At 40.0% G+C, this 57,671-nt stretch carries 57 protein-coding genes (1 of these 57 running past the window's edge); 41 read left to right on the top strand and 16 right to left on the bottom strand.

Annotated features, from left to right (window positions below):
* The 7 genes from WC639_03945 to WC639_03915 all read right to left on the bottom strand — a co-directional run.
* Positions 1-491: the 5' portion of a class I SAM-dependent methyltransferase gene (locus WC639_03945; GenBank protein MFA6306932.1), read on the bottom strand. The gene continues 277 nt to the left of window position 1, outside the view; the window shows 491 of its 768 coding nt (coding positions 1-491); the start codon lies at positions 489-491; its stop codon lies off the left edge, out of view.
* Between the two features lie 56 nt (positions 492-547).
* The gene (locus WC639_03940; protein ID MFA6306931.1) at positions 548-1,606 is read right to left on the bottom strand and encodes a glycosyltransferase; all 1,059 of its coding nucleotides are present in this window, start codon (positions 1,604-1,606) and stop codon (positions 548-550) included.
* Entirely contained in the window at positions 1,603-2,532 is a 930-nt protein-coding gene (locus WC639_03935; protein MFA6306930.1) for a GDP-L-fucose synthase, read from the bottom strand. The genes WC639_03940 and WC639_03935 overlap by 4 nt, the downstream gene beginning before the upstream one ends.
* Positions 2,533-2,625: 93 nt before the next feature.
* Positions 2,626-3,867, bottom strand: coding sequence for an ATP-binding protein (locus WC639_03930; protein ID MFA6306929.1), 1,242 nt, complete (start codon positions 3,865-3,867; stop codon positions 2,626-2,628).
* A 233-nt stretch (positions 3,868-4,100) separates the two neighbouring features.
* Positions 4,101-5,144, bottom strand: coding sequence for a GDP-mannose 4,6-dehydratase (gene gmd, locus WC639_03925; protein ID MFA6306928.1), 1,044 nt, complete (start codon positions 5,142-5,144; stop codon positions 4,101-4,103).
* A gap of 30 nt (positions 5,145-5,174) precedes the next feature.
* On the bottom strand, positions 5,175-5,423 hold the full coding sequence (locus tag WC639_03920; protein ID MFA6306927.1) for a helix-turn-helix domain-containing protein: 249 nt from the start codon (positions 5,421-5,423) through the stop codon (positions 5,175-5,177).
* Between the two features lie 76 nt (positions 5,424-5,499).
* Positions 5,500-6,849 carry a sugar transferase gene (locus WC639_03915; GenBank protein ID MFA6306926.1) on the bottom strand — a complete coding sequence of 450 codons (1,350 nt, stop codon included), beginning with the start codon at positions 6,847-6,849 and terminating at the stop codon, positions 5,500-5,502.
* 130 nt (positions 6,850-6,979) lie between these two features.
* Here WC639_03915 and WC639_03910 point away from each other — a divergent pair, with 130 nt between their 5' ends.
* The 5 genes from WC639_03910 to raiA all read left to right on the top strand — a co-directional run bounded on the left by WC639_03910 (position 6,980) and on the right by raiA (position 11,353).
* Complete coding sequence (locus WC639_03910) at positions 6,980-7,999, top strand: DNA polymerase III subunit (GenBank protein ID MFA6306925.1); 1,020 nt, start codon at positions 6,980-6,982, stop codon at positions 7,997-7,999.
* A 24-nt stretch (positions 8,000-8,023) separates the two neighbouring features.
* Complete coding sequence (locus WC639_03905) at positions 8,024-9,103, top strand: YCF48-related protein (GenBank protein MFA6306924.1); 1,080 nt, start codon at positions 8,024-8,026, stop codon at positions 9,101-9,103.
* Between the two features lie 24 nt (positions 9,104-9,127).
* The gene (gene frr, locus WC639_03900) at positions 9,128-9,682 is read left to right on the top strand and encodes a ribosome recycling factor (protein MFA6306923.1); all 555 of its coding nucleotides are present in this window, start codon (positions 9,128-9,130) and stop codon (positions 9,680-9,682) included.
* Positions 9,683-9,710: 28 nt separating this feature from the next.
* On the top strand, positions 9,711-10,874 hold the full coding sequence (rseP, locus tag WC639_03895; GenBank protein ID MFA6306922.1) for an RIP metalloprotease RseP: 1,164 nt from the start codon (positions 9,711-9,713) through the stop codon (positions 10,872-10,874).
* A gap of 122 nt (positions 10,875-10,996) precedes the next feature.
* Positions 10,997-11,353, top strand: coding sequence for a ribosome-associated translation inhibitor RaiA (gene raiA, locus WC639_03890; protein ID MFA6306921.1), 357 nt, complete (start codon positions 10,997-10,999; stop codon positions 11,351-11,353).
* Between the two features lie 338 nt (positions 11,354-11,691).
* On the opposite strand, the gene WC639_03885 is transcribed toward raiA, so the two are convergent.
* Positions 11,692-12,432: a hypothetical protein gene (locus WC639_03885; GenBank protein ID MFA6306920.1), complete on the bottom strand. Its 741-nt coding sequence runs from the start codon at positions 12,430-12,432 to the stop codon at positions 11,692-11,694.
* A 180-nt stretch (positions 12,433-12,612) separates the two neighbouring features.
* Between WC639_03885 and secA the strand changes: the two genes are divergently transcribed.
* The 28 genes from secA to WC639_03745 all read left to right on the top strand — a co-directional run bounded on the left by secA (position 12,613) and on the right by WC639_03745 (position 45,058).
* A complete protein-coding gene (secA, locus tag WC639_03880) occupies positions 12,613-15,456 on the top strand; it encodes a preprotein translocase subunit SecA (GenBank protein ID MFA6306919.1) in 2,844 nt (947 codons plus the stop codon).
* Positions 15,457-15,567: 111 nt separating this feature from the next.
* The gene (locus WC639_03875) at positions 15,568-17,748 is read left to right on the top strand and encodes a peptidylprolyl isomerase (GenBank protein MFA6306918.1); all 2,181 of its coding nucleotides are present in this window, start codon (positions 15,568-15,570) and stop codon (positions 17,746-17,748) included.
* 151 nt (positions 17,749-17,899) lie between these two features.
* On the top strand, positions 17,900-18,811 hold the full coding sequence (gene secF, locus WC639_03870) for a protein translocase subunit SecF (GenBank protein MFA6306917.1): 912 nt from the start codon (positions 17,900-17,902) through the stop codon (positions 18,809-18,811).
* Between the two features lie 108 nt (positions 18,812-18,919).
* The gene (locus WC639_03865; GenBank protein ID MFA6306916.1) at positions 18,920-19,246 is read left to right on the top strand and encodes a hypothetical protein; all 327 of its coding nucleotides are present in this window, start codon (positions 18,920-18,922) and stop codon (positions 19,244-19,246) included.
* Between the two features lie 4 nt (positions 19,247-19,250).
* Positions 19,251-20,294 carry a rod shape-determining protein gene (locus WC639_03860; GenBank protein ID MFA6306915.1) on the top strand — a complete coding sequence of 348 codons (1,044 nt, stop codon included), beginning with the start codon at positions 19,251-19,253 and terminating at the stop codon, positions 20,292-20,294.
* 129 nt (positions 20,295-20,423) lie between these two features.
* Entirely contained in the window at positions 20,424-21,257 is an 834-nt protein-coding gene (mreC, locus tag WC639_03855) for a rod shape-determining protein MreC (GenBank protein ID MFA6306914.1), read from the top strand.
* A 130-nt stretch (positions 21,258-21,387) separates the two neighbouring features.
* Positions 21,388-22,326, top strand: coding sequence for a UDP-N-acetylmuramate dehydrogenase (murB, locus tag WC639_03850; GenBank protein MFA6306913.1), 939 nt, complete (start codon positions 21,388-21,390; stop codon positions 22,324-22,326).
* A 218-nt stretch (positions 22,327-22,544) separates the two neighbouring features.
* Complete coding sequence (locus tag WC639_03845; GenBank protein ID MFA6306912.1) at positions 22,545-23,777, top strand: sigma factor-like helix-turn-helix DNA-binding protein; 1,233 nt, start codon at positions 22,545-22,547, stop codon at positions 23,775-23,777.
* A gap of 307 nt (positions 23,778-24,084) precedes the next feature.
* Positions 24,085-25,521, top strand: a complete 1,437-nt coding sequence (locus WC639_03840) for a hypothetical protein (protein ID MFA6306911.1) — start codon at positions 24,085-24,087, stop codon at positions 25,519-25,521.
* Between the two features lie 141 nt (positions 25,522-25,662).
* Positions 25,663-27,501: a type IV secretion system DNA-binding domain-containing protein gene (locus tag WC639_03835; protein ID MFA6306910.1), complete on the top strand. Its 1,839-nt coding sequence runs from the start codon at positions 25,663-25,665 to the stop codon at positions 27,499-27,501.
* Positions 27,502-27,559: 58 nt separating this feature from the next.
* Positions 27,560-28,261: a DUF1361 domain-containing protein gene (locus tag WC639_03830; protein ID MFA6306909.1), complete on the top strand. Its 702-nt coding sequence runs from the start codon at positions 27,560-27,562 to the stop codon at positions 28,259-28,261.
* Between the two features lie 23 nt (positions 28,262-28,284).
* On the top strand, positions 28,285-29,835 hold the full coding sequence (locus WC639_03825) for a glycosyltransferase family 2 protein (GenBank protein ID MFA6306908.1): 1,551 nt from the start codon (positions 28,285-28,287) through the stop codon (positions 29,833-29,835).
* A gap of 157 nt (positions 29,836-29,992) precedes the next feature.
* Positions 29,993-30,445 (top strand): dTDP-4-dehydrorhamnose 3,5-epimerase family protein, encoded by a 453-nt coding sequence (locus WC639_03820; protein MFA6306907.1) that lies wholly within the window; start codon positions 29,993-29,995, stop codon positions 30,443-30,445.
* Between the two features lie 165 nt (positions 30,446-30,610).
* The gene (locus WC639_03815) at positions 30,611-31,012 is read left to right on the top strand and encodes an HIT family protein (protein ID MFA6306906.1); all 402 of its coding nucleotides are present in this window, start codon (positions 30,611-30,613) and stop codon (positions 31,010-31,012) included.
* Entirely contained in the window at positions 31,012-31,614 is a 603-nt protein-coding gene (locus tag WC639_03810; GenBank protein ID MFA6306905.1) for a hypothetical protein, read from the top strand. The genes WC639_03815 and WC639_03810 overlap by 1 nt, the downstream gene beginning before the upstream one ends.
* 4 nt (positions 31,615-31,618) lie before the next feature.
* Positions 31,619-32,803 carry a glycosyltransferase gene (locus WC639_03805; GenBank protein ID MFA6306904.1) on the top strand — a complete coding sequence of 395 codons (1,185 nt, stop codon included), beginning with the start codon at positions 31,619-31,621 and terminating at the stop codon, positions 32,801-32,803.
* Positions 32,804-32,890: 87 nt separating this feature from the next.
* Entirely contained in the window at positions 32,891-34,111 is a 1,221-nt protein-coding gene (locus tag WC639_03800) for a hypothetical protein (protein ID MFA6306903.1), read from the top strand.
* Between the two features lie 68 nt (positions 34,112-34,179).
* Complete coding sequence (locus tag WC639_03795) at positions 34,180-34,983, top strand: glycosyltransferase family 2 protein (GenBank protein ID MFA6306902.1); 804 nt, start codon at positions 34,180-34,182, stop codon at positions 34,981-34,983.
* A 3-nt stretch (positions 34,984-34,986) separates the two neighbouring features.
* Entirely contained in the window at positions 34,987-35,991 is a 1,005-nt protein-coding gene (rfbB, locus tag WC639_03790; GenBank protein MFA6306901.1) for a dTDP-glucose 4,6-dehydratase, read from the top strand.
* Positions 35,981-36,700, top strand: coding sequence for a hypothetical protein (locus tag WC639_03785; protein MFA6306900.1), 720 nt, complete (start codon positions 35,981-35,983; stop codon positions 36,698-36,700). Before rfbB ends, WC639_03785 begins: the two co-directional genes overlap by 11 nt.
* Before the next feature lie 164 nt (positions 36,701-36,864).
* Positions 36,865-37,734, top strand: a complete 870-nt coding sequence (rfbD, locus tag WC639_03780) for a dTDP-4-dehydrorhamnose reductase (GenBank protein ID MFA6306899.1) — start codon at positions 36,865-36,867, stop codon at positions 37,732-37,734.
* Positions 37,735-37,773: 39 nt separating this feature from the next.
* The gene (locus WC639_03775) at positions 37,774-38,568 is read left to right on the top strand and encodes a sugar phosphate nucleotidyltransferase (GenBank protein MFA6306898.1); all 795 of its coding nucleotides are present in this window, start codon (positions 37,774-37,776) and stop codon (positions 38,566-38,568) included.
* Between the two features lie 11 nt (positions 38,569-38,579).
* Positions 38,580-39,593 carry a glycosyltransferase family 2 protein gene (locus tag WC639_03770; protein ID MFA6306897.1) on the top strand — a complete coding sequence of 338 codons (1,014 nt, stop codon included), beginning with the start codon at positions 38,580-38,582 and terminating at the stop codon, positions 39,591-39,593.
* Between the two features lie 8 nt (positions 39,594-39,601).
* Positions 39,602-40,609, top strand: coding sequence for a class I SAM-dependent methyltransferase (locus tag WC639_03765; GenBank protein MFA6306896.1), 1,008 nt, complete (start codon positions 39,602-39,604; stop codon positions 40,607-40,609).
* Positions 40,599-41,663, top strand: coding sequence for a glycosyltransferase family 4 protein (locus WC639_03760; protein ID MFA6306895.1), 1,065 nt, complete (start codon positions 40,599-40,601; stop codon positions 41,661-41,663). Before WC639_03765 ends, WC639_03760 begins: the two co-directional genes overlap by 11 nt.
* Positions 41,664-43,112 (top strand): radical SAM protein, encoded by a 1,449-nt coding sequence (locus WC639_03755; GenBank protein MFA6306894.1) that lies wholly within the window; start codon positions 41,664-41,666, stop codon positions 43,110-43,112.
* A 6-nt stretch (positions 43,113-43,118) separates the two neighbouring features.
* On the top strand, positions 43,119-44,195 hold the full coding sequence (locus WC639_03750) for a radical SAM protein (protein ID MFA6306893.1): 1,077 nt from the start codon (positions 43,119-43,121) through the stop codon (positions 44,193-44,195).
* Positions 44,196-44,200: 5 nt separating this feature from the next.
* Positions 44,201-45,058, top strand: coding sequence for a glycosyltransferase family 2 protein (locus tag WC639_03745; protein MFA6306892.1), 858 nt, complete (start codon positions 44,201-44,203; stop codon positions 45,056-45,058).
* 46 nt (positions 45,059-45,104) lie between these two features.
* Here WC639_03745 and WC639_03740 read toward each other — a convergent pair whose 3' ends face one another.
* The 8 genes from WC639_03740 to WC639_03705 form a co-directional block, all read right to left on the bottom strand.
* On the bottom strand, positions 45,105-46,592 hold the full coding sequence (locus tag WC639_03740) for a fused MFS/spermidine synthase (protein ID MFA6306891.1): 1,488 nt from the start codon (positions 46,590-46,592) through the stop codon (positions 45,105-45,107).
* A gap of 11 nt (positions 46,593-46,603) precedes the next feature.
* Complete coding sequence (ddlA, locus tag WC639_03735; GenBank protein MFA6306890.1) at positions 46,604-47,698, bottom strand: D-alanine--D-alanine ligase; 1,095 nt, start codon at positions 47,696-47,698, stop codon at positions 46,604-46,606.
* A gap of 29 nt (positions 47,699-47,727) precedes the next feature.
* Complete coding sequence (locus WC639_03730; GenBank protein MFA6306889.1) at positions 47,728-47,967, bottom strand: DUF2061 domain-containing protein; 240 nt, start codon at positions 47,965-47,967, stop codon at positions 47,728-47,730.
* Positions 47,968-48,424: 457 nt separating this feature from the next.
* Complete coding sequence (locus WC639_03725) at positions 48,425-48,796, bottom strand: hypothetical protein (protein ID MFA6306888.1); 372 nt, start codon at positions 48,794-48,796, stop codon at positions 48,425-48,427.
* 58 nt (positions 48,797-48,854) lie between these two features.
* Positions 48,855-49,076 (bottom strand): type II toxin-antitoxin system HicA family toxin, encoded by a 222-nt coding sequence (locus WC639_03720; GenBank protein MFA6306887.1) that lies wholly within the window; start codon positions 49,074-49,076, stop codon positions 48,855-48,857.
* A complete protein-coding gene (locus WC639_03715) occupies positions 49,069-49,287 on the bottom strand; it encodes a type II toxin-antitoxin system HicB family antitoxin (protein MFA6306886.1) in 219 nt (72 codons plus the stop codon). Before WC639_03715 ends, WC639_03720 begins: the two co-directional genes overlap by 8 nt.
* 192 nt (positions 49,288-49,479) lie before the next feature.
* Positions 49,480-50,067 (bottom strand): metallophosphoesterase, encoded by a 588-nt coding sequence (locus WC639_03710; protein ID MFA6306885.1) that lies wholly within the window; start codon positions 50,065-50,067, stop codon positions 49,480-49,482.
* A 283-nt stretch (positions 50,068-50,350) separates the two neighbouring features.
* A complete protein-coding gene (locus tag WC639_03705; protein MFA6306884.1) occupies positions 50,351-50,797 on the bottom strand; it encodes a hypothetical protein in 447 nt (148 codons plus the stop codon).
* Between the two features lie 193 nt (positions 50,798-50,990).
* On the opposite strand from WC639_03705, the gene xerA reads away from it, so the two are divergent.
* The 8 genes from xerA to WC639_03665 form a co-directional block, all read left to right on the top strand.
* Complete coding sequence (xerA, locus tag WC639_03700) at positions 50,991-51,842, top strand: site-specific tyrosine recombinase/integron integrase (GenBank protein MFA6306883.1); 852 nt, start codon at positions 50,991-50,993, stop codon at positions 51,840-51,842.
* Between the two features lie 32 nt (positions 51,843-51,874).
* A complete protein-coding gene (locus WC639_03695) occupies positions 51,875-52,963 on the top strand; it encodes a glycosyltransferase family 2 protein (protein ID MFA6306882.1) in 1,089 nt (362 codons plus the stop codon).
* A gap of 9 nt (positions 52,964-52,972) precedes the next feature.
* A complete protein-coding gene (locus tag WC639_03690; GenBank protein MFA6306881.1) occupies positions 52,973-53,761 on the top strand; it encodes a glycosyltransferase family 2 protein in 789 nt (262 codons plus the stop codon).
* Positions 53,762-53,813: 52 nt separating this feature from the next.
* On the top strand, positions 53,814-54,680 hold the full coding sequence (locus WC639_03685; GenBank protein MFA6306880.1) for a UTP--glucose-1-phosphate uridylyltransferase: 867 nt from the start codon (positions 53,814-53,816) through the stop codon (positions 54,678-54,680).
* An 87-nt stretch (positions 54,681-54,767) separates the two neighbouring features.
* Entirely contained in the window at positions 54,768-55,748 is a 981-nt protein-coding gene (locus WC639_03680; GenBank protein ID MFA6306879.1) for a PfkB family carbohydrate kinase, read from the top strand.
* 14 nt (positions 55,749-55,762) lie between these two features.
* Positions 55,763-56,332, top strand: coding sequence for a phosphate propanoyltransferase (locus WC639_03675; protein MFA6306878.1), 570 nt, complete (start codon positions 55,763-55,765; stop codon positions 56,330-56,332).
* A gap of 205 nt (positions 56,333-56,537) precedes the next feature.
* Entirely contained in the window at positions 56,538-57,392 is an 855-nt protein-coding gene (gene mutM / locus WC639_03670) for a bifunctional DNA-formamidopyrimidine glycosylase/DNA-(apurinic or apyrimidinic site) lyase (GenBank protein MFA6306877.1), read from the top strand.
* A gap of 8 nt (positions 57,393-57,400) precedes the next feature.
* The coding region (locus WC639_03665) for a hypothetical protein (protein ID MFA6306876.1) at positions 57,401-57,671 on the top strand (271 nt) is incomplete at its 3' end.

The following is a 57,671-nucleotide window of genomic DNA, read 5'->3' as shown; positions in this document are numbered from 1 at the left end:
ATCGGCAAGTTAAGGAATTTACTGACCAGATTATCCTCGTTGTCCGTGCTGATAATTAAATAACCATTTGGTTTTAGCAGGCGGTATAATTCAGTTAAGCCTTTTTTATCGTCTAAAAGATGCTCAATCACCTGGGTGCATAAAATTATATCAAATTTTTCATCGGCATAGGGCGCTGCTTCCAGGTTGCCCGATTTAATTTCAGCTGTTGGCGCGTTGTTTTTAGCGATATCCACGATGGTTTGGGAAAAATCAAAGCCGTGGAGCCGCGCTTCCGGGTATTTATCGCCCATATATTTCAGATAAATTCCGTTGCCGCAGCCGGCGTCTAAAAATGAAAAATCCGTTCGGCCGATTTTTTCCGCCGCCTCGTTAAGGTATTCAGCCAGGCCTTCATGCTTGCGGCTGAATTTCAGCTTACCGCCCTTCGCGTATTTAAGCGAGCGCAGATGATAAGCTTGCTCGTATTTTTTCCATTGGTTATCCGGCATAAAATGTTTTATAGTTTGGCGATTAATTGGCATGATGCCTGTTCGGCCTCTAAGCTTTATTTTTTTTCCGCCAATGAACCGATTATTTTTGCTAATTCCGCCGTTAAGCCGGCAGGCCGCAGGTTGTTCGTAAAAAATTCATAGCTGGCTTTGGCTAAAGATTCTCTGGTTTCCGGATTATTTTTTAAATATAATATTTTTTCCGCCAAATCCTCTCCGTCCCCGGCGCGGCAGAAAGCCACTTCATTTTCGGAAAATAATTCTCTCATGGCCGGCGTGTCCGCGGTTAAAAGGGCTTTTTGGCAGGCCAGGCATTCAAAAATTTTATTGGATATAATCCTTTGCGTTTTTTCTCCCGAGCCGAAAATTCCCAAGCAAAGATCAGCCTTATGGACGGAGTCTAGTAAGCCCTCAATCGGCAGAAAACCGCGTATCTGGAATTTTTCCGCCAGCTTCAGTTCGTCAACTCTATTTTTAATCCGCGTGAAATCCTGCCCGGCGCCGACTAAGCTGAAAATAATATTTTCTCCTCTTAGCTTTTCGGCCGCGTCAACGATATAGTTGATACCCTGGTTGCGGATATATGATCCGTGAAAATGGACTAAAAAATCAGCCGAGGCCGGTTTAGCCGGCGCCGGGCGGAAAATATCCGTATCGGCGCCGATAATTACTCGGATAAATTTTTTCGTCTTTAGGCCGAATGTTTTGGCGAAATATTTAATGTGCTCGCCGGTATCTAAAAGTATCCGGTCGGCTAAAGAGCCTGACAGCCAGTCTAAAAGCCAAAAATACCAAGCTAAGGGATGGAGGCGGCTGACGGCTCTCCGGTCGTTTACCATAGCGTCGTAAAGCGAAAAAAAAGCGTCAAAAATAATCGGCCGGCCGGTAATCAATTTTGCCAAAATCATGGCTTGATAGCCGGGGAAGCCGACGATCATCACGTCATATTTATTTTTTAAGGCGCGGTGCTTTTTTATCAAATCAAAATATTTTTTTGGCCCCTTAAGCCGGCTGTTGCATTCTAAAATCTCCAGGCCGTTGGCTCTTAAGCCGGCCATTATAATTTTATTGCGGTTGTAGTCAGCTTTATAAATGCCAAAATAGCAGACAGTCATACTTTATTTTTTAAATACCAGCCGTAAGCCAGCTTTAGCCCCTGCTCTAAATCTATTTTATGGCTCCAGCCCAATTTATTAATTCTCTCAACATCTAAAAGTTTTTGCGGCATACCGTCCGGGTTATTAGTGTTATACGCCAATTCGCCTTGGTAGCCAACGATTTTTTTTATCAGTTCGGCTAATTCGCTGATAGCAATATCTTGGCCGGTGCCAACGTTTAGAAATTGCTTTTCATTATAGTTTTGCATCAGCCAAATTACCGCTTCCGCCAAGTCGTCAACGTATAAAAATTCCCGCCTGACTTTGCCCGAGCCCCAAATTTGCACCTGCGCCTCGTTTCGCAATTTAGCCTCATGCAGGCGCCGAAGCAGGGCCGGAATGACATGGGAGGTGGCTAGATCAAAATTATCATTTGGGCCGTACATATTGGTAGGCATGCAGGAGATAAAGCAGCGGCCGTATTGTTCAAATATTTTTTCGCATAATTTCATGCCGGCGATTTTAGCTAAAGCGTAGCCTTCGTTAGTCGGCTCCGGCTTGCCGTCTAAGAGATATTCTTCTTTCATCGGCTGCTTGGCTTGGCGCGGGTAAATGCAGGAAGAGCCGAGGAATAAAAGTTTTTTTACATCGCTTTTGAGCGCCGACCAGATAACGTTATTTTGAATCAGCAGATTTTCGTATAAAAAATCCGCTCCGTAATTTACGTTGGCGCCGATGCCGCCGACTCTGGCCGCGGCTAAAATTACATATTCGGGCTTAGCCTCGGCCATAAATTTTTCCGTAGCCCGCTGATCAAATAAGTCAACCTGCTCGCGAGTTTTTAAAATCAGATTAGTGAATCCTTCGGCGGAGAGTTTTCTTAAAATCGCCGAGCCGACTAAACCCTGATGGCCGGCTAAATAAATTTTAGAGTTTTTATTCATATAATTAAATCCGAATAAATTAATTAGACGCCGCGCTACGAATACGGCTCATCCGAATCAATCAGAATGCTGTGAATAATTAAAGATGCATAATTAATTTTCAACCAACCAGCGATAGACTGGCTGTATTTTTATTTTTTTTCCGCTTATTTTTATTTCTTCTTCTTGGTCTTCCGTCAAAATCACGCCTGACGGCAAATCAAATTTTATCATTGCTTCAAGCAGTCCGTCCATCTCCCGTTTTTTATTGTTGCCATTAAAATCGAGAGATACTTGCAGGGCTTGTTTTATTTTATTTTTTTCCAATAGGATGAAATCGCATTCTTTTTTCCCTCGGAAAAAATATGCCTCCTGCCCCCTTCTTTTTAGTTCAATAAAAACGATGTTTTCTAAAAGCCGTCCGCGGTCTTCCGAAACGGAAAAAGCGATTTCGTTGCGCAGGCCATTGTCTATTACATATATTTTTTTGTTTGAAGTGTATTGTTTTTTTAAGGAATAATCATATTTGTACAATTCAAACAGTAAATAGGCTTCTTGCAGGAACGAGACGTATTCGCTAACCGTGGCGGCTGTTTTTATTCCCAGTATTTTTGCCAGGGAATTATAGCTTGCTTCTTTGGTAAAATTAGTAAAAAGCCAATTGGCCAAAAGTCGGAACGATTTGATTTCACGGATGCCGAATCTGGCGATTATGTCCTTATAGATTACGTCTTCATAAATTCTTTTGACGGTTTCCGTATCTTTATTTTTTATATATTCAGGAAAGCCGCCGCGTGATAGGTATTCGCTGAAAAATTTGCTTAACACGGCTTTTTCCTCCGTTGTTTTCGCTTGAGCCGGGATGTTTTTGAATTTAATAAACTCAACGAAAGAAAAGGGGTAGAGTTCCAGTTTTTTATATCTGCCGGTTAGATGGGTGGATAGCTCTGACGACAAAAGCTTTGAATTTGAGCCGGTAATAAAAATTTTATAGCCCTCATCATGAATCCGCCTGATAAATCGCTCCCAGCTTTTTATATTCTGAATTTCATCAATAAGAATGTTCGTTGATTTGAAGTTTTTTTGCCAGACAGCCAGCAAATCATTAAAATTATCAACGGTAAAATTTATCAGGCGCTCATCGTCGAAGTTTATGTAATAAAAATTATTTAAATGATCGGCGAATTGCTTTAAAAGCGTGGATTTACCGCAGCGCCTAATTCCGGAAATAACCACGACTTGCTCGGTAGCTAGATATTTTTTAATATTAACCATTCTTTCCATGCCGCTATTTTTGTTTTTGAATTGGCTGAATTGGTCAATAAAAACTTCTTCAATTTTGCTTTTTTCTAGCATATTTATATTATCAATATATAAATTATTGTATTTCTTATATTACTAATATATATAATTATTAATAATTTGTCAAATATTAGCTAATATCTAAATTATAAAATACTATTTCGCGTTTTATGCTTCTTTCTCCCTCTTTTTGAACTATTAAGGATTTATTAACAGTTGGAATTTTTTGAAGTTCCCGTCCTTTAGCCTTCGCATGAATGACAAGAGGGCGGGAATGGCAAGTCTATTTATAGTTTTGCTTTCTCTTTTTCAAAATCCGCTTCGGCCATGATTTTTACCAGTTCCGTGAATTTAACTTTCGGCTCCCAGCCGAGTTCAGTTTTGGCTTTGGCATAGTCGCCGAGCAGTATCGGCACTTCGGACGGCCGGAAATATTTCGGGTCTATTTCAATAATTGTTTTGCCGGTTTTTTTGTCTACGCCAATTTCTTCTAACCCTTGGCCCTGCCAGGTGATTTCCATGCCTAAAGTTTCAGCGGTTTTATTTACGAACTCTTTAACATCATGAGTTTCGTTAGTGGCTAAAATATAATCATCCGGTTTGTCTTGCTGGAGCATTAGCCACATGCCATAGACAAAATCTTTGGCATAGCCCCAATCGCGCTTAGCGTCTAAATTGCCGAGGAATAATTTTTCATCCAAACCTAATTTAATCCTGGCCAGGCCGCGAGTAATTTTTCTGGTGACGAAAGTTTCGCCGCGGCGCGGGCTTTCGTGGTTGAATAAGATGCCGTTGGTGGCGTATAAATTATAAGCTTCGCGGTAATTTTTAGTTATCCAATAAGCGTAAACTTTGGCGCAGGCGTAAGGCGAGCGGGGATGGAAGGGCGTGGCTTCGGTAATCGGCAGTTTATCAACTAAGCCGAACATCTCGCTTGACGAGGCTTGGTAAAATTTAGTTTTTATTTCAGTATCTCTGATGGCATCTAACAGCCTTACCGTTCCCAGTCCGCTGATATCGCCCGTATATTCCGGCAGGTCAAAGCTTACCCGGACATGGCTTTGCGCTCCTAGATGATAAATTTCATCCGGGCTGATTTTTTCTAAAATGCGGTTTAAGTTACTGCCGTCGGATAAATCGCCGTAATGCAGAAAAAGGTGCACGCCGTTAATATGCGGGTCTTTATATAAGTGGTCAATCCTTTCGGTGTTAAAAGTGCTGGCGCGTCTGATTATGCCATGCACTTCATAGCCTTTTTCTAAAAGCAGCTCTGCCAGATAGCTGCCGTCTTGGCCGGTTATGCCGGTGATTAATGCTTTTTTTGTGCTCATAAAATAAAAAAGCGCGAGCTTAATCACGCTTTACCATTTATTTATAGTATTTACGACTTTTTGCTTTATATTTAAATATGATTTTATGGCTTTTTTTTCCACCTCCGGAGAAACCAGGCGCAGGATTTCTTTGCCCAGTATTCTATATTGCCCGCCAACCTTGTTAGCTTTAATCAAGCCGTTTTTAAGCATGCGCTTAATAGTGCTGTTGCTGATTTTTAGCAGTTTTTGCGTTTCCGCCGTAGTATAGATTGTGTTTGGGTCAATTTGCGTAGGCATGGGATTAGTATAGCAAAGAGGTCAAAAGGTGTCAAAACGGGTCAAAGTATTTATAGGACGTCGGACGTCTTGTGGTTTACATGCCGCCTCTGGAAATTACCGTGGCGACGGTTTTTAAAATAATGGACAGGTCTAAAAATAAAGATCGGTTTTTTATATAGAAGAGATCGTATTGCAATTTTTTTAAGCTGTCTTCGCGCGACGGCGAATGATATTCGCCGGAAATCTGGTCCGAGCCGGTCAGGCCGGGCTTGACTAAAGTTCTTTGGCCATAGAAGGGGATTTGCTTTTCAAGCTCAAGGATCAGCTCCGGCCGCTCCGGGCGGGGCCCGACGAAGCTCATTTCGCCTTTCAGTATATTAATAACTTGGGGCAATTCATCAAGCCTGGTTTTTCTTAGAAATCCGCCGAACTTAGTTATGCGGGGATCGTTCGCTCGGGTCGGCGCGTAATCATTATTTTTTTCTCTCATGGTTCTGAATTTTATCAACTTGAATACTTTATTATTTTGTCCGGCCCGGTTCATAATAAAAAATATCGGTCCGGGACTCTCTAGTTTAATTATTACGGCGATAATAATCCAGAAGGGCAGAGTAATAATAAAAATCGCCAGAGCGATAATGAAATCATAAATTATTTTTAGGCGGTTAAACCAGATTTTATTGCTTTCGCTTAAGTTTTCTAAAAACCACATTTGGTTAACCGAATCCAGCGGGACCTTGCCGGTTATGGCTTCGTAGAAATTAGGCAGGCTGACATAATTTATCCGGCGGTAAAGCGAATTGAATAAAACAGCGCGCAGATTTTCCGACCGGTGCGGGTCGGAAGATAAAATAACCGTATCCAATTTATTTTCAGCCAGCAATACTTCCAAGTCGGTAATCGGTCTGATGCCGGCCGCCTGCTTTTCGCCGCTGTCGTCAACTATAAAGCTTAGATTATAGCCTAGATGGGGCTTTTGCCTGAACTCGTTGATAATTTCCGCCACTAAATTATTATAGCCGACGATGCCGATATTTCTTTTAGGCAGGTATGATTTTAGCGAATAATTATAGAATTGGCGCCAAAGATAAAAAATAACCGCGAAAACTATGATATATATGAATAAATTGGTTTTCGGCGCGATGCCGATTCGCGGCATTAAATAAAAGAAAGTAAGCGAGGCCAGGCCGGCGATAATCAGGGCGCGTCCGCTTGATTGGTAAAATTTTATATTGTTTACGGCTAAATTCAGGTTATATAGATTAGAGATATAAAAAATGATCAGCCATAAAATAAAAATAGCCGTGAACGGCCAGAAATGCGCCGCCCAGGTTTTAGCTTGGTAGTCGCTTAAATATCTGATTACTAAAGTCAAATACAAGGAAAAATAGAGGACGGCTATGTCCCCGCCGAGCAAAACTAGTTTTTTAAGTTTATTATTCATGGGATTATTATACTAATATTCGGCCGTAAAAGTCAACCAAGAAAAGACGTCCGACGTCCCCGGGACGTCGGACGTCTAAGCGAAATTAATATTTTTTGACTTGTCTGCCATAAAAAGTTATAATTATTTCATGAAAACTGAAGCCGCTAAATCAAACTGGCCTTTAGTCGGCAATGGCCATATTTTTGAGTTTTTATCTAAAAGTTTGGCTAAAAAAAATATTTCCGGCAGCTATATCTTTACCGGTCCGGCTAATTTGGGCAAAACCACGGCCGCGCATTTTTTCGCGCGCAGCCTGGTTTGCGAAGCTAAAGATAAATTAATTTCGCCTTGCGGCAAATGCCCGGCCTGTTTAGAAGCGGTTAAAAATATCCATAGCGATATTTATTTAATTAAAAGAGAGGAAGATAAAAAAAATATTTCCATTGAGCAAGTCAGGGATTTTATCAGAAATTTAAGCATGAGCTCGTTTTTAAATTCCTATAAAGTCGGCATTATCAAGGGCGCGGAAAATTTAAGCGAAGGGGCGGTTAGCGCCTTGTTAAAAACTTTGGAAGAGCCGAAAATTAAAGTGGTGATAATTTTAACCGTTACCGACCTTGAATCTTTGCCCAAAACCATAATATCGCGCAGCCAAATTTTAAATTTTTTGCCGGTTAAAAGCGACGATATTTACGATGATTTGATTAAAAACCATCAAGCTTCAAGGAGCCAGGCTAAGAATTTTTCCCGCTTGTCGGCCGGCCGGCCGGCGCTGGCCTTAAAATTTATAGAAGACAAAGAATACTGCGAAAGCTACAAATCTTACGTTAAGTCTTTCGCCGGCTTTTTAAGCCCTGATATCAACGAGCGTTTTAGCGCTATTGAAAATATTTTAGGGAAAGACGCGCGTGGCCAGGAAGCGGTTAAATCGGCGGCCGGGATTATTGATATTTGGCAGAATTTAGCCAGAGATTTAATGCTTATGGAATTGAATTTAAGCGATTTAATCCAGCATGAAGCGTTTGCTAAAGAGCTGGAAGCGGTAAAAAATAAGCTTAGCCTAAAAACGCTGTTAAATTTAATAAATGTTTTAAAGCAGAGCCGGGAATATTTGGCGGCCAACGTTAATCCTCGGCTGGCGCTGGAAAGCGTGGCGGTAAGCTTTTAAAATTTAAAAAATTAACTAAAATATATGCTAAAAAATAAATTTTTAAAAGTTGGGTTATTACTGCCGTTAACCGCGCTTATGCTGGCCGGCTGTTCATTAAGCCTTAATACCGGCTCAAGCTCAAGCACAGGCGGCCTTAATGACGGCGGAGTTTTTAAATCTTTAAATAAGGGAGCGACTTGGGCGCAACTATCCTCAATCCAGGGCGTTAATGCTAAGAGAAGTTTTGCCGGCGTTGACATTATCTCTTTAAGCCTTGATCCGAGCGATAATAAAGCTATTTATGCCGGCAGTTTTGAAAATGGCTTGTTCTATAGCTATGACGGCGCTCTTGGCTGGCAGATTGCCGCCGGGTTAGGCAAGGTAAGCATAATTAGCGTCGCGGTTGATCCGGCGAATAAGTGTATTATTTATGCCACAGCGGCCAATAAAGTTTTTAAATCTGAAGATTGCAGCCGCACTTGGGCGCAAGTTTATTTTGATAATGATTTGCAAGCGATTATAAGCTCGCTGGTGATTGATCATGCGAGCAGCAATAATATTTTTATCGGAACTTCTAACGGCGATATTATTAGAAGCTCGGATAAAGGAGCTAGCTGGCGCGCTTTAGACAGGGTTAACAGCCGGGTTGATAAAATTGTCATTAGCCCGGTTAGCTCGAAAGTCATGTTCGCCGGTACGGCGACTAAAGGTATTTTTCGCTCGGTTAACGGCGGCGATAAATGGGAAAAAATGGCCGATAAATTAAAAGATTTTGACGGCAGCAATCGTTTTCGCGATTTAATCATAGTAAAGTCGGAAAAAGCAAACATATTTTTAGCCACTGATTATGGCTTATTAAAATCAACCGATGACGGCGACACTTGGTCAAAAATTGAGCTTTTAACCGAAGAAGAAGAAGCTAAAATATACTCTGTCGCCGTTGATCCTAGCGACGTTGACCAGATATATTACGCGACCGGCACGACTTTTTATCGTTCGTCGGACGGAGGAAAAAATTGGTCGTCAAAAAAATTGCCAACCAGCCGCGTCGGCTTTAAATTGTTGTTAGATCCGAAAAATCCTGCTATCCTGTATTTGGCGGCCAGACAGATTAAGAAATAATTAAATGATATTTAATGATATTTTATGAATCAATACATTCAAACCAAGCAAGCTGATTTTATTAAAGCCATTGATTTTTTTAAGAAAGACATCTCAAGCCTAAGGACCGGACGGGCTAATCCGGCTATGCTGGACAACGTTTATGTTGATGCCTACGGCACGAAAACCGCTTTAGTCGGCCTGGCTTCAATCAGCGTACCCGAAGCGCGCAGTATCGTTATTACGCCCTGGGATAAAACCATTGCCAAAGATATTGAAAAAGCTCTGACAGCCGCTAATTTGGGCGTAAATCCGGTTAATGAAGGCGATAAAATCAGGCTGGTGGTGCCGCAATTAACCGAGGAAAATCGCAAAGAGCTGGTTAAAAAATTGAGCGAAAAAATGGAAACAGCGAGAATAGCGTTACGGCAAATTAGAGATGAAATTAAGAATATGATTGAAGAAGCGTTTAAAGATAAAACCATGAATGAAGATGATAAATTCAGATTTATTAAAGAATTGGACGAAGAAATCACCAGGCAAAATGACGCTTTAAAAAGTATTAAAGATAAAAAAGAAGAAGAAATAATGACGATCTAAACTGATTGTCATTGGCATTCAAATTTTTATGTTTCTAACTATCATTACATTCATCATAGTTCTCTCTGTCCTGGTTTTCGCGCATGAGCTCGGGCATTTTATGATGGCGCGAAAATTCGGCGTTCGGGCCGAGGAATTCGGTTTTGGCTTTCCGCCCCGAGCTTTCGGAGTTTATAAAAATAACCAGGGCCAATGGAAATTTATCCGGGGCGCTAAAGAGGTGAGCGATTGCCCGGGTACAATTTATTCCATCAATTGGCTGCCGCTCGGCGGCTTTGTAAAGATTAAGGGCGAAAACGGCGAAGGGGGAAATGAGCCGGACAGTTTCGCCGGTCGGCCGATTTGGCAAAGAGCTTTTATGCTGTCGGCCGGCGTGACCATGAATATTATCTTGGCCGCGGTTTTAATCAGCGCCGGTTTTATGATCGGCCTGCCCCAGTCTTTAGACGGCCAGCTAAGCGCGCGCGCGAATGTCAGCGATAAAAAAATCCAAATTGTAGAAGTCATGAAAAATACTCCGGCCGAATCAGCCGGCTTGCAAATCGGCGATACTATCGTCAGCATAGATAACAATAGTTTTTTAAATTATGAAGAGTTGCAGAATTACGTAAATTCTAATATCGGCAAAGCATTATTTTATAAAATAAAACGCGGCCGGGATTTAACCGAGGCGAAGATCGTTCCCGAGCTGATGCCGGAGACGAATAGGGGAGGAATCGGCGTCGCCATTACCGAAACCGGCATAGTTAGCTATCCGTGGTATTTAGCGATTCTAGAAGGCGTTAAAACGACTTTTATTTTAACTTGGGCGATTATTGTAGCTTTTTGTGAGCTAATTAAAGGTTTAATTTTAGGTCATGGCGTGACCGCTGATTTATCCGGTCCGGTGGGAATCGCCACCCTAACCGGCCAAGTCGCGCGGATGGGTTTTGTTTATTTGCTCCAATTCACGGCTTTACTGTCAATTAATTTAGCGGTCATAAACTTTTTTCCTTTTCCCGCGCTGGACGGCGGCCGAATATTGTTTTTAATCATTGAAAAAATAAAGCGCTCGCCGGTTAAAAGCGAAGTTGAAGGCGCTATCCATAATATCGGCTTCGCGCTGCTAATGCTCTTGGTGCTGATAGTGACTTTTCGGGACGTAGCCAGATTTGGCGACGCGTTTAAGGGGATTTGGGAAAGAATATTTTAATAACTCATTTATTGTCATTTCGAACGCAACGAAGTGAAGTGAGAAATCTATAATACACGTTGCAAACAATTAACCAACTATTATAGATCTCTCGCTACGCTCGAGATGACAAATAACAATTTATGCAACTAAACATTAAAGCCACTAATTTGGAGTTAACGCCTGAATTAAAAACTTACGCGCAGGAAAAAATGGATATGCTGGATAAATATTTAGGCAAGCTGAAAGTTATTAGCGCCCGCCTGGAAATCGGTAAAACCACTAACCATCATTTAAAAGGCGAAATCTATTCGGCCGAAGTTAATATTTCCTTGGGCAGCGATTTGCTAAGAGTGGAAAAGACGGAAAAAGATTTGTTTAAAGCCATTGATAAAGTAAAAGACCATCTGGAATTAGTGATAAAAAAGTATAAAGATAAAAAAATAGACAGAAAAAAGCAGAAGCAGAAATTTAGTTCTGTACTGTCATCCCGGGCTTGATCCGGGATCTAGGGGTTGAAGGAAGAAAGTTGTTCATTGGTTAACTGTTAGATATCCGTTTTTAAATTTATAATAAAAGAAAAACCACCAGTGATGAATCTGGTGGTTATTTTTTGAGCTTTTAAAGCTTCGGGCGGCCGTTTACCCTCGGCTTCCAGGCAGACTTCAACCGGCGTTAGTGGTGACTAGCCTAAGGGATGATTTTTCATCCTCCTAACATAGTATCAGCCAGACTCAATACCTTGCCCGTCTTTTGCTTTTTAGGCGCGGGCGTTCCCTGCATAAATTTATCGCATTTTTACCTCCTTGGTTGGTCGTTTGCAGTTATCTGCGTTAAATTAAGTTAGCTGGCTTAACAACTCAGGGTGTTTCGCCAGCCACATAAAAAAGGTGTTGTTGGCAACCGCGGCGTTGTAATTAACGCCGTCATGCACCTTTTTACCAATCCGGCAGAAGAGCTCTTTAAGGCTGATATATTCAGCCTTATAAATAAGTTCTTCTTTGTCGGTTTGCCCGGTTACTTTTTTGAGATCAATCTTGATCTCAATCAGCCGGGATGTTGTGGCGCAAAAAGTGGGATTTGGATAATGTTCCCCGAAGGGTTTTACTTCCAAAATTCCTTCCGCCGTCGCGCCGACTTCTTCAAGCGCCTCTCTAGTGGCTCCGCCTATTGTTGATTCAAAAATACTGGCGGCGGCGCCATCTCCGATGATTTTTTTTAAAAAACCCATCACCGGTTGTCCGAATTTAATAGGCGAATCGGCCGGTGTTCCGTAAGGATTGTCAATGTCGGGAGGATTATTGGCAAATGGCCTTTCTTGTATGGTAATTCCTACCTTACAGGTACCATCGGCCTCAAACCCATAAACCACCGCATTAATATTAGGCGGTTCATAATATACCCCGCGACCGAAATCAAGATTGCCGTCGTTTTTTAGCTGAACCTGAACAGCAACTTTACCCCAACGAGAATTAATCTCGCCAGTTTTTTCGTTTATTACCCAGGCGCTTGCGCCGCTTTTTTTCTGAAATTGCGGATCCATTTCTAAAGCATCTGGCAAACTAATCCATTTTTTCATGGCTATTCTCCTCCCATTTTTTAATGTCCGTATATTTTTTTTGAAAATATAAATCATATTTTTATATCATATTATTAATATTTTGTCAATATTAGGTAAATTCATTGATTTTTTACATAGTAAGATGTATAATTAATTTGTTTTAATAAATACCACGCTTAAGCGTGTTTTTTATAATATATGAGCATAATTGATAAAATTTTCGGTGATCCGAATGAAAAAGTCGTGAAGGCTCTGCGGCCGATTGTTGAGCAGATTAATAGCCTGGAAAAAAAATATCAGGCCATGAGCGATGAAGAGTTGCGAGCGCAGACAGGGGAGTTTAGAAAAAGGCTGGGTGTGGAAGAAACCTCACCCCAACCCTCTCCTTCTAAAGGAGAGGGAGGTCTTGACGCAATTTTACCCGAAGCTTTCGCCGTGGTGCGCGAGGCGGCTAAAAGAGTTTTAGGCCAGCGCCATTATGACGCCCAGCTTATGGGCGGCATGGTGCTTCATCGCGGGCAGATCGCGGAGATGCGCACCGGAGAAGGCAAAACTTTAGTGGCGACTTTACCCGCCTATTTAAACGCTTTAACTAAAAAGGGCGTGCATGTCATCACGGTTAATGACTATCTGGCTAAGCGCGACGCCGAATGGATGGGGCGGATACACAGTTTTCTGGGATTAAGCGTGGGGTGCATAACGCATGAAACGGCGTATGTTTATTCCTCAGAGGAGAATTACGAAAATGCAAAGGCTGATGAATCTAAATTAAAACTTGTTCCGCGCAAACAGGCTTATGCCTGCGATATAATTTACGGCACGAACAATGAATACGGTTTTGATTATTTGCGCGACAACATGGCGCCGGATTTAAATTCAATGGTTCAGCGCGGCTTAAATTACGCCATCGTTGATGAAGTGGATTCAATTTTAATTGATGAAGCCAGGACGCCGTTAATTATTAGCGCGCCGGCCGAAGAATCAACCGAGAAATATTATAAATTTGCGCAACTAGTGGAGCTGTTAACAGAAAATGAAGATTATAATGTTGACGAAAAAATGCGCGCCGCCACTTTAAGCGAAGCCGGCATCGCTAGAATGGAAAAACTTCTGGGCGTGGAGAATATTTATGCGGCCGGCGGCATGTCGGACGTGCATCATATTGAACAAGCTTTAAAAGCGCGGGTTTTATTCAAGCGCGACCGCGATTATGTTATAAAAGACGGCGAAGTTATTATCGTTGATGAATTTACCGGGCGCTTAATGCACGGCCGCCGTTATTCAGAAGGTTTGCACCAAGCCATAGAAGCTAAAGAAAAAGTGGATATTCAGCGCGAATCCCAGACTTTAGCCACGGTTACTTTTCAAAATTATTTCAGGATGTACGCTAAGCTCTCGGGCATGACCGGCACGGCCGTGACCGAAGCCGAAGAATTTTCTAAAATTTATAATTTGGAAACCGTGGTTATCCCGACTAACCGGCCGATGGTCCGAAAAGATCTAAACGATTTGATTTACGCTACGGAAATCGGGAAATTTAAAGCCGTGGTTGAGGAAGTAAAAAGGCGGCACGCTCTAGGCCAGCCGGTTTTAGTCGGTACGATTTCCATAGAAAAAAATGAAATTTTAGGCGAGATGCTGGAACGCGAAGGCGTAATCCCGCAAATTTTAAACGCCAAGCATCATGAAAAAGAAGCGCAAATTATCGCGCGGGCCGGAGAATTCGGCGGAGTAACTATCGCTACTAACATGGCCGGCCGCGGCGTTGATATTATTTTAGGCGGCAATCCGGTTGATTTAGAAGAGCAGAAAAAAGTAATTCAGGCCGGCGGTTTGCATATTATCGGCACCGAACGCCATGAATCAAGGCGCATTGATAATCAGCTTAGAGGCCGCGCCGGTCGCCAGGGCGATCCCGGGTCATCGCAGTTTTACGTTTCCATGGAAGATGATTTGATGAGAATTTTCGGCGGCGACAGGATGAAAAGTTTGATGAAGACTTTAAAAGTTCCGGAAGATATGCCCATAGAAAACGGCATGGTGTCGCGCTCCATTGAATCGGCGCAAATGAAGGTAGAAGGCAATAATTTTGATATCAGAAAGCATTTGGTTGAATATGATGACGTCATAAACAAGCATCGCGAAACTATTTACAGAAAAAGAAGAGAAATTTTGGAATTGGCGGAAGCTAGTACTGTCATTGCGAGTGCTAGCGAAGCAATCTCACGAACACCATCGGAGCAAGAGAATGCTTCGGTTTCTACTGTATCTGGCGATGAAAATAAAACTTTGTCTTCCATAATTTTAGAAATGGTTGAAAACGAAATTGAGCAGGCGGTGATTTTTCATACGGCCGCGGATAGCGCTCGCGACTGGAATGTCCAGGAAATTTATCAGGTAACCTCGACTATTTTTAACGTTGAACCGAAATTAAAAGAAGATTTGGCCGCGCTGATTCAAGACGGCGATAAATTGGATAAAGTAAAAGTCAGGACAAAAATTATTGAGCATCTGGCCGGTTTGGCTAAAAGTAATTATGAAAAAATTTCCAAGCTGGCGGCTGAAGCTAGCGTTAATTGGCCGCAAGTTGAAAAGTCGGTTTTAATCAGGTCAATGGACATGCTGTGGATTGAGCATCTTGAAGCCATGGACCATATGCGGCATGGCATCGGGCTTCGCGGCTACGGCCAGCGCGATCCGCTGGTAGAATATAAAAAAGAGGCTTATATTTTATATAATGAATTAAATAATCTCACTCAAAAGCAAGTCGCTTATTCCATATTTAAAGTGGCTGATTTGGGAAATTTTGTCGCGCCGACTTTAAAAACGCGTCCGCAGAATTATATCGCGCCGGCTAAAACTATGGATAAGAATACGGGTTCGTTCTCGGCATTTAAAACCGGCGGCGATGATAAAAAGAAAAATGAAACCGTTGACCTGGTGCATGAAAAAGTAAAAGACGCGGAAGGGGAGAAGATCGGCCGTAACGACCCCTGTCCGTGCGGGAGCGGCAAGAAGTTTAAAAAGTGTTGTGGGAAATAAATATATTTAACCTTAGCCATTTATTTTCCCTTGATTTTATCTTGAGTTTAAACTAAAATATATTAATAAGAGAAATAACTTCATTCGCACCCCTAAGGGTGTTATTAATTTATGTCTGATAACATTTTACAGAATTTATTAAAACCCAGCGCGCGCGGTAAAATCTGGTGGGTTTTTACTTGCATCATGATTTTAGTTTTAGTGACGTCGCTCATAGATTTCGGCGCCTATTATAATAAAGCGGTGGATAAATTTAAAATTCCTTTTCCTAAAGTTAAAGAAGTGCCTTTTAGATTGGGGCTGGATTTACTCGGCGGCACGCAATTAACTTATCAGGCCGATGTTTCGGCTCTTTCGTCCGCTGAAAAAGGCAACGCGGTTGAAGGTGTGCGCGACGTGATTGAGCGCAGAATAAATGTTTTTGGCGTGAGCGAGCCTAACGTGCAGATTAACCGCACTTCGGGCGGCGACTATCGGATAATCGTGGAAATGGCCGGCATTAAGGACGTTAAGCAAGCTATCAAAATGATCGGCGAAACCCCTTTGCTAGAATTTAAAGAGCAGAATAATGAAATCAGGAAAATGACGGCTGAAGAAACTAAACAGCTTGAGGATTATAATACAGCGGCGGAAAAGCTTGCTACTGAAGTTTTAGGCAAAGTTATTTCCGGCGGCGATTTTAAAGCCTTGGCCGCGGCTTACAGCCAAGACGAAAAAACTAAAGCTTCGGGCGGCGATTTGGGCTATATTACGGAAAAAGATAATCCGGAAATATATAATTTAGCGAAAAATATCGCGGTTGGGAAGACCAGCGTTGATTTAGGAAAAACAACCGGCGGCTTTGAAATTCTTAAAGTTGAAGATAAAAAAGTAAAAATTAATCCTTTTAGCAATACTGAAGAAAAAGAAGTTAAAGCTTCGCATTTGCTGATTTGCTATACCGGCGTAACCGGCTGCGAAAGCGGCTTGACTAAAGAAGAGGCTTTGGCAAAAATTAATAAATTAAAAGAGGGAGCCACGCCGGCTAATTTTAAGGATTTAGTTAAGCAAAATTCCACTGAACCGAACGCGCGAGAAACCGGCGGCGAATTAGGCTGGTTTGGCGCCGGCGCCATGGTTAAGCCGTTTGAAGACGAAGTGTTTAAACAGGCGGTCGGCACGATTTCCGCGCCGGTGGAAACTGAATTCGGTTATCATCTGATTTATAAGCAAGACGAAAGAAAAGTTGAAGAAATTAAAGTTAGCCATATATTTATTAGAACCATGACCGAAACGGATATTATCGGAACGCAGAGCGAATGGAAAAATACCGAGCTGACCGGAAAAAATTTAAAATCGGCTACTGTGGAGTTTAATCCTCAAGACGGTTCGCCTGAAGTGTCATTAGTTTTTGACGATGAAGGCGCGAAAATGTTTGAAGAAATTACGGCGCGCAACGTCGGCAAGCCGGTGGCGATTTATCTGGATAACTATCCGATCAGCGTGCCGAATGTTAATGAAAAAATTACCGGCGGCAAAGCCGTAATTTCCGGAAAATTTAATATTACCGAAGCTAAATTATTAACGCAACGGCTTAACGCCGGAGCTTTGCCCGTGCCGATTGAACTGGTAAACCAGCAAACCATCGGCCCAAGCTTAGGCCAAAAATCAATGGCCGATAGCGCGCGCGCCGGCATCATCGGTTTTATTATTATTGCCATATTCATGATTCTTTTTTATAGGTTGCCCGGCTTAATGGCGGTCTTGGCGCTGGCGGTTTACAGTTTAACAGTTTTTGCCATCTTTAAAATCGGTTTTTCCATGGCCGCTTTATTGCTAGTCGGCATTTTCCTTTTAATCGGCATCACGGTTAACGGCTGGTTTATTTTATTCGCGTTTTTAAGTTATATATTATTATATTTTATCGGCGGCTTATCGCCCGTGACCTTAACTTTAGCCGGTCTGGCCGGAGCCATTGTTTCGGTTGGTATGGCCGTTGACGCCAATATCTTGATTTTTGCCAGGATGAAAGAAGAAATCGCTAACGGCAAGCCGTTGACCAGCGCGATTGAAGACGGTTTTAAGCGCGCCTGGCCGTCAATCAGAGATAGTAATTTCAATACTTTGATTACTTGCTTTATTTTGATTATGTTCACGACCAGCGCGGTTAAAGGTTTTGCCATAACACTCGGCCTCGGCGTGATTATTTCCATGTTTACCGCTATATTTATCACTAGAAATTTTTTAAATTTAATACCGTCGGCCTGGCTGGAAAAAAGGCACGCTTTGATTACCTCAATTAAAAATAAATAGCAACATGCGTGATTGGGCTAAATTTATAAAATTTTCTACTGCGCCTGCCTGCCGGTAGGCAGGGAACTCGTCCGCCTGCTGGCGGCCTCAAACAGTCCTCGCACGAAAATTTTACAAATTTAGCCCAATCAGCCAGTATAATTAATTTTCTATGACTAACTTCAAAATAATTCAAAAACGCAATATTTGGCTGGGAATTTCCGCTGCTTTATTCGTGATTTTTGCTTTGGCTTTATTTGTTTGGGGTTTAAAATACGGCATTGATTTTACCGGCGGCAGCTTGCTTGAAGCAAAGTTTACGGGCGCCAGGCCGTCAGTCAGCCAGATTGAAACCGGTTTAGCCGATCTTAAGCTGAATAGTTTGATTATTCAGCCGGTAGGCGAGCAGGATATTATGTTAAAATTTCAGGAAACAGCTGAAGAAACCCATCAAGCCATCTTAGACAAATTAAACGAGCTGGCCCAAAAAGAGAATAAAAATAATTTGATCGAAGAACAGCGTTTTGAATCAGTCGGCCCGTCAATCGGCGCGGAATTAAAAATCAAATCGCTTTGGGCCATATTTTTCGCGCTTATAGCCATGTTATCTTATATCACTTATGCTTTCAGGACTGTTTCCCGCCCGGTTGCTGCCTGGAAATATGGTTCGGCCGCGATTATCGCCATGTTTCATGACGTGGTTATTACTGTGGGCGTATTTGCCTTTTTGGGGCATTTCTACGGCATAGAAATTAATACGGCTTTTGTCGCCGCGGTCTTAACCGTACTCGGCTATTCGGTTCATGACACGATCGTCGTCTTTGACCGTTTACGCGAGAATTTACCGAAAAGCAATGAAGATTTTGAAGGTACGGTTAACACCAGCCTAAACCAAACTATCGTTCGTTCGCTTAATACTTCTTTAACCGTGCTGTTAGTTTTAGCGGCCATTATTATTTTCGGCGGCGCGTCCATCAGGACTTTTGTCCTGGCTTTGGCTATCGGTATTTTCATCGGCACCTATTCCTCAATCTTCGTGGCTTCGCCGATTTTAGTGGTTTGGGAAAAATTAGGAAAAAAATAAATCTAAAAAATAAATAATTATTTAAAAAACGGCGGCATTTTTACAAGCGGCCGTTTTTTGACAAAAAGCTTATTTTTAAGGTAAACTGTAATAGTAATTAATAAATTTATGGCGAATTTAAGCTTGGAAAAATTAATTGAACTAGTTATGAAACTTGCCGAAGATAAGAAGTTCGGCGTTAAACCCGAGGAAATTAATACGCTGGAAAAAATCGCGCTTATTCATAGCGAGGTCAGCGAAGCCATGGAAGCTTATCGGCGAAAAAAAATGAATGGTAAAGACGGTTTCGCCGAAGAGTTAGCGGATGCAATAATCAGAATTTTACATTTGGCCGGAGTTTATAAAATAGATTTAGAAAAAGAGATTATAAAAAAATTAGAATATAATAAAAATAGGGAGTGGAAATGGGAAAATTATAATGAAACTCATAATTAATTAAATGCTAAATAAATTTTTCGGAAAATTTTCTAAAGACCTGGGCATTGATCTGGGCACGACCAATACTTTAGTTTACACGCCGGACAAGGGGATTGTTATCAATGAACCTTCGGTGGTGGCGGTTAATATGCGCACCGATGAAATTTTATGCGTGGGCGCGGAAGCGAAAAAAATGCTTGGTAAAACCCCGCCCCATATCCAGGCCATTAAGCCTTTGGTGGACGGCGTGATTTCCGATTTTGAAGTTACGGAAAAAATGCTTAAGTATTTTATTGATAAAGTGCACGCCGAGCATTTTACTTTAGTGCCGCGGCCGCGGGTGGTTATCGGCATTCCTTTGGATATTACCGAGGTGGAGAAGAAAGCGGTTGAAGACGCGGCCAAATCGGCCGGAGCGCGCGAAGTTTTTTTGATTGAGCAATCAATGGCCGCGGCTATCGGCACCCGCCTGGACGTTACCGGCCCCCAGGCCACCATGGTGGTTGATATCGGCGGCGGTACGACCGAAATCGCGGTTATTTCTTTGGGCGGGGTGGTAACCTGGAAAACTTTGCGCCTGGCCGGCAACGCGCTGGATAATGACATTATCCAATATGTGCGCGAAGAATTTAATATTTTAATCGGCGAGCAGGTGGCGGAAAACATAAAAATCAGGATCGGTTCGGCTTCGGCCCTGAAAGAATCCATGGAAATGCCTTTGCGCGGCCGGGATTTAATCAATGGCTTGCCTAAAGAAGTTATGATAACTGACAGCCAGGTAAGGGAAGCCATGCAAAGAGTCATCAGGCAAATTATAGAAAACATAAAAATAACTTTAGAAACCACGCCGCCGGAATTAGTTTCGGATATTTACGAGCACGGCATTGTTTTAACCGGCGGCGGCGCTTTGCTTCGCGGCTTGGATAAAGAAATCGCCCAAGCCACTAAAATTCCGGTCAGAGTGGCCGAGGATCCTTTAACCTGCGTGGTTAGGGGCACGGGCATGCTATTAGCCGATCCGGCTTTGCTCGCCAAGGTGCTATCGCCGGCTACGGAAGAATACTAAAGTAATGACAAATTTCTAATGACAAATGACAAATTTAAATTAATTATTTTTGACATTTGAATTTTGGCATTGATTTGACATTAGAAATTAGTCATTAGTCATTCTTACCTGATATAATGTTTAATCGGTATGATAAAGTTAAACGTTAAAAAATATTTTGTCATAACGGCGGTAATTTTGCTGCTTATTTTTTTGCATTATGCCAAGTTGTTAAATCCGCTTGAATCTTTTTTAAACAAGAGTCTTGAGCCGATGTTTAGAACCTTTTATTCTTTAAGCACGAATTTGAATAAAATTTATTTGACGGAGACCGGGAAGCAGGATTTGGCGGCCGAGCTAAAGCAAGCCGAAGAGAAAATAAATCAATTGATAGCTGAAAATGTTAAGCTAAGATTTTTAGAAGAAGAAAATACAGTATTGAGAAAGCATCTGAATTTTTTGAATAAAGACAATCGGCGCTATTTAATGGCTAATATTATTTCTCGCGGCGAGTTAACCGGGGCGAGCAGCGAAGGCAACCAGTCAATCGTGATTGACAAGGGCGCTAGAGACGGTTTGTTCGCCGGTTTGGCGGTTGTTAGCTCAACGGCTATCGGCTCTACGAGCCAAGGCGTTATTATCGGTAAAATTGTTAATGTTAAAGAGCAGATCGCGGAAGTTTATTTAGTGACCAATAAGAATAGCAAATTAGCAGCGTCAATTTTTGGAGAAAATAAAACTTCAGGCATTGCCTCGGGAGAGCTTGGCTTAATGATTAAAATGGATTTTATACCCCAGACGGAAAATATTAAAGCTGGTGATATCGTCGCCACTTCAGGGTTGGAGCAAAACATACCGCGAGGCTTGGTGATTGGCAGGGTAACCGAGATTAACAAAGAAAATAATGAAGTTTGGCAAACCGCTATCGTTGAACCGCTGGTTGACCTGGATACTTTGTCTGTCGTTGCGATTTTATTGCCGTAACCTTTAAAACCTTTTTTAGAAAAAGGTTCCCCCCCCTCCGGGGATAAATAATATTTCCCCCCTCCGGGGATAAACAAAAAATATAATGTATCAAATAAATTATGATTAATCGTGCGTGAAAATATTAAATATGTCCATAGAGAAATTAATCCAAAAAAATTTTGATTTAACCCCTTTGACAACTTTCCGCATCGGCGGCCAGGCCGAATTTTTTATGGCGGTAAAAAATAGGCGAGAGCTCGCTCAAGCCGCCGCTTGGGCTAAAGCCAAAAAATTACCCCTAGCTGTTTTAGCCGGCGGCAGCAATATTTTAATCGTTAGAAAGAAAATTAAAGGCTTGGTTTTGAAAATTTCCGGCGAAGATTATTCTATCAAAAAAAAATATGTAACTTGCTGGGCTGGCACGAGCCTGACTAAGCTGGCTAAAATTTCCGCGTCGGCCGGCTTAAGCGGGCTGGAATGGGCCTTCGGCATCCCCGGCAGCCTTGGCGGCGCGGTTAGGGGAAACGCCGGAGCTTACGGCCTTGATATGTCCGACTCTGTCGCCGAAGTTGAAGCTTACGATTTAGCTGGAAAAAAGTTCGTAAAATTTGATAACCAAGCTTGCGGCTTTAATTATCGCGATTCTCTTTTTAAGAAAAGAAAAAATTTGTTAATCGTCGGAGTTAAATTGAAATTAATTAAAGGCGCGCGAGAAAAAATAGAAGCTTTAAGCCGGAAAAATTTTAATCATCGCTTTGATTCCAAGCCTAAGGAACCGAGCGCCGGCTGTGTTTTTAAAAATTTGGAATATAAAAAAGTTTTAAGGCGGAATAAGAAGTTGGCCGAAGCTTTAACGTCCAAAGGCTTAGTTAAAAACGGTAAAATCAGCGCTGGTTTGCTGATTGATCGGCTTGGGCTTAAAGGTAAAATCGTGGGCGGAGCTAAAGTTAGTAAAAAGCATGCTAATTTCATAATAAATACGGGCAAAGCCCAAGCCGAGGATGTGGTTAACCTTATAAATTTAATAAAAATTAAAATTAAAAATAAATATAAAATTAACCTGGAAGAAGAAGTTCAGTATTTTTAAGGTTAGGAGCTAATCAGTAGATTAAGATAATTTAAGGCTAATACTAGCCTTTTTTATTTATATTTTTTTATAGTCCTTGACTTATGAAAATAAATATGTTAATATATTGCAATAAAATATACAATAGACAAAAACCTGATAGTCTTGTTTAATATATTTTAAAAAAGGAGATATTAATTTAAATTTTTTTCTCTGCGCGAGGCGGGGTAAGCAATTTTATGGAAAATGACAATAAATCCATTTTAGACCAAATAATGAACAACCATCAAGCCGAGGAAGTCGCTAAACTTGACGCGGTTGAAATAATCACTAATTTATTCAGCGAGCTCGAAGAAAGAGAGCGCGATGTTTTAATTAGGCGGTTTGGCTTGGGCGGAAACACGAAAGAAACTTTGGAAGAAATCGGTAAAATCCATAAATTAACCAGAGAGCGCATCAGGCAGATTGAAACCGCCAGCATTAAAAGGTTAAGGCAGCTTGAGAATTTAGACAATTATTTAAGCGGTTTAAAAAATATTATAATCAATTTGCTGGAAGAACACGGCGGACTTATGGAAAAAGAATATTTGTTTAATAATTTGGTTAATTTTTCCATCAGCGGCGGTAAAAACGGCGCCAATGAAATAAAACATAAGCGCCATTTTGATTTTTTAATATCAAAATTATTGCATGACGAATTTGAAGCCATAGGCGATTCAGAGCATTTTAAAGAATCTTTTAAATTAAAATATCAGTCTTTGGAGCATTTAGAAGCTTTAGCTAAAGAGCTTTTGGAAAAAATACAAGAAATCAAAAAGATATTTATGACCGAAGAATTGGTTAATTTGTCGAAAAGCCTCGAGGCTTATAAAAATAACGAGGAAAAATTCAGCCCGGCCGGCAATTTAGATATATCCGGAATTTTAGCCAATGATTTATTTAAAGAAAATGCCGATGTAGTTAACGGCAATAAAGTTATTTATTCAATTTTGCAGGCTGCCAAGAAAATTGAACAAAATAAATTCGGCCTTTGGGGCATAAATGATTGGCGCGAGATCAAGCCGAAAACAATTAACGATAAAATTTATTTGATTTTAAAAAATAGCGGCAAGCCTATGCATTTTGCCGAGATCGCCGATAGAATAAATCAAATAAGTTTTGACAAGAAAAAAGCCAACGCGGCTACGGTGCATAATGAATTGATTTTAGATGAAAAATATATTTTAGTCGGCCGCGGCCTTTATGGGCTGAAAGAATGGGGCTATCAGAAAGGCACGGTCGCCGACGTGATTGAAAAAATCATAGCTGAATCAGGCCAGCCTTTGAACCGCGAAGAAATTATCAATAAAGTTTTAGAGCAAAGGATTGTTAAAAAAGCCACTATAAATTTAGCTTTAATGAATCGGGATAAGTTTGAAGTTACTGGCGACGGTAAATATAAAATAAAAAATAATAAGCCGGTTAGCGAATAATTTTACCCCGTCAAATAGCGCTTAGCGCTAATTTAGCCAGGGGCGAAATTATTTGACAGGGTAAAAATAAAAATAAAAATTTAATGAGTTTCTTTATAAAAAGCGGATTTAATCCAGCTGATAATTATCAGTTGAGTTAAGTCTGTTTTTTATTTGGCAGAATTAGGGTAAATATGGTAGAATAAAATCAGTTAATCGGTTAACCGGTTGAGCGATTTTTTGTTTATATGAGGCAACTAGCCAACTGATTAACCAACTAACTTATAACCGATCTCTCATGGATATAGTTATAAATTTACAGCCAATAATGGATTTTTTGGCTTTGCCGGCGGATCAAATACTCTTAAAGCTGTTTCTTTATGTCGGCTGGATTCCGATTGCCGCTACTTTTATTTGGGGCGTGGCTCAAGTTTGGCTAAGGTATATCCGTTTAGCTTACGGCGCTTCAGAAAAAGCCGTTTTATTGGCTATAGATGTGCCGCGAGGCAACGCCCAAACGCCCATGGCCGTAGAAAATATTTTTGCTTATTTAGCCGGCGCGCATAGCACCAAGGATTTATTTGAAAAATGGTGGCTGGGCGAGTGGCAGCTTTTTTTCAGCTTTGAGATAGTCAGTATTGACGGTTATACTCAATTTTTAATCTGGCTACCGGAAAAATATCGTAATTTAGTGGAAGCGGCGATTTATTCCCAATATCCGGACGCGGAAATTACCGAGGTCAACGATTATACCCAGGGCTTGCCCACGGTTTTCCCTGATGAAGAATATGATATTTTCGGCAGTGAATATATTTTAGTGAAAAATTCGGTTTATCCGATCAAGACTTATAAGCATTTTGAGCATCAGATGGGCGAGCCGGAAACTCAATATAAAGATCCTATGGCCGTACTGATGGATTTGATGGGCAGCATGAAAAAAGGCGAACAATTATGGTATCAAATTTTAACCATACCAATCGGCACTAAGTGGGAGGATGAAGGCGAAGAGGAAATAAAAAAAATTATCGGCGAAAAAACAAAGGGAAATAATCTGGCGGATAAACTTATTGACGGCATAGTTAATTTTATGGGGTCGATAAGTGAAATGATTTATAGCTTATGGGGAGATATTGATGCCGCTAAAGCGGAAGAAAAAGAGCCGCAATTTAAAATGATGAATTTAAAGCCCAGGCAAAAAAGACAGGTTGAAGAAATACAGGAAAAAATCGGTAAGATCGGCTTTGGCGTTAAAATCAGGTATCTTTATCTGACTAAAAAGGAAACCATGAATAAAAATAAGGTAGCTTACGGTTTTACCGGCTATATGAAGCAATTTAATTTTAACGATTTGAATTCCTATAAGCCGGATACGGGCGATGGCGGCACTATGACTAAAGTGACTTATGACAGAATTTTTGGCAAATATCGCGTTAACGCTAGAAAGAATAAATTAATGACGGCTTATAGGTTAAGAAGCGATGCCCGCGGACGGTTGCCGCATATTCTTAATACCGAAGAATTAGCCTCAATCTGGCATTTTCCGGTTGAAGCTTCGGTTAAAGCGCCTTTAGTCCAGAAGGCTCCGGGCAGAAAAGCCGAACCGCCGGCCGGCTTGCCCGTAAGCATAGAAAGTTCAGCTAAAGATTTGGAGTTCGGTTTTCCGACTAAAGCCGAAAATATTTTTGCTTCAGCCGATAAATTAGATGAAAATAAGTCAAAGGCTAAGCCGAAAGATTTACCGCCGGATAATTTGCCGATAGTGTAATGCTGAAAATCCCAATAACCAAATCCCAATGACCAATAAAATTAAATTATAAAATTAGGGTTGGCTTGGTCATTGGCCATTGGAGTTTGGGGTTTAATTAGATAAATTAGAAATTAGAATAATTAGATATTATATTTTTTTATGCCAGAAGAAATAACAGTTTTCGCGGAAACAAATTTTCGCAATCAATATAGGCAGTTCGGTATTAAAACCGACGATCGCCGCCGCCATATGTATTTGGTTGGTAAAACCGGCATGGGCAAGTCAACTATTTTGGAAAATATGATTGTTGACGATATCAGGTCGGGCAAAGGCGTTATGGTGGTTGACCCTCATGGAGATTTGGCGGAAAAAATTATTGACTATATTCCTTCCAGCCGGGTTAACGATGTAATTTATTTTAATCCGTCCGACATTGATTATCCGATCGCTTTTAACATAGTTGAACAGGTGGAGCCGCACTTAAGGCATTTAGTCGCTTCCGGCCTGATAGGAGTTTTTAAAAAGCTTTGGGCAGATTCTTGGGGACCGAGGCTGGAATATATTTTACGCAATGCCATTTTAGCTGTTTTAGATTATCCGGGTTCGACGCTCTTAGCCATAACCAGGATGCTCTCGGATAAAAATTTCAGGAAAAAAGTTATTGAAAAAATTCAGGATCCGGTGGTTAAATCTTTTTGGGTTAATGAATTTTCCGGTTATGCCAATAATTTCGCTTCGGAAGCGGTTTCGCCGATTCAGAATAAAGTCGGGCAGTTTTTATCCAGCGCGCTCATAAGAAATATCGTCGGCCAAGTTAAATCCTCAATTGATTTAAGAGAAGTTATGGATACGGGAAAAATTTTAATTTTGAATTTAAGCAAGGGCCGGATTGGCGAAGATAATTCGGCGCTACTCGGCGCCATGATGATTACTAAAGTCCAGCTATCGGTTATGAGCCGGGTTGATATATTGGAGCGTGACCGTAAAGATTTTTATCTTTATATTGATGAATTCCAAAATTTTACGACTGACAGTTTTGCCAATATTTTATCCGAAGCCAGAAAGTATCGGCTTAATTTAATAATGGCGCATCAATATATTGAACAGCTGGGAGAGATAGTTAAGCCGGCGGTTTTCGGCAACGTCGGCACTTTGGTTGTTTTCAGGGTGGGCGCGACTGACGCCGAAGAATTGGTCAAAGAGTTTACTCCGGTATTCACTGAAGAAGATTTGGTTAATTTAGCCAAATATGAATTTTATATTAAATTAATGATTGACGGGGTTTCTTCCGATCCTTTTTCCGCCCGCGGCCGGGCGCCTTTGACCGACGAAGAAAAAACAGATAATAAAGAAAAAGTGATTAAGGTCTCGCGCGAAAGATACGCTAAGCAAAGACTGGCGGTTGAAGAAAAAATTAACCGTTGGCACGCCAATAATGAAGATATGGTAGATAAAATTGAAAAAAGGCCGGAAAGAAAAATATTTAAAGAAGCGGAGGCGCGGCAGTTTACGGCGCCGAGACAAGCGCCAAAATTTTTTTCGCCGGCGCCTGGCGATAAAAACACCGTGATCAAGCCGCCGGCGGAAAATTTTAAAGAGCCGGATATTAATAAATATAATTATGTTTGCAGCCGCTGCTCTAAGCCAACGCAAATTTCTTTCGTGCCTGACGGGATTAGGCCGATTTTCTGCAGAGATTGTTTGAGTTTGGTTAAAAAAGAAAAAAAACAAGAAATAGAGGGCAGGCTAGAGGCTAAAAAGCGGGAGTTATCAAGCATCTCGGTTAAGGCTAGGCCGGAAATCAGCGAAAATTTTTCGGCCGCTAAGCCGGCGCCGGCTGTTAGTTTGGGGCAGGCGATTAAAAGCGGACCGGTTAATTTTCAAGGCAAGAAAATTGAACCAAGGCCGGGTAATTTTAAAACGCCTGGTTCTGATAAGGCCGATCAATCCGGCGCTGTTATAAAAGAAAATGAAGATGTGATCTTAAGCCGCGATTAGCCGCTTTTGTTGCTATAAGATGGCGGCACGACAGCAACGCGGCAGTTATTTATTTTTTATGGACAGAATTATACATATATCATTTTTAAGCCTCGATAATTTTTATAATCATTATCCGGCTTTAAATAATATCGCCATTAATGATTATCAGCTGGTTACCGTTATTTGGAATATTTTTTTAGTTTTGCTGCCGCTAGCGTTTTATATTTTTTTAAAATCGTATTGGCGCCGTACCGGTTTAAGGAAATTTTATCAAAAAATAGCCGCGGTTATTTTGTTTATTTTTTGGCTGTTATTTTTTCCCAATACGGCTTATATCATAACCGATATCAGGCATCTTTTAAATTATTGTCCGCTTGATTCGCCGGACAGAGTTTGCGCGGATAATGCCTGGATGATTATGGTTTTTTTTATTTACTCCGGCTTCGGCTGGGTTTCTTTTTATTATCTCCTGAAATTAATGTCTGATTTGGCTCATGAGATATTTAAAAAATTACGGCCAAGTTTTTTCGCCGCTTTGATTATTCCCATAACTTCGCTAGGCGTATTGCTCGGCTTATTAAACCGTTTTAACAGCTGGGATGTTTTTCTTTATCCGTTTTGGCTTTGGCGGGTGTTTTTAGTTTATTTGTTAAATATAAATTATTTTATAGATTGGCTGATTTTTACGCTCGGTTTATATTTATTGTATTTTGCCGGCGGTTATTTATTCAAAAAAATAAATACGGACGGCGCGAATATTGGCGAGCGAAATAAATAATTTTTTTTTATTTTCGTATTTTTATGCAATATTTGAAAATAAGCAAAGCGACCGATTTAGTTGACGCGAAAGACAGAAGGCTTTACCGCCTTTTGGAAATTTTTCCCGGTTTTTTGTCTTGGGCAACCTTAATTATTTTACTGGTGTTTTCCGCGATAAAACCGGTTTGGGTGGCTTATTTTATTATTGCTTTTGATGTTTATTGGCTGCTGCTCGTAATCTATTTAGGCATAAATCTTTTTGCCGCTTATTTAAGCATGAAAAAAAATATAAAAATTGATTGGTTTAAGCGATGCGAAGAATTACCGGCCTCTTCGGCCAATAATTTTAAGTGGCAAGATATTATTCATCTAGTGATTTTTCCAACTTATAATGAAAGTCTGGAAGTTATCAGGCCGAGCTTTGAGGCTCTGATTCAAGACGGTTATCCGACCGATAAAATAATTATGGTTTTAGCTATTGAAGAACGGGCCGGCAGCGAAGCCAGGGAAAGAGCTCGGATAATTGAGTATGAGTTCGCTGATAAATTCAAGCATTTTTTAATAACCGTTCATCCTGATAACATAGCCGGTGAAATCAAAGGTAAAGGCGCTAATCAGGCTTGGGCGGCGAGACAAGTCAAGCAAGAAATTATTGATAAATTCAATTATGATTATGATAAAATTTTAATTAGTGTTTTTGACATGGATACGGTCGTTATCCCCGGCTATTTTTATTGTTTGACTCATAAATTTTTAACCGTAGCCGATCCGTATTTGGCCAGCTACCAGCCCATCCCGGTCTATCATAATAATATCTGGCAAGCGCCTTTTTTCGCGCGCGTAGCGGCCGCCTCCAATACTTTTTGGCAGATGATGCAGCAGATCAGGCAGGAAAAGCTGGCGACTTATTCTTCCCACTCCATGACTTGGCGGGCTTTGGTAGATATAGATTTTTGGTCTACTAATATGGTGAGCGAAGATTCGCGCGTTTTTTGGCATTGCTATCTTAACTATAAAGGCAATTATCGCGTTGAACCTTTGTACTTTCCGGTTTCCATGGATGTTTGCATGGACGAAACTACGATCCGCACCATGAAAAATTTATATAAACAGCAGAGGCGCTGGGGCTGGGGCGTGGAAAATCTGCCTTATTTAATGTTTAATGCCATAAAGGAGAGAAAGAATTTGCCCGTCGGTAAGGTAATCAATAAAATTTTCATCCAGCTATACGGCTTTAATTCTTGGGCGACCAATGCTTTAATAATCGGCGTCATCGGCTGGATGCCCATGATTTTGGGCGGCGATCGTTTTAATATAACCGTTTTATCAAGCAATTTGCCGGTAGTATCGCGGACTTTGATGACCGTGGCTATGGTCGGCATGGTTTTTTCCGCCATTATTTCTTCCATGTTGCTGCCTAAGCGGCCGGAAAAATACGGCTTTGGCAAGAGCTTGACTATGGTATTGCAGTGGCTGATTTTGCCGGTTAGCATCATACTTTTTGGCGCCATACCCGGCCTGGACGCGCAAACCCGGCTGATGTTTGGCAAGTACATGGGTTTTTGGGTAACGCCGAAAGTGAGGAAGGCTTAAAATTTTCAATTTTCAATGACCAATTTTCCCTGCCTGCCGGCAGGCAGGCAGGAATGAATGATCAATTATTAAATTTTCAATTTGAAAATTAATAAATTAAAACATTGTTTGAAAATTGATAATTGAAAATTACTGAATTGTGCTATAATACAATTATATGATCGATGGCGTAATAATCAAAAAAATCGCTAAGAATCAGGACCCTAGGGGCTGGTTAGCCGAATTTTATCGCCAGGACGAAGTAGAATATCGTCCGGCTATGGCTTATATTAGCGTGACTAAGCCGGGTATAGCGCGCGGGCCGCATGAACATAAATATCAGAGCGATGGATTTGTATTTGTTGGCCCTGGTAATTTTGAGCTGCACTTATGGGATAGGCGGGAAAATAGCCGGACTAACGGCGAATATATGAAAATTCAAACCGGAGAGGATAACCCGGTTTTGGTAATTGTGCCGCCCGGCGTAGTGCATGGCTATAAAAATATTTCCAGCGCGGACGGCTGGTGCATAAATCTGCCGGATAAATTATATAAAGGCGAGGGGAAAAAAGAAGAAGTTGACGAAGTTAGGTGGGAGAGTGATCTTGATTCGCCATATCAAATTAATTAAATATTTTCGTCATTGCGAGCGACTGAAAGGAGCGAAGCCTGCCTACCGGCAGGCAGGCAATCTCACGAATATCACATAAGCGGGAAGGTGGTAATATTTTAGTGAAAATGTGTTGTCTGTGAGATTGCTTCGTCGCTATTGCTCCTCGCGATGACAGCAAATCATATGTCTTGTATTTTTTGTAAAATCATTGCCGGTGAATTGCCATGCTATAAAGTCTACGAAGATGATCAGGTTTTGGCCTTTTTGGACATAAACCCGGTAAACCCCGGCCATACTTTAGTGGTATCCAAAAAACATCTGACTAATATTGAGGAAGCGGACGATGAAATATTATGCGAAATTATCAAGGCGATAAAAAAGGTCGGCCTTAGCCTTAAGAAAAATTTGGCCGTGCCAGGCTATAATGTGCAAGCCAATAATGATCCGGCGGCCGGCCAAGTCGTGCCGCATTTGCATTTTCATGTTACGCCGAGATTATTGGATGATTGCCTAAAGTTGTGGCCGCCAAAAAAATATCAAGGCAATGAAGCCCAAGAAGTTTTAAATAAGATTAAAATTACCTAATGCCAGCTTCCAGTTTTTCAATAATTTTGCCATGGATTTTAACCAGCAGTTACTTAATGATTTTTGCCGCCATTATTGTTGGCGGTCCGATTTTTATTTCGGCCGCGGCTTTTGCCGCGGCTTTGGGCTATTTAAATGTTTATTTTATTTTCAGTCTGGCTTTTTTCGGCGAGCTGGCGGTTGATGTTATTCTTTATTTTATCGGTTATATCAGCCGGGCCGGCATGGTGGAAAAATTCGGCCATTATTTCGGCTTAACCGATTCAAGGATTTTTAAATTGGAAAAATTTTTATTGCGGCATACTTGGAAAGCCCTGTTTATAATTAAATATTCGCCGATAATACCCGTGCCCGGCTTTGTTATTACCGGAGCGGCCAAGCTTGAATTTAAAAAGTTTTTTTATATTTTATTCGCCTTAAGCCTGCCTAAGGCGGTTTTTTTTACCGTAATAGGCTATTTTTTCGGCCGAGCCTATGATTCGCTGGCTAAATATTTTTATTACGGCCAGTATTTGATTGTTTTGGTCATAGTTTTGTTTATTATAATTCATTATTTATTCGCTCGGATTTCAAAAAAGATTTCCCAGGAAGAAATCAATTAGAAATATGAAAATCGCTATTTTTTCCGATAATTTTTATCCGGAGCTAAGCGGTATATCCGATTCAATTATTTCGCTGGCCAAAGAACTGGCCGAACTGGGGCATAGAATAAATTTTTACGTGCCAAAATACTCGGCTAAAAATTATCAAGCTTTAAATTTAGCCAATCAAGAAGAATTGGATCTTGGCAAAGAAATTAAAATTAAACGCTTGTTTTCTACGTCCGCGCCGTTTATTAGCAATTATTCAAGAATAGTTATTCCCGTAATATCGCCGAATTTTTTTAAGGATTTCAAGCCGGACATAATTCACACCCAGCTTTTTTTCGGCGTCGGCCTTAAAGCTCTGGCCGCGGCCAAATTAAATAAGCTTCCCATAATCGGCACTAACCATACCGCTATTTCGGAATTTATAAAACTTGTGCCGTTTCGGCCTAATTTTTTAAAAAAGGCCAGCCTAGATTACGCGGTTTGGTATTATAACCGCTGTGATTTCGTAACCGCGCCGTCGCAGTCGGTTTTTAAAGAAATGCTGGTTTATGATTTTAATAAGCCGCATAAAGTTATTTCCAATCCGATTGATATTGATACTTTCTGCCCGTCCGGCGAAAAGCTGAAATATAAGAAAAAATTTAATTTATCCGACAATACTATTATTTACGCCGGCCGTTTGTCTTTGGAAAAAAATATTGAGGTACTTATAAGAGCCGTAGCTTTGGCAAAAGAAAAAATTAATGATATTAATTTAGCTATCGCCGGGTCGGGCCAGCTTGAAGACGAGCTTAAGCGCCTGGCGCGAGAATTGGGCGTTGAAAAAGAAGTTAAATTTTTCGGCACCTTAAGTAAAATTGATTTGGCAAAATTATATCAAGCCGCGGAAGTTTTTTCTATCGCTTCTACTTCGGAAACTCAAAGTTTGACTTTAATGCAGGCTATGGCCTGCGGCCTGCCGGCCGTGGCGGTTGACGCGCGAGCTTTGCCCGAGTATGTTAATGAAAAAAATGGTTTTGTGGTCAAAGCCGGCGATGAAAAATCTATGGCGGAGAAATTTATTTTACTTTTAGAAAATAACGAATTGCGGGAAAAATTGAGCCGTGGCGCGGCTGAATATGTCAGGCAGTTTTCCGCGCCCAATATCGCTAAAGAGTGGGAAAAATTATATAGCGAAACTATAAAAAATTATAAAAAATAAGCTTGAAAATTATAATAATAGTAGTATAATAAGCATAAGATCACTAGATCTATAATTTTTTATTTTAGCTAAAATTAAATAAAAAATATGCAAGAAATGTTTTTGGATAAGCTTGGAAATGTAAAATTGCCTGAAAATAAAGAAAAAGACGAAGCCAAAGCCGAAAGAGAGGGTAAATTTGATATTGATGTTTTTGTCACTGACCATAGCCCCGATAATCCCGGTACTGGCAGCCCTGAAAATTTAAGAAAATTATATGAAGACGTGGCTAGCGATGGCGTGGATCGAGTCAGATATGATTGGCATTGGGGCAAGTTAGAAAATAAACCCGGAGAATTTAATAAGGACCTTCTAGGAAGATATGAAGACGCTAAACTCGCCCAAGAAGAAGCCGGCCTAAAAGCGCCGATTATTATTTTATCTAATCCGCCCGAGTGGGCGATAAAGCTTTACAAAGAAGGCAAAAAAGAAGAATTTTATAACGAATTCAGAAAATACGCCGAAGAAGTAAAAAACGGCCTAGAGCATGCCGGCGGCAAAAAAGTGATTACGATTCAAATTTTAAATGAATTGAATAATAAAGTTTATACGCCGGTGGCGGTTGAAGATATGCCGGAGATGTGCCGGATTACCAAGGAAGTTTTTAAAGAATATAATCCTGATTTAAAATTAAGCGCTACTTTAGTCGCCGGTAATTTAGCCAAACTAGCCGGCGAAGACATTAAAGACTTTCTGCCGAAGTTTAAAGAAGTTAAAGATTATTTTGATAAAATCGTGATTGATTATTATCCCGGCACCTGGCATTACCCTATGGAGAATATAAAAAAGCAACTTAGCTTAAGCTGGCCGCCGACTAAAGAAATATTTAAACAACTGGTTAGGCAATTTGATTTATTGAAAGAAGTTTTTGAAGAAATAGCCACTTGGGGTAAAGATTATGAAATGGGCGAGACCGGCATGCCGACAAAATTTCCCTGGGGCGGAGAAAAAGCTCAGCGTTATTTTTATGATGTTTTTTTCAAGCAGTTTAAACATATGATGCTTGATTTTAAAAAGCGGGGATTGAAGTTGCCTTCAGCCGTTGGCTTATATGAAGCTATTGACGAGCCGCCTAAGGATTTAAAAGGAAAAATTTTAGATAAACTAACGCCGTTTCCCGAAGCCAGATTCGGCATGCGCAAGGGCGGTGGAGAAAGAAAAATGATTTTACGAGGAGCGCGCGGTAAGGCAAACGGACCATCGCAATTTAGCAAATTAATTAGTTATTTACGCACGCCGATGGAAAGTACAAAAGACATTGAGAAATAATTTATTATTAAAAATTTATTCACCCCGTTAGAAATAATTAAGATAACGAGGGTAATTTATAAAAAGGTATGCCTAAAGAAAATAACATAATTTCTAACGGGGTGAAATTAAGCGTAGTTATTCCGGCTTATAACGAAGAGGCCCGCATCGGCGGCTGTTTGAATTCAATTTTAGCGGAAATGAACGGCAGAAATTATGATATGGAAGTCGTGGTGGTTAATAACGCTTCAACCGATAAAACCAGGGAAATTATCGCTTCATTTCCCCAGGTTAAACTGGTTGACGAGCCTGATAAAGGCTTGGTGAAAGCGCGCCGCGCCGGTTATTTAGCGTCAACCGGCGAACTGGTCGCTAATATTGACGCCGATACCAGAATGACTCCGGGCTGGCTTGATAAAGTATTTGAGGAATTTTCCAAAAATGATAAGCTCGTGGCTTTAAGCGGCCCGTTTATTTATTATGATTTATCAAAAAACGCGCGCGCGGCCGTTAAAACTTTTTATTACGCCGGTTTTTTTATTTATCTTATTAATCGCTATATCCTCGGGGTCGGCTCAATGCTCCAGGGCGGAAATTTCGTGGTTAAGCGCGCGGCCTTAGAAGCCATCGGCGGTTTTAATTCTAATTTTGATTTTTGGGGAGAAGACGCTGATTTGGCTAGGCGCTTGATAAAAGCCGGCGGCGTTAAATTCACTTTTGATTTGCCGATTTACGCTTCCGGCAGGAGACTAGAGAAAGACGGCATCGCCAAAACCGGCTGGCTCTATGCCATAAATTATTTCTCCACCATATTTTTTAAAAAACCTTATAATACCATAAAAAATGATTTTAAAGCTAAATACGCGAATACTTTAGCGAAAATTAAAGAGTAAAATATGAAGATACTTATAACCGGCGGAGCCGGGTTTATCGGTTCCAATTTTATACACTATTGGCTGAAGAAATATCCGTCTGACAGCCTTGTCAATCTGGATGCCTTGACTTACGCCGGCAATTTGAAAAATTTACGCGATTTGGAAAATAATAAAAATTATAAGTTCATTAAAGGCGATATTTGCGACGCTGGTTTAGTCAACCAGATTGTTAAGGGCGTTGATTTAATCGTGCATTTCGCGGCCGAGTCGCATGTTGACCGCTCTATTATAGATTGCGGCGATTTTATAAGAACTAACGTGGAAGGCACGCGAATTTTATTGGACGCGGCTAAAAATAACGGTAAAATAAGATTTCACCATATTTCTACGGATGAAGTTTTCGGCGCTTTAGGCATGGCCGGCCCGGCTTTTAATGAAAAGACCGCTTACGATCCAAGAAGCCCATATAGCGCCTCTAAAGCGGCTTCAGACCATCTGGCGCGCGCTTATTGGCATACGCATAAGCTGCCGGTTACGATTTCCAATTGTTCAAATAATTATGGCCCGTACCAATTTCCGGAAAAAGTAATACCATTATTCATAACAAACTTGCTGGAAAATAAAAAAGTGCCGGTTTATGGCCGGGGCAATAATATCCGCGACTGGATTTATGTTGGTGACCACAACGCCGGCGTTGACGCCATAATTAATAAAGGCCGGATAGGCGAAACTTATTGCTTGGGCGGAGCCAGCGAATTAACTAATTTGGAATTGACCAGAAAAATTTTAAAATTAATGGATCGGGGCGAAGAGATGATTGAATACGTTTCCGACCGGCCGGGCCATGACCTGCGCTACGCTATAGATTATTCTAAGGCTAAAAACGAGTTGGACTGGGAGCCGGCTGTTAATTTTGACGAAGGTCTGGGAAAAACCATAGATTGGTATAAAAATAATCAAGCTTGGTGGCAGAATATAAAAAGCGGGGAATATTTGGAATATTATAAAAAACAATATGGCAAATAAGAAAATTTTGCCAGGGCTAACCACGAGGACGCCGGGCAAATGGAAAAATAAAGTTAGAGAAATTGATGAATTAGGCCTTAAAGAAATCGCTTTATTCCCTACTTCCCTTAACGCAGAAGAGCGTCGTGAACTTTATGATTTATTAGAAAAAACCGGTTTGAAAAAAATTCCGCATGTTCATTTAAGAGATGATATGAAACTTGAGGAATTGGATTATTTGACAAATAAATACGGAACAGAAGTTTTTAACGTGCATTCGGAAAATGATTTTTATAAATCAACTCGGGATTATAAGAATTATTTTGAAAAAATTTATGTTGAAAATACTGTAAGTAACACGCCGACAGAGAATGATTTGAAAAGATATGCCGGCCTATGTTTTGATCTGTCGCATTGGCAGGCGCTAGTATTATCGGAGGGTGAAAACGGAAGCGAAAATATTAAATTAAAAAAATTCGGCCAAGAGCATAAAATTGGCTGCAACCATATTGCGGCGGTTAAGCCGGAAAAAATTCATTATTATGATAAGTCAAGTAAGCAGGATTTTTATAGTTACGACAGCCATGATTTAGCCGATTTAAGCGAGCTTGACTATGTTAAAAAATATAAAGATTATCTGGCGGATATAATCAGCATAGAATTGGAAAATCCGCTTAAGCGACAGTTGGAGGTTAAAAAGTATTTAGAAAAAATTTTAGATTTATCCTGATTGTCATTGCGAGCTTCTGTAAGAAGCGAAGCCTGCCTACCTGCCTACCGGCAGGCAGGCCGGTAGGCAGGTAGGCTCACGGATGACAAGTTTAGAAAAAAGTTTATAATTTGTTAGATTGCTTCGTCGTCCGAGTACGGACTCCTCGCAATGACATTAAAAATATGGCAAAAATATTAATTTTAGGCGCTAAAGGAAATTTAGGCCAACAATTAGTAAAAGTGTTTGCGGTTGGTAATGAAGTTATCGCTTGGGATAGGGGAGAAATTGACGTAAGCGACCGGGAGTTGATACTAAAAAAATTAGCCGATGTTAAGCCGGAATTGGTAATTAATGCCGCGGCCTATAACGCGGTTGATAAATGCGAGGCTGATGACGAAGAATACGAGCTGGCGAAAAAAATAAATATTGACGGTCCTAAATTTTTAGCCGAAGCCTGCTTGCGTATCGGCGCTACGCTCGTGCATTATTCAACCGATTATGTTTTTGACGGAGCTCGGGAAAGCGGCTATATTGAGACTGAAGAACCGAGGCCGGTTAACCGCTACGGCAAAACTAAATTCCACGGCGAAAAAAGGATTTTGGAATTAAGCGGTTCAGGGCTGAAGTGGTATTTAATCAGGACGTCAAAATTATTCGGGCCTAAAGGAAAAAGTGAAATGGCTAAGCCGAGTTTTTTTGATATTATGCTGGAGAAAGCGCGAATTAAGCCGATACTTGAAGTGGTTGACGAAGAACTAAGCTGTTTTACTTATACGCCCGATTTAGCTCAAGCCACTAAAGAATTGGTTGATAAAAACAGCGGCTACGGCATATATCATATAACTAATAGCGGAGCCTGCACTTGGCATGAGGCGGCGTTAGAATTATTCAAGCTGGCCGGGATTAAAGCTGAAGTGAAAGCCGTAACCGGCGAAAAACTGGCTCGTCCGGCGAAAAGGCCTAAGTATTCGGTATTATTAAATACCAAATTGCCGCCGTTAAGAGATTATCGGGAGGCCTTAGAAGAATACCTTGAAAAATGTAAAATGTAAAAATCAAATTTTAAATTTAAATTTTAAACTTATATTATTATGCGCGGAATTATTTTAGCCGGAGGAACGGCTACTCGCTTGTTTCCTTTAACGGCCACAACCTCAAAGCAGCTTTTGCCGATTTATGATCGTCAGATGATTTTTTATCCGTTGAATGTTTTGGTGAAGGCCGGCATAAGGGATATATTGATAATTATTTCTCCGGAGCATTCCGGCCTTTTTTTGAATCTCTTAGGCTCTATTTTTGAAAAAAACGATATCCGCTTGGAATTTAAAGTGCAGAAAACGCCCCGCGGCTTGGCTGACGCTTTTATCGTTGGTGAAAATTTTATCGGCGAGGATAATGTAACTATGATTTTAGGCGATAATATTTTTGAAGATGATTTTTCCGAAGACATAAAAAAATTCAAGAGCGGCGGCAAAGTATTCGCGGTTAAAGTACCGGATCCGGAACGGTCGGGCGTGGTGGTGTTTGACGATAAGATGAAAGCGGTAAAGATCGTGGAAAAGCCTAAAGAATGGGTCAGCGATTATATCATCCCCGGCCTGTATATTTATGATAACAGGGTAGTAAAAGCGGCTAAACAAGTTAAGCCGAGCGCTCGCGGTGAGATAGAGATAGTTGATTTGCATAATTGGTATTTGGAAAAAGGCGAGCTGGAAGTCGGCTTGGTGAAAGGCAAATGGCTGGACGCCGGCACGTTCGATTCGCTTTTGGAGGCCGGGCAATACGTTAAAGAAAAGAAATTATACGAAAAATTCGACCCGATAATCAATCAGGCCATCGTAAAATTTAACGAAGAATTAAAAAATTTAGCTAAAAAAAGATTGTAATATAGAAAGGCATGCGTTTATATATCGGCTTTATAGCTTACGGCGAATCCACGGCAAAGTATTTGCCGTATTTTTTGCCAAGCCTTAGAAATCAGACTTTTAAAGATTTTAAAATTTTAGCCGTTGATAACAGCGAAGAAGAAAAAAATGGCAATTCGGCTTATATAAAAAATAATTTTCCGGAAATTGAATTAACCTGGGCCGGAAAAAATTTAGGTTTTGCCAAAGCTTTTAATTTAATGATTAAAGAAGCGGTTGAAGCCGGCGCGGAGTATTTTTTAGCGCTGAATCCGGATATGGTTTTAGAGCCGGAAGCGGCGGGAAAAATGTTAGAGGTTATGGAAAGCGATGAAAAAATCGGGGCGGTCGCGCCAAAAATACTTTATTGGGATTTTATTAAAAATAAAAAAACCGGTATTATTGATAGCTATGGAATTTTTATCACACCTGAACATCGTTTTTCCGATTGTCATCAAGGCGAGCAAGATAAAAAAGATTTAATCGCTTCCGAAGAAGTATTTGGTTTTACCGGCGCCGCAGTTATGCTAAGATTAAAAGCGCTTCGCGATGTCGCTTACGATAATGGGAATTATCCGGAATATTTTGACGAGTTGATGTTTATGTATAAAGAAGATTGCGACCTTTCCTATCGTTTGCGCTTAGCCGGCTGGAAAATCATTTTTAGCCCCAATGCCGTCGCCTACCATCATCGTTCGATAGCCCCGGTTGGAGAGAGTAATTGGCAAATTATATTAAATCGAGCTAAAAAAAATAAACAAGTTAAAAAATGGGCTTATTTAAATCATTGGATATTGTTAGTAAAATATAAAAACCTGCCCATCTCCTGGCGGGTTAAATCGGCGACATGGTGGTATCAAATCAAAAGTTTAGTTTTTGTCTTATTGCTTGAACAATATTTGTTAAAAGAATTTATAAAATTATGGAGTCTGTCGTCGGAAATAAAAAAGAGGCGAGAGCAGTTGAAAATTAGAGTTGGTATTAATGAAATTGAAAAATATATGTAGTAGCAACTATGCGCAAAGAATTATTAAAATATATAAATTGTCCGGTTTGTTCAGGCAGTGATCTTGAATTTGTTGAATCAAAAACAGAAAACAAAACAATCATTGACGGTAGCTTGATTTGTGAAAGTTGCAGGTCTATTTTTTTGATATCGAAAGGCATTCTTTATTTATACGAAAAATTAAGTGAATCCGCGGAGAAGGAAAAAAAAGCCAATGAAACAGAAGTAAAAAAAGATAATAAAATATCAGATTTTAAGAATGATAGTTGGGTGTTAAATTTTCCTAATGTAAAAAAAATGGGAATAGACTTACGTACGGAAAGAATTGGCCGATTAATCAGCGAAAATATTATTTTAAGCTTCAGTAAATATTTAAATGTTGAAAATAAAACAATTCTAGAGATAGGGGCGGGCAATTGTTGGGTAACCGCCAGGCTGGCTGAAAAAAATTATTGTATTGCGCTTGATATCCTTACCATGCCGCCAGACGGGTTAGAATCTGGCAATATTTTTTTAAAAAATAAAAATATCTATTTTGAAAGGATTTCAGCTGATATGAGTAATCTGCCTTTTAAGGATTTGGTTTTTGATTTCGTTTTAATCAGCGCTTCTCTTCATCATAGTCCTGACGTCGGCAAGACTTTAGCCGAGATATATAGGGTCTTAAAATCCGGAGGTAAATTGGTAGTTTTAAATGAACCATGCCAGGGCATGATAGGGACCAAGGAAAGGGGCCAAGCGAAAGCCGATCTGGAAGACGGCATGAACGAAAAAAGATATTCAATAAGGGAATGGAAGACGTTTTTTAAGGAAAATAAGTTTGAGTATGAGATATTATTGCCCGAGAATATATCAAGAGCTTTAAAATCGCGGAGCGGAATATATAAAATAATATTAAGAGCACTAAACATTCAAACCGTCATGAAAGTTATTAATTATTTAAGAATATTTGTTTTTTTGCTGTTTGATTCTTATTTTAATGCGGTACTGATAAAAAAAGAACCATATGAAAATTAATTTTCTTGTCCCTACGACAGGTTTGACCGGAGGCATAAAGGTGATTTTTGCTCACGCTAATAACCTGAATTTTTTGGGGCACGAAGTAACAATTATCAGTCCTTTTGTTTTGAATAAAGATGCTTCTGTAAAAGAAAAGCTTTTAGGTTTTTTAAAACTGTTAAAATACAGGATAAAAGTAATGAGTGGCAAGGACAGGCCGGATTGGTTTAAGCTTGATCCAATGGTAAAAATTATAAGAATTGAAAATCTTGCAGCAGAGAATGTGCCCGATACGGACGTTACTATAGCTACGGCAAACGAGACAGCAGATTGGTTGGCAGCCTATCCTCAAAGTAAGGGGAAAAAATTTTATTTTATTCAGGATTATGAAATTTGGACCAGGAATAAAGAACTGGTTGACTCGACCTGGAGAATGCCATTAAAAAAAATTGTTATTGCCCAGCGGTTGAAGAAATTAGCAGAAACAAGATTCCATGAGCAAGTTTGCGGTGTAGTACCCAACGGAATCGATACGGAACAATTTTTTAATGAAAACAAAAAGATCAATACCGCGAAGAAAATCTTGATGATGTATCATGTGCTTGAGAAAAAAGGATTTTTTGACGGTTTAAAAGCCTTTTTAATAGCCAAGGATAAGCATTCGGAGATTAGTTTGACTTTATTTGGAGCTTATCGGCCAGGACCGGAAATAGCTGGTTACGATTTTTATTATCGGCCTACCCCCGAAGAGCTAAGAAAACTTTACTGTCAAAGCGATATTTTTATTTGGCCCAGCCGCGAAGAAGGATTTGGCCTGCCACCCATGGAGGCAATGGCGTGTAAGTGCGCTGTAATTTCTACCGATACGGGAGCGATCAGGGATTATGCTATTGACGAACAAACTGTTATAATAGTGCCGCCAAATAAACCAGATCAAATTGGGGAAAAAATAATTGAATTAATAGAAAACGAGAAAAAATTATCAAGGCTATCGTTGGCCGGATATGAAAAAATTAGGGGGTTCACCTGGGAAAGGTCAACAGCTATGCTGGAAAAAATAATAACAAAATAAATGCCGTTTAAAATAGCATTCATAAATCCACCAAAAACCCATCGAGCCGTCTCAACAGCTGCTCCGCCCATTAATATTGGATTTTTGGCGGCCTATTTGCTGGAAAATTTTACAGAAATAGAAGTTTACATTATTGACGGAATGGCCGGGCAAAATATCTTTGAAAAAATAAATAAAATAAAGCCCGATATTATCGGTTTTACCTCGACTACTTTAACTATCAAAGATGCATACGCCATCGCCGATCGTGTCCGTATGGAGAATCCTTCTATTTTGATTATTTTCGGCGGAGTGCATGCCAGCGCAATGCCCGAAGAAGCACTGGAACATTCTGATATAGTTATTCAGGGCGAAGGCGAATCGGCTTTAAAGAAGATCGTCGATGATTTTATTAAAGATCCGTTTAAAACCAAGCAGCAAAAGGGGATTATTAGAGGAGATTTTGTAAATGATATAAATTTATTGCCTCCGCCGGCTTGGCAATTAATGGATATGGAATATTATATCGGCGCTACCGACAACACGGCTAAAACTATACCGTATGCACCGGCCGACGCCAGGGCTCTAACAATAACAACAAGCCGAGGCTGTCCTTATCGCTGTATATTTTGTCATAATAGCGGGCGCTTTACTCCGGTAAGATATTTTAGCGCCGATCGTGTTTTCCACGATCTTAATTTTTTAGTAAATAAATACGGCTTAAATACTTTTTTCTTTGCCGATGACGAGATGATTGTAAATCAAGACCGTCTGAATAAGCTTTTAACCCTGTTCGAACAAAATGGATTGAAAGAGAGGATTACTTGGGGTTGCCAAGCACGTAGTGATGCTATACTAAGAGTGGATTTGGGAATTTTGTCTAGAATGAAAGATAATGGTTGCTCATTGGTATCTATAGGAATGGAAAGTGGATCGCAAAGAGTGCTTGATATTTTAAAAAAGCAAGAATCTCCGGAAACTCATGTTCAAGCTATGAGATTGTGCAGGCAGGCTGGCCTGAAAGTAAGCGCAAGTTTTATGTTTGGCACACCAGGTGAAACGAAGCAGGATATGTTGGAAAGTTTGGAATTTATAAAAAATAATATTAAATATTTAGATCTTGTTGGGATCGGAATTACTACTCCTTATCCAGGTACAGAACTATGGAAAATGGCAATTGAAAAAAAATTAATAAATAAGGATATTAATTATGGGGTTTTATGTCCAGATAGTGATATGGGTTTTGACGATGAAAGGTTGATCGTAAATACTATGTCTAAAAAAGAATTCAAAATTATTTTTCAGAAAATAAAAACGGAGATTAAGGAGCAGGAAATGAGAAGCGGCCGTATTTCAGCCAATAAGATGTTTAGACTTTTTTTAAAGCACCCGATAATTGGCGTTAAATATATTTTTACCAACCCATTAAACTCGTTTAAGATTATAAGCAAATTTTTTGCGAGTAGATAATAAATTATGAAAAAATTTTTAAATTTATCTAAAAAATTAGTTAACAAATTTTTTGAAGGCAATAGCAATTTATTTAAAGTTTTTTTAGGCAAGAGCCTGCGGCCAAAATGGCTATGGTTCGGCTTGACAGAAAGGTGCAATTCGCGCTGCCAACATTGCAATATCTGGAAAAAACAGCCTGCGAAAGACGAGCTAACCTTAAAAGAGATAAGGAAATGTTTCAGTGATCCGCTTTTTAAAGACATAGAGATTATCATTAATTCAGGCGGCGAGGTATTACTACGGAGCGATATTATTGATATTATCAGGTTGGAACATGAATTTTTTCCGGACGCTTGTCTGAATATCAGCACTAACGGACTGCTGCCTGAACGTATGATAGAGACGGTCGGCACGGTATTGAAAGAGGGTATTAAGATTAATGCTAGCGTTTCTCTTGATGGCATAGGCGAAGAGCACGATAAGATGCGCGGTACGCCGGGAAATTTTAAAAAAGTAGATTATCTTTTGCGCGAGTTGGTAAAATTAAGACAAGAATATCCTCGCCACTTAACCTTAGCTATCGGCTTTACATTGTCCGATTTAACCATAGAAAGTTGGCAAAAAGTTGAAGACTATGCTAATAATTTAAATATTGAATTTATTATGCAATGGTATAACCAATCATCTTTTTATGAAAATAGCCAGAATAATAAAAACCAAAATAAAGAAAAGATGTATGCTGCTGTTAGTAGTCAGCCTAAGACTATCGTACGTGAAAAATGGCTTAGATTTATCCAAAATAAATCGATCAATTTTAGGTGTTTTGCTACCGAAACTTTTTTTATTTTGCGTTGTGATGGCAATATTGCTCCTTGTTTAAGCCGTTGGGATGAGATATTAGGCAATGTTAGAAATAATACTCCGACCGAAATTTGGCAGAGCGACAAAGCGAAAGAAATTAGAAGAAAAATCGTCAATTGCGCCGGTTGTCTAAACTGTTGGGCGGTGGAGTGGAGCGTGTCTACCAGTTTCTACCCACGGTTAATATTTTATTTAAAAAAACCAAAAGCGATTCTCGACCGCCTAAAAAGGCGAGATTAAATAATATGGACCTCTCAATCATCATCGTTTCCTGGAACGTCAAGGAAAAATTAAAAGATAATTTAAGGGCGCTGTTTGAAAGCCAGGGCGCTGATTTTGAAGTTTTTGTGGTTGATAACAATTCAGCCGACGGCACCGTTGAAATGGTCAAACGATATTATCCGCAAGTAAAATTAATAGTTAATCGGGAAAATCTGGGTTTTGCCAAAGCTAATAACCAAGCGATTAAGCAAGCGAGCGGCAGATATGTTTTATTATTAAATCCGGATATGCGCGTGTTTGATGATACTTTGTCGCGCATGATTTCCTGGATGGATAGGCATGACCAGGCTTGGGTGGCCGGCTGTAAATTAGTTGATGAAAGCGCTAAGCTTATAAAGCAGGTGCGCCGTTTTCCCGCGCTAATTGACCAGTTGGCAGTTATTTTAAAAATTCCTCATATCTTTCCTTCGGTTTTGAATAAATATTTAAAAAATGATTTTGATTATTCAAGATCGGCTTCGGTTGATTCTATCAGGGGTGGTTTTTTTATGATAAGAAAGCGGGCGATTGAAAAAATCGGCCTGCTGGATGAAAGATTTTTTCTTTGGTTTGAGGAAGTTGATTATTGCTGGCGTGTTAAACAGGCCGGCGGGCAAATTTGGTATATGCCGACGGCTGAATGCATTGATTTAATCGGGCAGAGCTTTAAGCAAGTGAATTTGGCGGTCAAGCAAAAGTATTTCCGCGACTCCATGCTGAAATATTTTAAAAAATGGCGGCCGGCTTATGAATACTGGATTTTAAAAATAGCTTGGTTCGCCGGTCTGCTGATAGTTACGCTAGGGGAGAAGCTTAGAATAAAGAGCCGAAGTAAAACTTAAAAAACATGGCCTTAAGCCATGTTTTTGTTTTAGCGATTTTTATTTTCTAAATTGCCTTACTGATATAGTAATCTACCGGCGCGTAATCATCGGTTAAAATCGGTATATCCGTATCAATTTCTTTTTTCCATAAATGCTCTAAATATCCATTTAATTCCGGATTAGCGCTATCAAATTTTGGTTCCGATTTAGATTTTAGGGCCACTAATATTATATTTTGCACCGCGCTTCCATTGTTTGGCCGGCTAACCGGGAATAGATAAACTTGCGGGAAAATATTTTTGTAGGTAGCGTATTCGGCTCTTAAAAATTCGCCTTTTTCGCCGTCTATTGCCGAAATGATGTTTAAAATGACGGCCCCGCCATCGTTTAAAATGTCATATTTTTTTTGCACAGCTTCTCTGGTTGTTAGCTGATAAGGCAAAGAATAGCGCGAGCTAAAAGCATCGCCGAAAATTACGTCGTATTTTTTTCGCGTTTTATTTAAAAATACCCTGCCGTCTTCGTGGAAAATATTCAGCCTGGGATTTTCTTTCAGCCTAAAGTATTTTTTCGCCAGGTCGGTGATTTTTTGGTCAATTTCAACCACATCAATCATGGCCTCGGGATATTTGAGTAAAAAATCTTTTGGATATGAATAGCCGGCGCCGCCGAGCATCAAAGTGGCTTTAAAATTGGGATTAAAGTGCTTGGCTAAATGATAATATTTCGTGTATTCATTTACCAATTCATCGCTATCCAAAAACATTGATGAATGATTTTCGTTGTTTATCCCCATTATTTTAGTAAGTCTGTTTGTATTCGGTTCAAGGCGATTATATATCCAAATGCGGTTGTAGGCCGTGTCAACGTCTATAAAGCCATTTTTTAGAGCTAGGCCATCAAGCCCGCTAATTGCCGACCAGCTAACGACGGCAATAATAAAAACAAGCAATTTTGTTTTAGTATATTTTTTTACAGCCAGCGCCAAAGAAACGATAATTAATATTATTGATAAAATAATTAAGAGTTTGTTTGTGCCAAAGCGCGGGATTAAGTAAAAACCGGATAAAAACGTTCCGATAATACTGCCAACCGTGGAGATGGCGTAAAGATTGCCTACGGTTCTGCCCGAGGTATTTAAATTTTCCATTTTTAACTTAACAGCGTAAGGAGAAACCATGCCTAAGAGCATGCTGGCGGGCGAGAATAAAATCAAGGACGCTAAAACCGCGGCCAGGCGGATATCCGTAAAGCTGGCTTGCGAAACAGCCAGTAAAAAATCTTTAATTAGAATCGTTAAGCCGATAGAGATTGCCGCTAAAAGAATAATCAGCGATAAGCCGCTTAGGCTGGTTTTTTTATCCGCGATTTTACCGCCAAGATAGTAGCCGAGGCTAAGGCTGCCTAAAATAATGCCGATTAAGCTTGTCCAGACAAAAATAGAGGTGCCGAAATACGGGCCGAGGACTCTTGAACCGACGAGCTCAAATATCATAACAACGGTTCCGCAGGCGAAGACCGTTATTTCCAAAATATATTTATAAATTTTCATTTTGTCGTTTTTTATTTAACGTAATTTGTTTTTAAATTTTGCTCTTTGTTAAATCTTTCAATTGCTAGTTGAATTAATTTGTCAATCAGCTCGGCATAAGCTATGCCGCTGGCTTCCCATAATTTCGGATACATGCTTATTTTTGTAAAGCCCGGCATGGTATTAATCTCGTTGACGATGATATCCCCGTTTTTTTTGAGAAAAAAGTCAACTCGGCCCGGACCTTCGCAAGATAAAGTTTTAAACGTTTTTACGGCTAAAGCCTGGATTTTTTTTATGGTTTGGCTGGGCAGTTTTGCGGGAATTTCTAAAATCGCGCCTTTTTCATCAAGATATTTGGCTTCATAAGAATAAAATTCATGGCTGGGGGTCACTTCGCCGGGTACGGAGGCGATAGGGTTGGCGTTGCCTAAAACCGAACATTCAATTTCTCTGCCCTTGATATATTCTTCTATTAAAATTTTTGTGTCATATTGCCAGGCGTTTTTTATGGCCTTTAAATATTCGCCTTGGCTATTGACTTTACTCACGCCGACCGACGAGCCCATGTTAGCCGGTTTTATGAAGCAGGGCATGCCGATTTTTTCCGCGATGGTTTTATATCCGGGAATTTTATCGCCTGAATTGAGAGTGATAAATTTTCCGATAGGCAGGCCGGCGTCGCGCAATAAGCGCTTCATTACGTCTTTATCCATGCCGACCGCCGAGCCTAGAACGCTGGCGCCGACGAAAGGAATATTAGCGAGCTTTAATAAGCCTTGGACCGTGCCGTCTTCGCCGAAAGGGCCGTGCAAGATCGGGAAAATGACGTCAATGGATTTTTTCTTGCCTTTGTGGAATAAATTTGATATTTTGCCGCCGCTTTGAGGCACTAAAGCCACGTGGTCGCTGGCTTGATTGAGCCTTATTAATTTGGGGTTGTCCGCGTTAAGCAGGAATTTAGAGCTGTCGCTTAACAGCCATTTGCCGGATTTATCAATGCCGATTAAAATAGGATTGTATTTTTTTTTATCAATCGCTTCAAAAATATTTTTTGCCGACTGCAGAGAGACTTCGTGTTCGGCGGATTTACCGCCAAACAGTATGCCGATATTAATTTTTTTCATATTTTTTGTTTAATAATTAAAGAGCGCTGTTATTTTTTAGCCTGCTTGATTTTTCCCCATTTGACGCGATCCCAGGCTCTTTCGTGGATGTAATAGCCTATGCTGGTGTAAATATTGCTGGCTACCATAAAGCCTAAAGCAATCTCAATTTTTCCCGTCAGTAAATAGACGATGGTAAAATCAAGGATAAGAATGGCTATTCTATAAGTGATCATTTTTGTTAGCGACCTTGGCCAAGATTCTTTAGAATAATGCTGTATATTTTTCATCAGATATTTTTTTCTAGTTTATAAAAATTACCGGTTATTTAGGCTTGTAATTTCTTAATGTAATTATACTAAAATATAGGGGCAAAAGAAAGCGCAGCGACCCTCTGAGTTTTAAAGAAATATTTTTGTATATATTAAATCTTGACATTTTATAATGGATAATATAAATTATTATAAATACTCGGAAAAGTTAGCCGTCCGAGGAGGTCGGATTGCCTCTGGATTCACCGGTTAAATCTAGGGGAAGGGCTAGCTTCGTAAAAAAACAGAGGTTGCTTCAATGAAGCTATGACGACCCACCCACAAAAGAGGTCGTTTTTTTGTAAAATAACAAAAATATTTCTTTAAAATTTCACTTAACGTTTCGCGATATCCGACATTTCAATGAAGCGAAGCAAATTGAAATGTGGCTTTAGCTCTTGCGGATATCGCGTGTTAGGCGATGTAAAAAAACAAATTATTCCTTGGCACCTCCCCTAAAGTTATTTGCAAAGTCAGGCCTGCCGCATATTTCTGCAACCAGAATAACTATTTTTAATAGCGCATTTGTGTCTGAAGGCGTTTCATTTAATAAACGATTAGCCTCGACAGACAATTTATCTAGTTCTTCAATTTTTTGTCTATCTATTTCTGAAATCTTAAAAGGCAGGCCGCTGAATGTCATATTTGGATATCTTTGAGAAAAACCTCTCGGAGCAAGAGGCGGTTTTTTATATTTGCTGCCTTCATCGTAAAGTAGCCTATTAAATGTAAGATATTCGTTTAGATAATCATTTTTCATCAAATCCGATGCGGTATCCTCAGGATGTTCATAAATTGGTTTTTCCATATATTTTATAATTTGTTTTTTTATTTCGCCTAACGTATACCGATAAGCGAAGTTTGACTTATTTTTTATTATCAAAATCGCTAAGCTGTAATTTTGCTTGGCGTAAAATAGACCTAAAAGTGCCATAAAGCACTTCTTTGCCGTGCATTGGAATAATGACGGTTAATTCTGGGTTGTGATGACAACGATACTTAGCGTGCGAGCCATTTTGTGAAACAAAAAAGAAGCCCTTGTTAAGAAGGACTTTCAGTATGAGTCGAAGTGGATAAGGTTTAGGCATATTGAAGCTTAACCGAAGCGATAATCGGATTTTTTACCTCAGCCATTTTTGGAACAGGAATATCTTCAAAATATAATTGCAATGCTTCTTGTAGCATAGCTAAGGCTTCTTTTTTGGTTTTTCCGAAGCTGGAAACGTCAACTTCTAAACATTGAGAAACATAATGTTTGCCCTCTTTCCAAACTACTGATTTTAGGTCTATTTTACGCATATTTTTATAGTTTATGCAGTTATTTTACTGTTAAATAAAAAATAAGTCAAATTTGCGAAAAGTCCGAGCTGAGGACTTTTCCGCTTATCGCGTTGTTAGGCGAGGGTTTGCCCCGCTTTCCTATATGTGAATTTATTAATAATGAGCGGGGCAAAAGCGCAGCGCCCCCCTTGAGTTTATTTTTAATTCCCTTTAATACTGGTGGCGTTTAGACTTACTAAATTTAAACGTGGAAGTTTTTATATATTCATCGACAACTTTCGTTTTCCAAGTCACGGAGTTTTTCAACTCAATGAAATCAATATTATTTTTCTTGGTATCGTAAATCACAAAAGTTGCCACACCAGTTTTGTGGGCAGATATCTCACCAGGGTTAACTACTAAACAGTCGCCGATTTTATCTTCGTTTTTCAAATGATTATGCCCATAAAATACTGCGTCGTAAATTCCAGTTTTTGCCATTGGCTTAGCCAAATCTGGATAATGGGTTATAAAAATTTTTCTGTTATCAAACTCCAAAAAATCGTAAATATTTTCACTTACGGTTAAATTACTTTTTTCACTCAGCGATGTTTTGGTAATCATTGTTTTATCACCATCATTATTTCCCCAAATGGCAAAAATTGGAATTGGTGATTCCGCAAGAACCTTGGCTATTCCGTTATTGATAAAATCGCCAAGAAAAATAATTTGATCGACCTTTCGCTTTTTAATATCTTTCAAGGTCAGAATAATATTATGAAAGTTGTCGTGAATGTCTGATATGATTGCTATTTTCATAAGCGTAAGTATTAAAGGGAATTAAAAATAAATTTCGTCTAACGTTCACGCATCATCTGAAGTTTTCATCCCGATTTAACAGGATGAACCTTTGATTTCAGAAAATGCTTTGTTTAATTATCTCCACCTAAATCTTCATCGAAACTAAGGGATGAAAATTTGGGCGGAGGGAAAATCACATCCTTTGAATATATTTGAGTGATTTTCCCGTAGCCAGATATGCGTTGTTATGCGCTGTTTTGAAAAGCCCCTACATTAGTGTATTTAATTTTGGCAATTCATTTTAGAAAGCTCCTTCATTTTTTATAATTAAATTATCACCTTCTAGGGTAGCGCTAACCTTGTAACCAGCCTCGTTTTCGAATCCAATTTCGTCTAATTGTCCGCTTTCAATAAACTTAATAAATCTTTCAGGTAAATTTAGATCGAAAGATTCAAATTCTTTTAAACTAAAATTATTTCCAAGAGAATATTTTTCATCCATTGGAATTTGAACATGTACTCTGTCAGTTATATGCAATCCATTAGCCTTCTCGTCCATTGAGGTTCTTTCATCTTTAAATGTTTCAGCCATATTTACCATTTGCTCTCCTAACTGTTTTAAGATTTCATATCTAATAAATCTACTGTTAGCTTTATAACCTTCAGCTGTTTTTTCTACTTTTGATAAATCTTCCCAGGATTTTTTCTCTCCTTTATTTTCCATCCCTGGCATTGTTGGTTCTTTCATAATTTTAATATTAATTTATTAATACTTATCTATAAATTCCAGTTATACTTCGACCCCAAAAAGAATTGCCAAAATTATTAAAAAAATAAAGGGGGCTTTTCAAAATGGCGTATAACTAGTTATATGCGAACTTGTTGATTAATTATTTAAAATTAGTTAAAATTATAATATAAATTTCTAACCAGAACCGTTTATGAACGGAAATTATCAATATCCAAGCAAGGATCCGATGTTTAATTTAGCTCGGGAAATGAGGATACGCAATTTCAGCCCGAAAACTATTCAAGCTTATCTTTATTATAACAAAGAATTGCTTAGATTTGCAAATAAAAGCCCGAGAGAGATAAACTCCGAAGACTTGCGGGATTATATTGATTGTTTGTTTAATCTCGGTAAATCATCATCAACCGTTAATTTAGCCATCAATTCTTTCAAATTTTATTACGAAGGCGTATTGCAAAGGAGTTTTTTTATTTCAAAAATCGGAATTAAGCGGCCAAAAAGCGAAAAAAAGCTTCCGGTTGTGCTTAGTAAAAATGAAGTAGTAATGATGATAAACGTTTTGGATAATATTAAGCATAAATTGATGATCCAAATATTATTCGGTTCAGGGCTCCGAGTCAGCGAAGCGGTTGATCTGAAAATCAATGATATTGATTTTTTCCGCAGGATTATTACGGTCAGGCATGGCAAAGGCGCCAAAGACAGGATAACGATAGTTTCCGATCAGACTTTAAGAAATATTGAAAAATATTTACTGGAATATCAGCCGCTGACTTTTTTATTTGAAAGCCAGCCCGCCGGAACAAAATTAACCGTGCGCACAATTCAAAAAATAGTGGGCGAGGCGGCGCGCTTGGCTAAAGTAAAGCCCAATATATCCGCGCATAGCCTGCGCCACAGTTTCGCCACTCATTTACTTGAAAGCGGAACTGATATAAGGTATATACAGGAGCTATTGGGCCACGCGCGGCTGGAAACCACGCAGATCTATACCAAAGTGGCGAATAATAAATTAAGAGAGATAGTAAGTCCGCTGGAATAAATCAGCGCGGCTCGCGATGACAATTTTAACTTATGAATAAAAAAGTTGCCATAATAATCAGTCCGAATTATAAAGATTACGCCGAAAAATATTTGGCGGAATGTGCCGCTAGCATAAAAAAGCAGGCTTACGCTGGCGAAATGAAAATTTTTATAACTGACAATGAAAGCACGGAAGAAAGCTATGATTTTTTAAAGCGAGCGGCGCCGGAAGCGGAAATAATCAGAAATAAAAATAATGGCGGGTTTGCCAAAGGGAATAATGATTGCATGAAATTAGCGCTAGAGCGGGGATTTGACTACGTGATTTTATTCAATATGGATACGGTTTTAGAGGCGGATTGCGTCGGGAAGATGGTGCGAGAAGCAGAAGAAAATAGAATCCCTCTAGCCCCCTTTGCTAAAGGGGGTAAAATCGGCGCGGTGCAGGCGAGATTAATGCTTTATAGCGATAAAAATAAAATAAACAGCTTAGGCAATATTACGCATTTTTTGGGTTTCGGGTATAGCCAAGGCTATGGAGAAGAAATGGCGGATAAAAAAGACCAAATGACAAATGAAATTTGCTACCCGTCCGGCGCGGCGGTTTTATTTAAGCGCGAGGCCTTAGAAAAAGTCGGCTTGTTTGATGAGGAATTTTGGATGTATAATGAAGATCAGGATCTGGGCTGGCGGCTATGGCTGGCCGGCTTTAAGTGTATTTTGGCGCGCGAAGCCGTGGTTTACCATAAATACGAGTTTTCCCGCAGCATTAAAAAATATTATTGGATGGACCGCAATCGCCTTATCGCCATGCTGAAAAATTATCATTTATTTACTTTAATATTGATTTTTCCCGCGCTGGTTGCCATGGAACTCGGCTTATTATTTTTTGCCGCGCGCAAAGGCTGGTTTAAGGAAAAGCTCGGGGTTTACAAATATTTTTTAAGCTTAAAAAATTGGCGCTATATCAGGCAAGCCCGCGAACGGGTTCAAAAATTAAGGCAAGTTAAAGACAAAGATATAGTAAAATTATTTTCCGGCAGGATCTGGTATCAAGAGATTAACAGCAAGCAGCTGGAGATTTCCAACGTGGTTTTTAATATATATTGGCGGGCAGTAAGGTTTTTAATTGCGTGGTAATTTTTTATTATGGATATCAGCATCGTTATAGTAAATTATAAGTCCAAAGATTTAACTCTGAACTGCGTCCGGTCTATCAGGCAAGCTGATTGGCCCGGCTTGGCTTATGAAATTATAATCGTAGATAATTATTCCGGCGATTTAAAAGGCGATGATTTAAAGCAATTCGGAGATATTAAATTTATCATGAACGGCCAAAATATCGGCTTGGGCGCGGCTAATAATAAAGGCGCGAGGATCGCCCAAGGGAAGTATATCGTGATTATGAATCCGGATACTTTGGCCGGCAAAGATGTTTTTTTAAAGCTGTTTAATTACCTGGAAAATAATCCCGGAGCCGGTGTAGTTGGGCCTAAGCAATTTAACCTTGATAAGACTATCCAGGCTTCTTGCTTTCGCTGGCCCGGATTAATGACGCCGCTTTTCAGGCGCACCCCTTTAGGGAAAATTGGACTTGGCAAAAAAGATTTAGACAGATTTTTATATAAGGATTATAATAAAGACAGCCTGCGCGAAGTGGATTGGCTTTTAGGCTCATTTTTGTTCTGCCGCGCTTCGGCCTTTAGGCAAATCGGACTGTACGATGAAAAGTTTTTTCTTTATTTTGAGGACACTGATTTATGCAAGCGTTTTTGGCAGGCCGGCTGGAAAGTCGTCTATAATCCGCAAGCCATGATTATCCATAATCATGCCCGGCAAAGCGCGCGCGTCGCCTGGTATAAATTTTTTACCAGCCTAACTGCCTGGCATCATATAATTTCCTGGCTTAAATATTTAAAAAAATGGGGGATAAGTTAAAAACTTTTTTCCGGCTAGCGGGATAAAAATATTTTGATTATAAATTAATATTATGCAAAAAATAAAAAAAGCTATCGTGGCCGTGGCCGGCTCGGGCACTAGGCTCTTACCGGCGACTAAAGCCATGCCTAAAGAAATGCTGCCGATCGTTGATAAGCCGATTATCCAGTTAGTGGTTGAAGAATTAGTGGCGGCCGGGATTGAGGATATAATTTTAGTCACTAAATGGGATAAAAAGCCTTTGGAAGACCATTTTGATTATAATTGGGCGCTGATTGATGATTTAAAAAAAGCCGGCAAAGATAAATTAATGGAAGAGGTAAAAAAAATAGCTAACCTCGCCAATTTTATTTATGTCAGGCAAAAAGGACCGTACGGCAACGGCACGCCGGTTTTATCCGCGGCCAGCCTTGTCAAAGGCGAGCCGTTTATGTTCGTTTGGGGCGATGATTTGGTAAAATCAAAAGTGCCTTTCGCCAAGCAGATGACCGATGATTATAATAAAACCGGCCATCTGATGATCGGCGTGCAGGAAGTGAGCAAAGAAGATGTTGTCCGCTACGGCATCGTTAAAGTTAAAAAAGGCACTATGCAGATTCAGGATATAGTTGAAAAGCCGAGCGTTAAAGAAGCGCCGTCGCGCCTGGCCGATTTCGGCCGCATGATTTTAAACCAGGATGTCGTGGATGTTTTAAAAAATTTGCCTTTGGGTAAGGGCAACGAACTTTGGATAGTTGACGCTATTAAGCAGTATGTTAAGCAAGGCGGTAAATTTTACGCTAAAAAAGTGCAGGGCGGCGAATGGCTGACCACCGGCGACCCGCTTAATTACATGAAGACCATGCTGAAATACGCTTTTGACCGCGATGATATCGGCCCGGAGATAAAGAAATTTACTAAAGAGTTATTAAAGAAATAATGCGATCCTTAAATTATATTTACCCCCTTTGTTAAAGGGGGTTTTTATATGTTATAATATAAATATATTAATACTAACAATTTTTCTATGAAATACGATGTTATAACCATAGGCGGGGCGACCGAGGACATTACTTTTTATACCAGCGAAGGTATTTTAATCAACAACAAGAAAGATTTGACCCGGCAGAAATTATTGGCTTTTGAATATGGCGCCAAAATTAAGGTTGATAAGTCTTTTTCCAGTTTCGGCGGCGGCGCGGCTAACGCCGCGGTTTGTTTGTCCGGCTTCGGCTTTAAGGCGGCTTGCCTCTCGGCCATCGGCGAAGACGCCCGCGGCCAAAGAATTTTAAATAATTTTCAAGCCCATGGCGTTGACATAACTTTAGTGCAAAAAGTTAAAAAAATTGAGACCGGCTTTTCTTTTTTATTGGTCGGGCCGACTAACGAGCATATTGTTTTTTCCAATCGCGCGGCCAACAGCGAATTAACCATTAATAATTTTGAAGTTGAGACTCTATATCAAAGCGAGTGGATATATTTAACCTCTTTATCCGGGGAATGGAAAAGAAATTTAGAAAAGATTTTCTCCGTGAAAAATGAAAAGATTGCCTGGAACCCGGGACATAGGCAGATTTTAACCGGCCTCTCTGGCATCGGGAAATATTTTAAAAATACAACCTGCTTGATTGTTAATAAAGACGAAGCCATAGAATTAGTCATGTCAGATAAAAAATATAAAACTAAGAGCCGCGCCTTTTTAAATAATGTAAAAAATTTGCTCTTGGCTCTAAGTTCTTACGGCCCTAAAATCGTTGTTATCACCGGCGGACGGGACGGCGCCGACGCGATTTGCGAAAATAAAATTTATCATCAGCCGATCATAAAAGAAAAACAGCGCGCCGATACCACTGGAGTGGGCGATTCTTTCGGTTCGGCTTTTATCGCCGGACTGGAATTATATAAGCAAGACATAAAAAAAGCCTTGCATTTAGCTTCAAGAAACGCCGCTTCGGTAGTTAGCATCCCCGGGGCGCAAAACGGCTTATTAAGCAAAAAAGACCTTTAACCAATAGCATTATTATGAAAGTACCTATTGAAATATCGGCTCGCCACATTCATTTATCATGCGAAGATACGGCCGTTTTATTCGGCGCCGGCTTTGCCTTGTCAAAATATAAAGATTTATCCCAGCCCGGGCAGTTCGCGGCCAATGAAACCGTTAAGCTTATCGGCCCGAGAGGGGAGATAGAAAAAGTCAGAATTCTTGGCCCCTGCCGCAAAGAAACGCAAATAGAGGTATCGGAAACTGATGCTAAAGCGCTCGGCTTAGAGCCGCCGATTAGAGATTCGGGTAATTTAGTCGGAACATCTGGCATTAAAGTTATCGGTCCGCGCGGCCAGCTTGAATTAAAGCAGGGCTTGATTTTAGCTTTAAGGCATATCCATATTGATCCGGCGACCGCCGCTGAAATTGGAGTAAAAAATTATGACCGCGTTAAAGTTGACACGAGCGGCGAACGTGATTTACTTTTTGAAAATGTTTTAGTCAGAGTCAGCCCGGATTTTAAGCTGGCCATGCATATTGATACGGATGAAGCCAACGCCGCCGGGATAGATAAGAACAATTGTGAAGGAGAGATCATTATGTAAACAAAATTAATAATTTATAATTCCTAATATCTAATTTCTAATAAATGACTAAATCCCAATACCCAATGACCAAAAAAATTCCAAATTTTAAATCCCAAAAAATAAATTAGGATTTGGGGCTTAAGATTTTATTGGACATTAGCGCTTGGACATTGGGGTTTAATTAGATTAATTAGTAATTAGAGTAATTAGAAATTTAAAAATTATGCCCGAGCTGCCGGAAGTAGAAACTATCGTCCGCGATTTAAACAGGGGACTTAAAAATAAAAAAATTATCGGTATTGAATCGCTTGATCATAAAGTTTTTCAGCTGTCCGGCGGAAAAATCAAGGAGGCGGTTGGCAAAAAAATCAAAGCGGTTAAGCGCCGGGCCAAGATGATAATTATTGATTTGGGCGAGTTAAGCTTAATAGTCCACCTTAAAATGACCGGCCAGCTGGTATATAAAATAAAAACCAAAATAATCGCCGGCGGCCACCCGATTTTAAATCAAGCTCAAGAGCTGCCTAATAAATTTACCAGGGTTATTTTTAGATTTAACGATAAAAGCGCTTTGTATTTTAACGATGTCAGGAGATTTGGCTGGATAAAATTAGTTTCCTTGGGTGAATTAAAAAGCATTGGCCGGAGTTTGGGAGTAGAGCCGTTAAGCCCGAAATTTACTTTAAAATATTTTAAACAAGTTTTAACCCATAAGCGAAAAACCACGATTAAACAATTTTTGCTGGACCAAAAATATATCGCCGGTATAGGCAATATTTACGCCGATGAAGCTCTTTTCGCCGCGCGCCTTAAGCCTGTTAGGCGGGTGGAAACTTTAAGGCCAGATGAAATAAAAAAGTTATGGCTGATGATTCCTAAAATATTGCGCTATGCCATAAAATATCGCGGCACTTCATTTAACGATTACGTAGATGCTCGAGGGCAAGCCGGAAATTTTGTAAAATATTTGCAAGTTTACGGCCGGGCAGGGGAGAAATGCAGAAATTGCGGCGGCATTGTCAGAAAGATGAAACTCGGCGGCCGAGGCACCCATTGGTGCGATCGCTGCCAAAAATAAAATTTTATATGAGATTTAATAAATCGGCTAAAAAAATATTTATCGTGATAATATTTTTAACAGCGGTTTTTTTATTATCTCATTTTACCTTCGCCGCCCCCCTTTCTCCCGACGCCATCGCCCTGCGCGTTTTACCCAACCCGGGGCATTTCTCTCCTCTAACCTGGTACAAAAAGAATCTGAAGCTCCAAGGTTCGCCCCAGTCTCTAATCGTTGACGGCTATGAAGCTATCCGCGACGGCCGCACGGTTTACGTCAACGCGGCCAATATTGATTTGA

Source organism: Patescibacteria group bacterium, assembly GCA_041662965.1.
GTDB lineage: Bacteria > Patescibacteriota > Patescibacteriia > Patescibacteriales > GWC2-42-12 > JACPHD01.
This window is presented reverse-complemented; position numbering and strand designations above follow the sequence as displayed.

What these genes read in the sequence shown, in the direction of transcription:
- WC639_03865 (MFA6306916.1), top strand. Translation starts at nt 18,920, where the DNA reads ATGGCGAATTTAAGCTTGGAAAAATTAATTGAACTAGTTATGAAACTT.
- rseP (MFA6306922.1), top strand. Translation starts at nt 9,711, where the DNA reads ATGTTTCTAACTATCATTACATTCATCATAGTTCTCTCTGTCCTGGTT.
- WC639_03745 (MFA6306892.1), top strand. Translation starts at nt 44,201, where the DNA reads ATGGACCTCTCAATCATCATCGTTTCCTGGAACGTCAAGGAAAAATTA.
- WC639_03840 (MFA6306911.1), top strand. Translation starts at nt 24,085, where the DNA reads ATGGATTTTTTGGCTTTGCCGGCGGATCAAATACTCTTAAAGCTGTTT.
- WC639_03725 (MFA6306888.1), bottom strand. Translation starts at nt 48,796, where the DNA reads ATGGAAAAACCAATTTATGAACATCCTGAGGATACCGCATCGGATTTG.
- WC639_03705 (MFA6306884.1), bottom strand. Translation starts at nt 50,797, where the DNA reads ATGAAAGAACCAACAATGCCAGGGATGGAAAATAAAGGAGAGAAAAAA.
- WC639_03845 (MFA6306912.1), top strand. Translation starts at nt 22,545, where the DNA reads ATGGAAAATGACAATAAATCCATTTTAGACCAAATAATGAACAACCAT.
- WC639_03690 (MFA6306881.1), top strand. Translation starts at nt 52,973, where the DNA reads ATGGATATCAGCATCGTTATAGTAAATTATAAGTCCAAAGATTTAACT.
- WC639_03935 (MFA6306930.1), bottom strand. Translation starts at nt 2,532, where the DNA reads ATGAATAAAAACTCTAAAATTTATTTAGCCGGCCATCAGGGTTTAGTC.
- WC639_03810 (MFA6306905.1), top strand. Translation starts at nt 31,012, where the DNA reads ATGCCAGCTTCCAGTTTTTCAATAATTTTGCCATGGATTTTAACCAGC.
- WC639_03775 (MFA6306898.1), top strand. Translation starts at nt 37,774, where the DNA reads ATGCGCGGAATTATTTTAGCCGGAGGAACGGCTACTCGCTTGTTTCCT.
- raiA (MFA6306921.1), top strand. Translation starts at nt 10,997, where the DNA reads ATGCAACTAAACATTAAAGCCACTAATTTGGAGTTAACGCCTGAATTA.
- WC639_03910 (MFA6306925.1), top strand. Translation starts at nt 6,980, where the DNA reads ATGAAAACTGAAGCCGCTAAATCAAACTGGCCTTTAGTCGGCAATGGC.
- WC639_03825 (MFA6306908.1), top strand. Translation starts at nt 28,285, where the DNA reads ATGCAATATTTGAAAATAAGCAAAGCGACCGATTTAGTTGACGCGAAA.
- WC639_03680 (MFA6306879.1), top strand. Translation starts at nt 54,768, where the DNA reads ATGAAATACGATGTTATAACCATAGGCGGGGCGACCGAGGACATTACT.
- WC639_03905 (MFA6306924.1), top strand. Translation starts at nt 8,024, where the DNA reads ATGCTAAAAAATAAATTTTTAAAAGTTGGGTTATTACTGCCGTTAACC.
- WC639_03800 (MFA6306903.1), top strand. Translation starts at nt 32,891, where the DNA reads ATGCAAGAAATGTTTTTGGATAAGCTTGGAAATGTAAAATTGCCTGAA.
- WC639_03710 (MFA6306885.1), bottom strand. Translation starts at nt 50,067, where the DNA reads ATGAAAATAGCAATCATATCAGACATTCACGACAACTTTCATAATATT.
- WC639_03830 (MFA6306909.1), top strand. Translation starts at nt 27,560, where the DNA reads ATGGACAGAATTATACATATATCATTTTTAAGCCTCGATAATTTTTAT.
- WC639_03785 (MFA6306900.1), top strand. Translation starts at nt 35,981, where the DNA reads ATGGCAAATAAGAAAATTTTGCCAGGGCTAACCACGAGGACGCCGGGC.
- WC639_03760 (MFA6306895.1), top strand. Translation starts at nt 40,599, where the DNA reads ATGAAAATTAATTTTCTTGTCCCTACGACAGGTTTGACCGGAGGCATA.
- WC639_03940 (MFA6306931.1), bottom strand. Translation starts at nt 1,606, where the DNA reads ATGACTGTCTGCTATTTTGGCATTTATAAAGCTGACTACAACCGCAAT.
- mutM (MFA6306877.1), top strand. Translation starts at nt 56,538, where the DNA reads ATGCCCGAGCTGCCGGAAGTAGAAACTATCGTCCGCGATTTAAACAGG.
- rfbD (MFA6306899.1), top strand. Translation starts at nt 36,865, where the DNA reads ATGGCAAAAATATTAATTTTAGGCGCTAAAGGAAATTTAGGCCAACAA.
- xerA (MFA6306883.1), top strand. Translation starts at nt 50,991, where the DNA reads ATGAACGGAAATTATCAATATCCAAGCAAGGATCCGATGTTTAATTTA.
- WC639_03820 (MFA6306907.1), top strand. Translation starts at nt 29,993, where the DNA reads ATGATCGATGGCGTAATAATCAAAAAAATCGCTAAGAATCAGGACCCT.
- WC639_03675 (MFA6306878.1), top strand. Translation starts at nt 55,763, where the DNA reads ATGAAAGTACCTATTGAAATATCGGCTCGCCACATTCATTTATCATGC.
- secA (MFA6306919.1), top strand. Translation starts at nt 12,613, where the DNA reads ATGAGCATAATTGATAAAATTTTCGGTGATCCGAATGAAAAAGTCGTG.
- rfbB (MFA6306901.1), top strand. Translation starts at nt 34,987, where the DNA reads ATGAAGATACTTATAACCGGCGGAGCCGGGTTTATCGGTTCCAATTTT.
- WC639_03770 (MFA6306897.1), top strand. Translation starts at nt 38,580, where the DNA reads ATGCGTTTATATATCGGCTTTATAGCTTACGGCGAATCCACGGCAAAG.
- WC639_03755 (MFA6306894.1), top strand. Translation starts at nt 41,664, where the DNA reads ATGCCGTTTAAAATAGCATTCATAAATCCACCAAAAACCCATCGAGCC.
- WC639_03915 (MFA6306926.1), bottom strand. Translation starts at nt 6,849, where the DNA reads ATGAATAATAAACTTAAAAAACTAGTTTTGCTCGGCGGGGACATAGCC.
- gmd (MFA6306928.1), bottom strand. Translation starts at nt 5,144, where the DNA reads ATGAGCACAAAAAAAGCATTAATCACCGGCATAACCGGCCAAGACGGC.
- ddlA (MFA6306890.1), bottom strand. Translation starts at nt 47,698, where the DNA reads ATGAAAAAAATTAATATCGGCATACTGTTTGGCGGTAAATCCGCCGAA.
- WC639_03695 (MFA6306882.1), top strand. Translation starts at nt 51,875, where the DNA reads ATGAATAAAAAAGTTGCCATAATAATCAGTCCGAATTATAAAGATTAC.
- WC639_03815 (MFA6306906.1), top strand. Translation starts at nt 30,611, where the DNA reads ATGTCTTGTATTTTTTGTAAAATCATTGCCGGTGAATTGCCATGCTAT.
- WC639_03715 (MFA6306886.1), bottom strand. Translation starts at nt 49,287, where the DNA reads ATGCGTAAAATAGACCTAAAATCAGTAGTTTGGAAAGAGGGCAAACAT.
- WC639_03740 (MFA6306891.1), bottom strand. Translation starts at nt 46,592, where the DNA reads ATGAAAATTTATAAATATATTTTGGAAATAACGGTCTTCGCCTGCGGA.
- WC639_03875 (MFA6306918.1), top strand. Translation starts at nt 15,568, where the DNA reads ATGTCTGATAACATTTTACAGAATTTATTAAAACCCAGCGCGCGCGGT.
- WC639_03860 (MFA6306915.1), top strand. Translation starts at nt 19,251, where the DNA reads ATGCTAAATAAATTTTTCGGAAAATTTTCTAAAGACCTGGGCATTGAT.
- WC639_03805 (MFA6306904.1), top strand. Translation starts at nt 31,619, where the DNA reads ATGAAAATCGCTATTTTTTCCGATAATTTTTATCCGGAGCTAAGCGGT.
- WC639_03750 (MFA6306893.1), top strand. Translation starts at nt 43,119, where the DNA reads ATGAAAAAATTTTTAAATTTATCTAAAAAATTAGTTAACAAATTTTTT.
- WC639_03835 (MFA6306910.1), top strand. Translation starts at nt 25,663, where the DNA reads ATGCCAGAAGAAATAACAGTTTTCGCGGAAACAAATTTTCGCAATCAA.
- murB (MFA6306913.1), top strand. Translation starts at nt 21,388, where the DNA reads ATGTCCATAGAGAAATTAATCCAAAAAAATTTTGATTTAACCCCTTTG.
- WC639_03920 (MFA6306927.1), bottom strand. Translation starts at nt 5,423, where the DNA reads ATGCCTACGCAAATTGACCCAAACACAATCTATACTACGGCGGAAACG.
- WC639_03720 (MFA6306887.1), bottom strand. Translation starts at nt 49,076, where the DNA reads ATGCCTAAACCTTATCCACTTCGACTCATACTGAAAGTCCTTCTTAAC.
- mreC (MFA6306914.1), top strand. Translation starts at nt 20,424, where the DNA reads ATGATAAAGTTAAACGTTAAAAAATATTTTGTCATAACGGCGGTAATT.
- secF (MFA6306917.1), top strand. Translation starts at nt 17,900, where the DNA reads ATGACTAACTTCAAAATAATTCAAAAACGCAATATTTGGCTGGGAATT.
- WC639_03795 (MFA6306902.1), top strand. Translation starts at nt 34,180, where the DNA reads ATGCCTAAAGAAAATAACATAATTTCTAACGGGGTGAAATTAAGCGTA.
- WC639_03930 (MFA6306929.1), bottom strand. Translation starts at nt 3,867, where the DNA reads ATGCTAGAAAAAAGCAAAATTGAAGAAGTTTTTATTGACCAATTCAGC.
- WC639_03765 (MFA6306896.1), top strand. Translation starts at nt 39,602, where the DNA reads ATGCGCAAAGAATTATTAAAATATATAAATTGTCCGGTTTGTTCAGGC.
- WC639_03685 (MFA6306880.1), top strand. Translation starts at nt 53,814, where the DNA reads ATGCAAAAAATAAAAAAAGCTATCGTGGCCGTGGCCGGCTCGGGCACT.
- WC639_03730 (MFA6306889.1), bottom strand. Translation starts at nt 47,967, where the DNA reads ATGAAAAATATACAGCATTATTCTAAAGAATCTTGGCCAAGGTCGCTA.
- frr (MFA6306923.1), top strand. Translation starts at nt 9,128, where the DNA reads ATGAATCAATACATTCAAACCAAGCAAGCTGATTTTATTAAAGCCATT.
- WC639_03885 (MFA6306920.1), bottom strand. Translation starts at nt 12,432, where the DNA reads ATGAAAAAATGGATTAGTTTGCCAGATGCTTTAGAAATGGATCCGCAA.